Source organism: Brachyspira alvinipulli ATCC 51933, assembly GCF_000518245.1.
Classification (GTDB): domain Bacteria; phylum Spirochaetota; class Brachyspiria; order Brachyspirales; family Brachyspiraceae; genus Brachyspira; species Brachyspira alvinipulli.
Window position 1 is genome coordinate 209,714 of sequence record NZ_JADF01000008.1, and the last position, 57,671, is coordinate 267,384.

48 protein-coding genes and 1 tRNA gene (2 of these 49 running past the window's edge) are annotated in these 57,671 nt (G+C 27.2%); 22 read left to right on the forward strand and 27 right to left on the reverse strand.

Going from position 1 to position 57,671, the window contains the following annotated elements; genetic code table 11:
• From T324_RS0100815 to T324_RS0100825, 3 genes are all read right to left on the reverse strand, one after another.
• Nucleotides 1-1,111 carry the 5' portion of a sialidase family protein gene (locus T324_RS0100815; protein ID WP_028328542.1) on the reverse strand. The gene continues 14 nt to the left of window position 1, outside the view, so only the first 1,111 of its 1,125 coding nucleotides appear in the window; it begins with the start codon at nt 1,109-1,111; its stop codon lies beyond the left edge, outside the window.
• A 314-nt stretch (nt 1,112-1,425) separates the two neighbouring features.
• On the reverse strand, nt 1,426-1,989 hold the full coding sequence (locus tag T324_RS16385; protein ID WP_245580596.1) for a hypothetical protein: 564 nt from the start codon (nt 1,987-1,989) through the stop codon (nt 1,426-1,428).
• A gap of 76 nt (nt 1,990-2,065) precedes the next feature.
• Nucleotides 2,066-2,743, reverse strand: a complete 678-nt coding sequence (locus T324_RS0100825; RefSeq protein ID WP_028328543.1) for an 8-oxoguanine DNA glycosylase — start codon at nt 2,741-2,743, stop codon at nt 2,066-2,068.
• A 147-nt stretch (nt 2,744-2,890) separates the two neighbouring features.
• On the opposite strand from T324_RS0100825, the gene T324_RS0100830 reads away from it, so the two are divergent.
• The 5 genes from T324_RS0100830 to T324_RS0100850 all read left to right on the forward strand — a co-directional run bounded on the left by T324_RS0100830 (nt 2,891) and on the right by T324_RS0100850 (nt 10,466).
• The gene (locus tag T324_RS0100830; protein ID WP_028328544.1) at nt 2,891-3,964 is read left to right on the forward strand and encodes a metallophosphoesterase family protein; all 1,074 of its coding nucleotides are present in this window, start codon (nt 2,891-2,893) and stop codon (nt 3,962-3,964) included.
• A gap of 24 nt (nt 3,965-3,988) precedes the next feature.
• Nucleotides 3,989-6,148, forward strand: a complete 2,160-nt coding sequence (locus T324_RS0100835) for an ATP-binding protein (RefSeq protein ID WP_028328545.1) — start codon at nt 3,989-3,991, stop codon at nt 6,146-6,148.
• A 67-nt stretch (nt 6,149-6,215) separates the two neighbouring features.
• Nucleotides 6,216-7,313, forward strand: a complete 1,098-nt coding sequence (locus T324_RS0100840; protein WP_028328546.1) for an NYN domain-containing protein — start codon at nt 6,216-6,218, stop codon at nt 7,311-7,313.
• A 36-nt stretch (nt 7,314-7,349) separates the two neighbouring features.
• Nucleotides 7,350-8,201, forward strand: a complete 852-nt coding sequence (locus T324_RS0100845; RefSeq protein ID WP_028328547.1) for a prephenate dehydrogenase — start codon at nt 7,350-7,352, stop codon at nt 8,199-8,201.
• Nucleotides 8,202-8,513: 312 nt separating this feature from the next.
• On the forward strand, nt 8,514-10,466 hold the full coding sequence (locus tag T324_RS0100850; RefSeq protein ID WP_028328548.1) for a ribonuclease R family protein: 1,953 nt from the start codon (nt 8,514-8,516) through the stop codon (nt 10,464-10,466).
• A 71-nt stretch (nt 10,467-10,537) separates the two neighbouring features.
• Here T324_RS0100850 and T324_RS0100855 read toward each other — a convergent pair whose 3' ends face one another.
• The 9 genes from T324_RS0100855 to T324_RS0100895 all read right to left on the reverse strand — a co-directional run bounded on the left by T324_RS0100855 (nt 10,538) and on the right by T324_RS0100895 (nt 19,958).
• Nucleotides 10,538-12,640, reverse strand: a complete 2,103-nt coding sequence (locus tag T324_RS0100855) for a 6-bladed beta-propeller (protein ID WP_028328549.1) — start codon at nt 12,638-12,640, stop codon at nt 10,538-10,540.
• 38 nt (nt 12,641-12,678) lie between these two features.
• Nucleotides 12,679-12,751, reverse strand: a tRNA-Thr gene (locus T324_RS0100860).
• 72 nt (nt 12,752-12,823) lie between these two features.
• Nucleotides 12,824-13,540, reverse strand: coding sequence for a lytic transglycosylase domain-containing protein (locus T324_RS0100865; protein ID WP_028328550.1), 717 nt, complete (start codon nt 13,538-13,540; stop codon nt 12,824-12,826).
• Nucleotides 13,541-13,566: 26 nt separating this feature from the next.
• Nucleotides 13,567-14,019, reverse strand: a complete 453-nt coding sequence (locus T324_RS0100870; protein ID WP_028328551.1) for a flagellar FliJ family protein — start codon at nt 14,017-14,019, stop codon at nt 13,567-13,569.
• 30 nt (nt 14,020-14,049) lie between these two features.
• Complete coding sequence (locus tag T324_RS0100875; protein ID WP_028328552.1) at nt 14,050-15,507, reverse strand: FliI/YscN family ATPase; 1,458 nt, start codon at nt 15,505-15,507, stop codon at nt 14,050-14,052.
• An 18-nt stretch (nt 15,508-15,525) separates the two neighbouring features.
• On the reverse strand, nt 15,526-16,428 hold the full coding sequence (gene fliH, locus T324_RS0100880) for a flagellar assembly protein FliH (protein ID WP_028328553.1): 903 nt from the start codon (nt 16,426-16,428) through the stop codon (nt 15,526-15,528).
• 42 nt (nt 16,429-16,470) lie between these two features.
• Nucleotides 16,471-17,502, reverse strand: coding sequence for a flagellar motor switch protein FliG (fliG, locus tag T324_RS0100885; RefSeq protein WP_028328554.1), 1,032 nt, complete (start codon nt 17,500-17,502; stop codon nt 16,471-16,473).
• A 41-nt stretch (nt 17,503-17,543) separates the two neighbouring features.
• Entirely contained in the window at nt 17,544-19,247 is a 1,704-nt protein-coding gene (gene fliF / locus T324_RS0100890) for a flagellar basal-body MS-ring/collar protein FliF (protein WP_028328555.1), read from the reverse strand.
• A 231-nt stretch (nt 19,248-19,478) separates the two neighbouring features.
• On the reverse strand, nt 19,479-19,958 hold the full coding sequence (locus tag T324_RS0100895) for a CinA family protein (RefSeq protein WP_028328556.1): 480 nt from the start codon (nt 19,956-19,958) through the stop codon (nt 19,479-19,481).
• Between the two features lie 271 nt (nt 19,959-20,229).
• On the opposite strand from T324_RS0100895, the gene T324_RS0100900 reads away from it, so the two are divergent.
• Nucleotides 20,230-20,892: a tetratricopeptide repeat protein gene (locus tag T324_RS0100900; RefSeq protein ID WP_028328557.1), complete on the forward strand. Its 663-nt coding sequence runs from the start codon at nt 20,230-20,232 to the stop codon at nt 20,890-20,892.
• A gap of 192 nt (nt 20,893-21,084) precedes the next feature.
• Complete coding sequence (locus tag T324_RS0100905) at nt 21,085-22,062, forward strand: tRNA dihydrouridine synthase (protein WP_028328558.1); 978 nt, start codon at nt 21,085-21,087, stop codon at nt 22,060-22,062.
• Between the two features lie 54 nt (nt 22,063-22,116).
• Here the strand turns inward: T324_RS0100905 and nagE are convergent, their stop codons facing one another.
• A complete protein-coding gene (gene nagE / locus T324_RS0100910) occupies nt 22,117-23,583 on the reverse strand; it encodes an N-acetylglucosamine-specific PTS transporter subunit IIBC (protein ID WP_028328559.1) in 1,467 nt (488 codons plus the stop codon).
• Between the two features lie 350 nt (nt 23,584-23,933).
• Here nagE and T324_RS0100915 point away from each other — a divergent pair, with 350 nt between their 5' ends.
• Nucleotides 23,934-24,398, forward strand: a complete 465-nt coding sequence (locus T324_RS0100915; RefSeq protein ID WP_028328560.1) for a PTS sugar transporter subunit IIA — start codon at nt 23,934-23,936, stop codon at nt 24,396-24,398.
• A gap of 54 nt (nt 24,399-24,452) precedes the next feature.
• Here T324_RS0100915 and T324_RS0100920 read toward each other — a convergent pair whose 3' ends face one another.
• The 3 genes from T324_RS0100920 to T324_RS0100930 form a co-directional block, all read right to left on the reverse strand.
• Nucleotides 24,453-25,796, reverse strand: coding sequence for a sigma-54-dependent transcriptional regulator (locus tag T324_RS0100920; protein ID WP_028328561.1), 1,344 nt, complete (start codon nt 25,794-25,796; stop codon nt 24,453-24,455).
• A 3-nt stretch (nt 25,797-25,799) separates the two neighbouring features.
• The gene (locus tag T324_RS0100925) at nt 25,800-26,981 is read right to left on the reverse strand and encodes a two-component system sensor histidine kinase NtrB (protein WP_028328562.1); all 1,182 of its coding nucleotides are present in this window, start codon (nt 26,979-26,981) and stop codon (nt 25,800-25,802) included.
• Nucleotides 26,982-27,060: 79 nt separating this feature from the next.
• Entirely contained in the window at nt 27,061-28,236 is a 1,176-nt protein-coding gene (locus tag T324_RS0100930; RefSeq protein WP_028328563.1) for an MFS transporter, read from the reverse strand.
• 167 nt (nt 28,237-28,403) lie between these two features.
• Between T324_RS0100930 and T324_RS0100935 the strand changes: the two genes are divergently transcribed.
• The 3 genes from T324_RS0100935 (at nt 28,404) to T324_RS0100945 (ending at nt 31,581) form a co-directional block, all read left to right on the forward strand.
• On the forward strand, nt 28,404-29,084 hold the full coding sequence (locus T324_RS0100935) for a cytidylyltransferase domain-containing protein (RefSeq protein WP_028328564.1): 681 nt from the start codon (nt 28,404-28,406) through the stop codon (nt 29,082-29,084).
• Nucleotides 29,074-29,448 (forward strand): GIY-YIG nuclease family protein, encoded by a 375-nt coding sequence (locus tag T324_RS0100940; protein WP_028328565.1) that lies wholly within the window; start codon nt 29,074-29,076, stop codon nt 29,446-29,448. Before T324_RS0100935 ends, T324_RS0100940 begins: the two co-directional genes overlap by 11 nt.
• Nucleotides 29,449-29,643: 195 nt before the next feature.
• A complete protein-coding gene (locus tag T324_RS0100945) occupies nt 29,644-31,581 on the forward strand; it encodes a methyl-accepting chemotaxis protein (RefSeq protein ID WP_028328566.1) in 1,938 nt (645 codons plus the stop codon).
• A 10-nt stretch (nt 31,582-31,591) separates the two neighbouring features.
• On the opposite strand, the gene tsaD is transcribed toward T324_RS0100945, so the two are convergent.
• Nucleotides 31,592-32,605, reverse strand: coding sequence for a tRNA (adenosine(37)-N6)-threonylcarbamoyltransferase complex transferase subunit TsaD (tsaD, locus tag T324_RS0100950; RefSeq protein WP_028328567.1), 1,014 nt, complete (start codon nt 32,603-32,605; stop codon nt 31,592-31,594).
• 121 nt (nt 32,606-32,726) lie between these two features.
• Between tsaD and T324_RS0100955 the strand changes: the two genes are divergently transcribed.
• The gene (locus T324_RS0100955; RefSeq protein WP_028328568.1) at nt 32,727-33,602 is read left to right on the forward strand and encodes an SAVED domain-containing protein; all 876 of its coding nucleotides are present in this window, start codon (nt 32,727-32,729) and stop codon (nt 33,600-33,602) included.
• A gap of 49 nt (nt 33,603-33,651) precedes the next feature.
• Here the strand turns inward: T324_RS0100955 and T324_RS0100960 are convergent, their stop codons facing one another.
• The 4 genes from T324_RS0100960 to T324_RS0100975 form a co-directional block, all read right to left on the reverse strand.
• Nucleotides 33,652-33,954 carry a PTS sugar transporter subunit IIB gene (locus T324_RS0100960; protein ID WP_028328569.1) on the reverse strand — a complete coding sequence of 101 codons (303 nt, stop codon included), beginning with the start codon at nt 33,952-33,954 and terminating at the stop codon, nt 33,652-33,654.
• A 22-nt stretch (nt 33,955-33,976) separates the two neighbouring features.
• A complete protein-coding gene (locus T324_RS0100965; protein WP_028328570.1) occupies nt 33,977-34,939 on the reverse strand; it encodes an NAD(P)-binding domain-containing protein in 963 nt (320 codons plus the stop codon).
• Between the two features lie 101 nt (nt 34,940-35,040).
• On the reverse strand, nt 35,041-36,954 hold the full coding sequence (gene gyrB, locus T324_RS0100970; protein WP_028328571.1) for a DNA topoisomerase (ATP-hydrolyzing) subunit B: 1,914 nt from the start codon (nt 36,952-36,954) through the stop codon (nt 35,041-35,043).
• A gap of 260 nt (nt 36,955-37,214) precedes the next feature.
• Nucleotides 37,215-38,255 (reverse strand): alcohol dehydrogenase, encoded by a 1,041-nt coding sequence (locus T324_RS0100975; RefSeq protein ID WP_028328572.1) that lies wholly within the window; start codon nt 38,253-38,255, stop codon nt 37,215-37,217.
• A 78-nt stretch (nt 38,256-38,333) separates the two neighbouring features.
• On the opposite strand from T324_RS0100975, the gene T324_RS0100980 reads away from it, so the two are divergent.
• The 3 genes from T324_RS0100980 to T324_RS0100990 are packed head-to-tail and all read left to right on the forward strand — an operon-like array spanning nt 38,334 to nt 40,770.
• Nucleotides 38,334-39,131: a riboflavin biosynthesis intermediates N-glycosidase gene (locus T324_RS0100980; RefSeq protein ID WP_028328573.1), complete on the forward strand. Its 798-nt coding sequence runs from the start codon at nt 38,334-38,336 to the stop codon at nt 39,129-39,131.
• Between the two features lie 36 nt (nt 39,132-39,167).
• Nucleotides 39,168-40,109, forward strand: coding sequence for an ADP-ribosylglycohydrolase family protein (locus T324_RS0100985; protein ID WP_028328574.1), 942 nt, complete (start codon nt 39,168-39,170; stop codon nt 40,107-40,109).
• Nucleotides 40,110-40,125: 16 nt separating this feature from the next.
• The gene (locus T324_RS0100990) at nt 40,126-40,770 is read left to right on the forward strand and encodes a Pr6Pr family membrane protein (RefSeq protein ID WP_028328575.1); all 645 of its coding nucleotides are present in this window, start codon (nt 40,126-40,128) and stop codon (nt 40,768-40,770) included.
• Between the two features lie 155 nt (nt 40,771-40,925).
• Here the strand turns inward: T324_RS0100990 and T324_RS0100995 are convergent, their stop codons facing one another.
• Together T324_RS0100995 and T324_RS0101000 are read right to left on the reverse strand one after the other, a co-directional pair.
• Nucleotides 40,926-42,527 (reverse strand): tetratricopeptide repeat protein, encoded by a 1,602-nt coding sequence (locus T324_RS0100995; RefSeq protein ID WP_028328576.1) that lies wholly within the window; start codon nt 42,525-42,527, stop codon nt 40,926-40,928.
• A 273-nt stretch (nt 42,528-42,800) separates the two neighbouring features.
• Nucleotides 42,801-44,741: a methyl-accepting chemotaxis protein gene (locus T324_RS0101000; RefSeq protein ID WP_028328577.1), complete on the reverse strand. Its 1,941-nt coding sequence runs from the start codon at nt 44,739-44,741 to the stop codon at nt 42,801-42,803.
• 187 nt (nt 44,742-44,928) lie between these two features.
• Between T324_RS0101000 and T324_RS0101005 the strand changes: the two genes are divergently transcribed.
• The 5 genes from T324_RS0101005 to T324_RS0101025 all read left to right on the forward strand — a co-directional run bounded on the left by T324_RS0101005 (nt 44,929) and on the right by T324_RS0101025 (nt 49,960).
• On the forward strand, nt 44,929-45,132 hold the full coding sequence (locus T324_RS0101005; RefSeq protein WP_028328578.1) for a TM2 domain-containing protein: 204 nt from the start codon (nt 44,929-44,931) through the stop codon (nt 45,130-45,132).
• A gap of 70 nt (nt 45,133-45,202) precedes the next feature.
• Nucleotides 45,203-46,873, forward strand: a complete 1,671-nt coding sequence (locus T324_RS0101010) for a Na/Pi cotransporter family protein (protein WP_028328579.1) — start codon at nt 45,203-45,205, stop codon at nt 46,871-46,873.
• Nucleotides 46,874-46,893: 20 nt separating this feature from the next.
• On the forward strand, nt 46,894-47,829 hold the full coding sequence (locus T324_RS0101015) for a GDP-L-fucose synthase family protein (RefSeq protein WP_028328580.1): 936 nt from the start codon (nt 46,894-46,896) through the stop codon (nt 47,827-47,829).
• A gap of 21 nt (nt 47,830-47,850) precedes the next feature.
• Entirely contained in the window at nt 47,851-48,852 is a 1,002-nt protein-coding gene (gmd, locus tag T324_RS0101020) for a GDP-mannose 4,6-dehydratase (RefSeq protein WP_028328581.1), read from the forward strand.
• Nucleotides 48,853-48,859: 7 nt separating this feature from the next.
• Nucleotides 48,860-49,960: a glycosyltransferase family 10 domain-containing protein gene (locus T324_RS0101025; protein ID WP_028328582.1), complete on the forward strand. Its 1,101-nt coding sequence runs from the start codon at nt 48,860-48,862 to the stop codon at nt 49,958-49,960.
• Here the strand turns inward: T324_RS0101025 and T324_RS0101030 are convergent.
• The 4 genes from T324_RS0101030 to T324_RS0101045 form a co-directional block, all read right to left on the reverse strand.
• The gene (locus tag T324_RS0101030) at nt 49,957-51,300 is read right to left on the reverse strand and encodes a lytic transglycosylase domain-containing protein (protein WP_028328583.1); all 1,344 of its coding nucleotides are present in this window, start codon (nt 51,298-51,300) and stop codon (nt 49,957-49,959) included. The genes T324_RS0101025 and T324_RS0101030 overlap by 4 nt on opposite strands.
• Nucleotides 51,301-51,506: 206 nt before the next feature.
• Nucleotides 51,507-53,138, reverse strand: a complete 1,632-nt coding sequence (locus T324_RS0101035) for a peptide ABC transporter substrate-binding protein (protein WP_028328584.1) — start codon at nt 53,136-53,138, stop codon at nt 51,507-51,509.
• 112 nt (nt 53,139-53,250) lie between these two features.
• The gene (locus T324_RS0101040; RefSeq protein ID WP_028328585.1) at nt 53,251-54,237 is read right to left on the reverse strand and encodes an NAD(P)-dependent oxidoreductase; all 987 of its coding nucleotides are present in this window, start codon (nt 54,235-54,237) and stop codon (nt 53,251-53,253) included.
• An 83-nt stretch (nt 54,238-54,320) separates the two neighbouring features.
• Nucleotides 54,321-55,361, reverse strand: coding sequence for a hypothetical protein (locus T324_RS0101045; RefSeq protein WP_028328586.1), 1,041 nt, complete (start codon nt 55,359-55,361; stop codon nt 54,321-54,323).
• 178 nt (nt 55,362-55,539) lie between these two features.
• On the opposite strand from T324_RS0101045, the gene T324_RS0101050 reads away from it, so the two are divergent.
• A complete protein-coding gene (locus tag T324_RS0101050) occupies nt 55,540-56,220 on the forward strand; it encodes a tetratricopeptide repeat protein (RefSeq protein WP_028328587.1) in 681 nt (226 codons plus the stop codon).
• A 57-nt stretch (nt 56,221-56,277) separates the two neighbouring features.
• Nucleotides 56,278-57,671, forward strand: partial view of a DNA repair helicase XPB gene (locus T324_RS0101055; RefSeq protein ID WP_028328588.1) — the 5' portion only. Its footprint extends 301 nt past the window's final position; only the first 1,394 of its 1,695 coding nucleotides appear in the window; its start codon is at nt 56,278-56,280; the stop codon falls past the right edge of the window.

Genomic DNA, 57,671 nt, shown 5'->3' on the forward strand with positions numbered 1-57,671 from the left:
ACCTTTTTAAAAATATTTTTCTAATTTTATTTTTTTCTTTATAACCATAATATACAGATGATATAATGCCATTATTTTCAATACACCAAGGATAACCGCAGTCTGTACTTTTCATTGAATTATCTATTATAATTTCTTCATTATTAACCTTATAATTAATTTTTTCTATATCAAATAATTCATCTACAATATCAAATACAATAGCTCTTATTCCATAAGGTTTTAATCTATATCCATAAGTTAAAATAACTTTACCATCTTCTAAAATAAATGGATTTAAAGGATATCCTTTTATATCTGTAAATACCGGTTTGGAAAAAGTTTTTCCTTTATCTTTTGAATAGCTTATAGAAGTTAATCCATATTCATTATTAACATGAGTACGTATGAATGATATTATATTATTTTTATAAGCTAGTAATGAAGGCTCTACATATTCTATCCTAGCTTTTTTTCCATTAATTTTTTTAAACTCAGTTTCGCACAAAAAACTTTTTAATTTCCAATCTATTAAATCCTTGCTTGAAATAATATAGCATTGATATTTACAGTCTTTTTTATTAATATTTTTTTTATAGGCATATATTGATGCAAATATTTCATTTCCAATTTTGCACATACTTCCTCTAATGGCAAAATTTTTCATAATAACATTATCACTATTTTTTATTTTTATAACATAAGGTTTTGAAAAAGTCTCTCCATTATCATAACTTATACATACTCCTATTCCGTCAAGCAATGCTATAGTATTATTATATTCTATGAATGTATAATCATTAAATAATTCTTTTTCATTCATTGGATGAAATGTATATCTAAAATAATATGCTATTATAGTTTTTTCATCTGCTCTAAAAAGCTGAGCATCCTGTTTTGCTGCAGAATCATATTCAGCAAATTCAAAAACCTTCTCTACTCTATTTTTATTTATAATGGCAAGCATTGATTTGCTTAAAGAATGCAGATGAGAATAATTTTTTTTTATTCTAGGAGCTGTTCTAAAACTTACCAAAAACCTTTTACTATCTAATTTAATAATACTTGGAAATGCTGGATATGAATTAATATCTTCAAATATAACATTTTCATCTAATATATTTATTTTCATATAAAAACCTTATAATCAGTATAAAATAATTTTCGGTATAAAAAAGTCCGCATATACAAAAATATACACGGACATTATTTATATTATAATTTTAATATTAGAATCTTAATGTTATACCTATTCTAGGCAATAATAAAGCTCTTATATTAGCATAAGTTTGATACTGTTTAAACTGTGCAAATTCAGGAATATTAAATATAGAAGATGACCAAGGAGCAACATAATAACCTATATCAAATAAAGAAATATCTAAACCTACCTGTACCGGCCAATTAGCACCTCTTTTTGGAAATAATTGTATTCTCCATCCGAGTTCAAGAGATAAATAAAGTCCTCCATGAGAATATATATATATCAGATATTGCTGCCTCTCTTAAAGCACTACCGCTTATAGAAACTGCTGTACCTCCGATTCTAGGAGATAAGAAAAATCCGAAAGGTGCTTTTTTACCGAAGAAGAATTTAACATTCAAAGACCATGGAACTGTACTAAAACTGATATCATATCTATCCATTTTTATCTGCCCTACAGAAAATACTATATCAAGACCTACTGTCATAAAATTAATAGGAGCAAAATCATAACTGAATCCCAAACCAAAAGCATAATGTTTAAGTTTAGTATCAATATAATTATCCGCCATACCTTGAGTCATATCATTAATAGTGCTTTGAATAGTAGGCTCAGCAATACCTATACCTATATTTAATAACCCTGCATACAGAGTAGGTCCAAAGTTAATACCAAATAAATTTCTTCCATGCATATAGTCTAAAAATTTATTTCCGGTAGGCTCTCCTATGTTTTGAGAAAATAATGATGCTGATGCTAAACTAAAAATAAATATTAAAGATAAAATGATTCTTTTTATTTTCATAAAGTATTCCTAAGTTTTATATATAAAATTATTATAAAATATACATTAAAAATAAGAAAGTCAATATTATATAATATTATTTAAATATATCATTTGTAGCATCATACCAAAATACAAAATCTAAATATTCCATTGGTATCTTTTCATCTTTTGAATACTTTACCAAATTTTCCTCGCATTTAAGATAATTATTCTTTGTAAGACTTGTTTTAGGAGTCATTCCTTCTGGAAGAATACTTAATTTATCCATTACCCTCATTATATGTCTGTCTAATATTCCAATCTTCTGCCCAAAACCTATATTTCTAAGAAAATGACTAGCCTCTTTAAGTCCGTATCCTTTAACCTCTTTAGCAAGTTCATTTCTTAATTCAACCATAGTATCATTTTTTACAGCTTCATTTATTCTATCTTTTAAAATAAACTTCTCTTTAGGAAAATATAATTGTCTTGCCAATACTATATTCTCAGCCTTCATATTATGAAATCTAACATGCTTAATCAAAATAGATGCCACTTTCTCAGCACTTCCTTTAAAAAGCAAATTATGATTATATAAATCAACTATAGCAGCAGCACCGCTTCTAGCCTTAGTTTGAGGAGTACATATACAAAATGCAAGCTCTGCAAAAAGTCTTTTATCATTATCTCTTTTATAAACTCTCTCAAAATATTCAAGTCTTCTTTTCATCCTCTCATGCAATACTTTATCTTTATATATACCCATTAAATGTTTAGCATATTCTTTATCCATAGTTTTAACCTTTATAAAATATTGAAAATTATATCGATAATACTACTATATAAATTAAATTTCAATCTATAATTACAAATATTGATTAATTAATATATTTAATTTATAATACAAAAATACAGCTTTTATTTTAAAGAGAATTTAATTATGCCTAAATTATTAATATCAAGCGATCTTCATCTAAGCATGCAAGAAAAAGAATATTCGCTTTCTGTATTAGACGAGATAATAAAGCATGCTGAGAATTATGATGCTTTGCTTCTTCTTGGAGACACTTTCAATACTTTTGAAGACTTGCAGGAACTTAAAGATATTTTCTCACAAAAATTAGAAAATTATCAAAAAAATGTATTGCTTCTTAAAGGAAACCATGAGAACCTAAAATCAAAAGGTATTACATTAGATAAGTTAAAATTCCCAAATAATGTAATAGTAATAGAAAACATATCATTTTTCAATGTTGATAATTTAGATATTATAGCATTGCCTTATAATGAAAAATACATAATAGATAACGAATTAAACAATAAAATAGAAAATTTAAATGCTGACATCAGAATAGTTATAGGGCATGGAATAGTAGAAGGAACATTATGGGCTATAGAAGAAAATGAAGAGCTTGCGATTATACCAATAGACATTATAAAAAAAATAGAACCTAATATAGCTGTAATAGGACATATACATAAACAAATGGAAGTTAATATTGAAAATACAGAAATAATATATACTGGCTCGGCAAGAATTTGGAGAAGAAGCAAATCAGAAATGGGTGTAAGAAGATGTTTAGCACTTGATATACAAGGCTCTTCAATAAATAAAACTTTTATTGATATTAAATCTGCAGGAGAATATAGAGTCTACGAATATAATATTCACGGCATAGATTCTAAATTGGATGAAGCTGCTAAAAAATGGAATGCTAATGATATTATAGATATTAATATATACGGAATAGCTGAAGATGAAAATGAAGTGGAAGAAAAGAAAAGCATTATAAAAAACAAATATTCTAAATATGCACGTGATATAAACATAAAAATTAATGAATTATTTTTATTAGAAAATGCATACAATGAGAGCATAATAAAAGAGTTTATAGATATAGCTACTGAATACGAATTTGAAACTAATAATGAAGAAGATTTAGAAATAGTTGAACTTGCCAAACGTTTGGGAATAGAAAAAATATCTGCTGCATTATCCAATAAAAAAAGATAATAAATTAAATATGGGAATAATTTTATGATTTTAAATTTAAATAAATTTGGAAAGTTTAAAAATAGATCATTTGAAATATCAGATGGTATTACTCTGTTTTATGGAGAAAATGAATCAGGTAAAACTACAATATTTGATTCTCTCATGCTTCTTCTATCAGAAAACAAAAAAACTTCTTCATTTGCCAAACAAATAAAATCAAGATACGGAGATGATATAGATATTTATCTTGAACCGGAAATAGAACCTTCAAAAAAAATACATCCTCAGTCATACAGCAATCTATATGCTATAAGACAAAGTGAAATAATATTTGAAATGTCTGACAGTAAAAAAGATTCTAAAGATTGGGAAAGCGAAATAAAGAAAAAATTATTTTCTTCAGATATTGATATAGGTAAAATAATATCCGAAATAAAGGCAGAATACTCAGGAAAATCTCAAACTTCAATACCTTCTTTATTAAAAAATCTTAAATACAGAAAAGAAGAAATTAAAGATGAATTGAATGAATTGTATAATAAAGCAAATACAGAAGTTAATAAAAAAGATAATTTAAAAGAATTAAATGAAGAATTAAACAAAAATGATATTTTAATAAAAGAAAAAATAGCAGAATATGGAAAACTCAATGAAACTATACATTCTCAAAAGAATTCTGAATTAAAGAATATCAAACTTGAACTAATAAAATTAATAAATGACTTTAATAAAAAAGATAAATTCTTAAGCGAAAATATATATTTGAAAGAAGATCATTCTCCTAAAATAAATGAGATAAGTAAAAAAATAGATGATTCTCAAAATAATATATCATATTTAAATGGAAAAATAGAAACAATAAAGAAGTCTGTAGAAGAAAAAAATAATACTGATTATGAAAGCAGAAAAATAAGAATAGACAGAGCAATAAAAAAAATAGACGACTTAATGAAAAAGAATCACAAAATACCAAAAGCTGTTTTTTTATCTATTGTTGTTGTAATAGCTTCATTTCTTAGTTTATATTTTAAAAACCCATATTGGTTTTTGATAATATTGCCTTCAATACCTTTCATGTTTATAAAAGAAGGAAATAATGATAAAACTATAAATGATATTTTAGATACACTTCCTGAACTGAGTATAAGAAGCAGTAATTTAGAACTTTCATCACTAAAAGATATACTGACAAAAGAATTGGCGAAAATAGAATTAATACTTTCTAAAAATGATGATGAAGAATTGAATAATTATATAAAAGAACTTGAATCTAATATGCAGAACTTAGATATTTACAATAAAGAATTATCAATTTTTTTTAAAAAGTTAAATGTAAGAGATAAAGAAAATTATTATGAAATCAAGAGCGATTATGATTCAATTTATAAAAACACAGAAGAAATATTTTCGAAATTAATGATGGAAGCAAAAAAACTTGGATTTAAAGATATACCAACATTGGAAGCTGATTGTTTTAGAGTTTTAAAAGAACTTGATGAAAAAGGTATAAATCCGGATAATTTTAATGAAATGGAATTAAGAAGTCTTGAAAACAGATTAAAAGAGCTCGAAAAAGAAATAAAATATATAGAAAACAATATGAATAAAATACTTTCCAATATATCCTACATAAAAGGAGAACTTAATAGTGCAGATGATGTTCATAATAATATAGTAGAACTTGAAAGTGAATTAAAGAAGAATGATGAGGAAATTATAGAATTAAACAAGAGAAGAAATGCTTTAGAATTATTAGAAAATATGCTTTCTAAAATCAATAGAAAAAATGATGATATATTTGAATCCCTTTCTAATGAAGCTAAAGTATTATACAATCATATAACAGGAAAAGATTTATCCGATAACGGCATAATGATGTCAGGATTTGATAAAAATAAAATAATGGTTAAAGATAAACAGAATGAAAGCAGAAATGTTGAGCTTCTTTCCTCAGCTACAAAAGATGCTGTTTATATAGCTATGCGTCTTTCTATACTGACAAAAATACATGAAGCTGGAAGGTTAATATTATTAGATGATCCTTTTATAACATTTGACAATAAGAGAACTAAAGAGGCATTATCATTCATAAAAGAATATTCCAAAAAATATCAAATTCCTGTGGCAATATTTACAAAAGATATTTTCATAAGAGATATAATAAAAGGATATGAAGAAGCTGTAATACATGAATTATCTTGAATTATTATTTCTTGTATTTTTATCAATTTATTTATAAAATATAAATAAAAAATATAGTGATAATATTATGAAAAGAATAGGTATATATATAGATTTGGAAAATGTAAGTCATTTAAGCTACGATGTAAATTTTGAATCAATGCTTAATAATATGTTTTTATTCTATAAGAATAATTTAAAAGATAAGGATATTTGCTACTCTGTTAAAAAAGCTTATGGGGATGCAAAGTCAATAAAAAAATATTCCAAAAAGCTAAGGGATTTACATATTGATGTAATCTATTCTGTACCTGTAAATAAAGCTAAAAATATGGCGGATATGATTTCTTCAATAGATGCATTTGAAGATTTTGTTATATATAAAAAAATAGATATAGCTATCTTTGTTACAAGAGATGTTGATTACAGTGTAGTTGTTGAAAGATTAAGCCGATATGGTGCTATAACTGCAATGGTTACAATATTTGATAATGCTAAAAGAGATATATTTAAAAATTCATGCAATCATATATTTAAAATAGAAGATTACAAAATAAATGAAAAAGAAGAAAAAGAAATAAAAACAGAAAATAAAATAGAAAAAAATGACTTTCTATTATGTTTTTATAATAAAATAACTGAAATTTATAATGGCATCAGCAGTACTGAAACTATAAAAATATCTATTTCGGATATATGCAATAAATTAAATGAAGATTTCAATCTCAAGAAAGGTAAAAGTGCAATAGAACAAACACAATTTAAAAAAATGAAAAATGTTCTTAAATATTTAAATAATAATGGTATAGAAACTAAAATAGATGGAGATGATTTCTATATAAATGATATTGATGTATTCAAAAATATAATGGGCAATATTTTAAATTTGAGCAGTTATGATATAAGCAAAAAAGATTTACTATTATCATTTAAAGATATATTAAATAATTGCGAAGAAAATAAAAATATACCATTGGCTAACACTATGAATGAAATAAACAAGAAATTTAATATAGGCAATGGTTCTAGTGTAATGAAACATACTAAATTTAAAAGACCTAGCAAATTTATAGATTATATAATAAAAAAAGATATCCCTATTGAATTAACCAACAAAGGAAACAGCTTCATTATAAAAGATAAAAATAAAACACTTGAAATGCTTGAAAATATAGCATATGAATAAAATAAAATAATCTAAATTTATTTATAAGGAAAAAGCATGTCAAATATAACTGTTATAGGAATGGGATTAATGGGAGGTTCTTTAATCAAAGCATTAAAAGCGAGCGGTAAAAATTATAATGTATGGGCTATAGATACAAATAAAGAAAATATAGATTGTGCATTAAAAGATAATTATATTGTAAAAGGAGAATATAACTATAATAATATAGAAGATGCTCTAAAATGGTCTGATATTATTATGATATGCACTTTGCCGTCTATAGCATTAGATATAATAAATAAATATAAAAGTTTAATTGATAATAATAAAATACTTTCTGATTTCTGCGGAGTAAAAACTGATATTTTTAATAATACAAAAGATAAAAAATATGTAGGACTTCATACAATGGCTGGAAAAGAAAAAGGAGGATATTTAAACTCCTCTGAAAACTTATTTAAAAATTCAAATGCCATTATAACACATAATGAAAATGCAAATGAAAATGATATAAAAATAATAGAAAATTTAGCAAAAGATATAGGCTGTTATAAAGTAATAGTTTCAACAGCTAAAAAGCATGATGAAATGATAGCTTTTACTAGTCAGCTTATGCATATAGTTGCATGCTCAATAGTAAATCATAAAAGTTTTTTAGAATCTTTAGGTTATGAAGGAAATAGTTTGGGAGATCATACAAGAGTTGGTACAATAGATGCTAATATGTGGAGTGAATTATTCATGTTTAATAGTGAGTATTTGTCTGATTCTCTTGGTAAATATATACAATGTTTAAATGACTTTAAAGATGCTTTAGACAGCAAAGACAGAGAAGCATTAAAAAGTTTAATGCTCAATTCAAATAATGTAAAAAATGAATGGTTAAATAGAAAAAATGTTAAATAATTATAATTATATATTGACATATATTAAAAATATGTTAGAATACACTAACAAAGGTTAAGAAACCTGAACAAATTGTCAATTCTTTGTATCTCTGGGTACAATATATTTTATAACCTTCATTTAATTAAACTGTGTATCCCCCCATTTTGGGGGGCTAATAAATAAATGCTTTCTTAAAATAAAAAACCATTTACAAATTAACTTGTAAAATAAAGTAATTTGACATTATAAATAATATTGCTATAATAAAATTACTATTTATAATAAATAAAATTTTATTTTTTAATACTGTATTAAGGTTAACTTAAAATTATGAAAATATTAAAATTATTGAAGAGAATAGATAAAGCAAAAGAATTGGATATATCTGTATATAAAAGAGAATATATAGAAACTAAAAAGGATAAGCTTCGTTTTGAAAAAATGCTTCAAAAGGCAGTTTATATGGGACTGGTAATGAAGAAATCTAATACTTTAAAACTCACTAATGAAGGAAAAATATATTTAGATAGAGAATTAAAACAAATAAAAGAAAAAGATATATCAAAAGAAGCAAAAGGAAAATCGAAAGATAAAAAAAGTGATAAAGGCGGTAAAAAAACAAGCATACCAAAACCAGAAATAAAAATAGATATTAATAATGCAAAGAAAGATGCTGAGATAATAGCAAAAGCCTATAATGTACCAATAGAATTCCCAAAAAAATGTTTGGAAGAAGCTAAACTACTTCCTAACAGCATGGAAAATGTAGAATTAGAATTCGACAGAATAGATTTAAGAGATATAAGAACTGTAACAATAGATGGAGCAGATTCAAAAGATTTTGACGATGCTATAAGTATAGAAAAATTAAATGATGGTTATAAATTAGGCATTCATATTGCTGATGTCAGTCATTTTGTAGTTATGGGAAGTGCTTTAGACAGAGAGGCTAGAAAGAGAGGAAACAGTGTTTATTTAATTGATACTGTTTATCCTATGTTTCCGCATGAGCTTTCAAATGGGATATGTTCTTTAAATGAAGGTGTAAGCAGATTTACAATGACGGTATTTGTAACTATAGACAATAAAGGAAATGTAAAAGAAAGTACTTTTCATAAAAGCGTTATAAAATCAAGCAGAAGATTAACTTATGATTATGCTCAGGATGTTTTAGACGGCATAGAAGAAGATGAAGATTGGCTTGTAGAATTATTGAAAAATGCTGATGATGTAAAAAAAATACTTCTTCAAAAAAGAATAGATAATGGAAGTATAGAGTTTAATCTTAATGAAACACAGATAATATTGGATAAAGGCGGAAATCCTAAAGACTTTTTCATTGGCGAGAGAAAAGAAACCCATAAAATAATAGAAGAATTAATGCTTATTGCTAACTGTGAAGTAGCTAAGAGATTAAAAAATATAAAAGGTTCTATATACAGAGTACATGACAGTCCAGATCAGGAAAAACTCGATACATTCACAAGAATAGCATTTAACAGAGGCTACAGAGTTACAAGAGATGCAGACGGTAATTTGGATTTTCATTCATTTATAGAATCTATAATGGGGAAGCCCGACGAAAAATTACTTCTTACCCTACTCTTACGTTCTATGAAGCAAGCTATATACGATGTTAATAATATAGGTCACTTCGGATTAGGTTTTGAATATTATACTCATTTTACTTCGCCTATAAGAAGATATACAGACTTACTTACTCATAAACTTTTAAAACAGTCATTAGAAAGAATAAATAATTTAAAACCTACTATGCAGCAATTTTATACAAATTCAGCTCAATGGTGTTCAAGAACAGAAAGGATAGCAGTTGAATGCGAGAGAAGTTTGGATAAAGTAAAAGCTGCTAGATTTATGAAAGACAAAGTAGGAAATGAATATAATGGAATAGTAAGTGGTGTCACAAATTTTGGAATATTCGTTGAAATAGAAGACAGAGGAATAGAAGGCTTAATAAGATATGCCACTTTAAAATCACATTATCGTTATGATGAAAACGAACAGGCAGCATACAGTGAGGAAGATGGTAAATGGTACACATTAGGCGACAGAATAAGAATAGTAGTTTATAAAGTTGATGTAAAAGAATTGTTCATTGACTTCATACCAGCAAGCGAATTTGATAATAGTTTTGATGACAGGGATATAATAGACAGCAGAGATTTTTTAAAGAAAAAGAAAAAAGATTCAAAAAAATCTAAATCATCTAAAAGTAAAAATAAAGAAAAGAAAAAATCAAAGAAATCCAAAAAAAGAAAATGATATTCAATTAACAATAAAAAAGGCTTCTCATACTATTATGAAAAGCCTTTTTATTTTATTATAAACTTTTATTATGGTATCACATAACCTGATTCTTCTTCTCCATACATGTATCTGTATTGAACTCTTATATTCAATGCTCTAAACTGACCTGATTGAGATATATTTCTAAAACTATTATAATATATGAAATATCTTCCAAAATCAATATTCTTCATTTTGTTAAGTTCTCCTGTATAATCTATAGATAGATCAGCATTTATAGTATACCCATAAGTATTCTGAGTCATCAAATCCAAGAAGTAATTAGACTTATTAGTACCAATATATACTTGATTCAATGATACAGCATTATTTTTAGCAAAACTTGCAATATCTCCAAAATTCATCATATCAAATACTCTGTCATCTGGACTGCTTACAGTAAAATGTATAATAGCAGTTTTCTTAAAGCTATTTCCAGAAAGCCTTATAGCCTCATAATAAGCATCATCTAAAGCAGATATACCGCCTGTAAAATGGAAGGCATTGGCATTTTCAAGTATTCTTAAATTCCTAGCATCATAATTATCAGCTTTATAAACTTGATCATTATAATGCATAACAAGAACTTCATCATTATTAGTTAAACTTCTAGTAAAGTTGCTAATCTCTTCTTTAATTCTTGATTCATAAGGTCTTGCAGCCTCGCTATCTTCTATTAAATATATAAATCTATATTCATGAAGCTCAGGAGCATCATATAATCCAACTTTCAAATCAACTGTTCCATTTTCTTTAACATAGAAATTCTCAGCTGTTAATCCTACTACAGGATTAGTAAGTCTATCTCTAACAGTAACAGAAGCTACAACAACAGGGAATTTATTTAAATATTCTCTGTCTACAAATACATCTAAGTTAGCATAATACTCTTCTTTTCTTGTATAAACATCTACTCTTCCAGACATGAAATCTGTAAGATATATAGCCCCATTAGGTCCTTCAGATACAGAAGTAGGTGTTACTGTGTATCTTTCAGAGTTATTAAACAGTGTGAAATTTTTAGAATTTATATCATAATAAAAAACTTTATTTCCATCTGCTATATATAAATTTCCATCAGAAGAAAATGAAAGTCCTCTAGGTTCATTAAACATTTCATGTTTTATAGTTTCTATATAATTTCCGCTTAAATCAAATTTCTGTATTCTTTTGTTACCCATATCAGCAACATATATATTTTCATTATTAACTACAATGCCAGCAGGTGCAAAAAATTCTCCCTCATTCTCTCCAAGTCTTCCAAAATTATATAAAAAATTACCATCAATATCAAATACAACCACTCTATTATTTCCAGTATCAGAAACATATAAATTACCATCATTATCAACTACAACAGAAGAAGGTCCAAGAATCTGACCATTACTAACTCCAGATACACCTATATTAGTAATATAATTACCATTAGAGTCATATTTAAATATTTTATCTTTTTTAGTATTTGCTATATAAATATTTCCATTTTTATCAATAGTGAAGCCTCTAGGATTTTCAAGTTTTTCATAAGGATAAACTCTTGCTACAAACTGCAAAGCTTTTCTCCACCAGCTTCTCTGAGGAGTTTCTAATCTTTTACCATAAGAAATTTTGCTAATCAAATTACCATTTATATCAAATTTCTTTAAAGAAGAGTCGCTGTAATCCAATACATACAAACTTCCATCAGGCATAACCTCTACCTGTATAGGCTGATTTATATTTTTTAGAAAATTAGCATTTGTAGAAAACGCTTTTAAATAAATAAAATTGCTAAGTACTTCATCTTTAGTTTCTGTTATATTAGCAGAATCATATTTATTAATTTTAGAAAGTACAATAGGATCCTCATAACCCATTCTAGCAATATTAAGCCATTCATTAACAGCTAAAGACATATAACCAGCTTTATATAAAGATTTGCTGTACCAATATCTTATAAACTTATCAGTAGGATTTGTATTAAGAGAGTTTCTAAAACTAGCTATAGCAGCATCATAACGTTCTTGATTATAATAGTGCACCCCTCTTAATAACTCTCTGTATGAGTCATAAGTTTCTGTGTTTACATAATACGGAGTTTTATCGAAAGTGTATGAAAGCGATACGGTCATTAAAAATGATACCATAATCGCTAGAAGTTTTATTCTCATAAATCCTCTTTATAAAATATGATATTTTTTGCGAACAAAGCCCACTATCGGGATTGAACCGATGACCCTCACCTTACCATGGTGATGCTCTACCTGCTGAGCTAAGTGGGCAATTTGCAAAATATTATAAAATTACAGAATAAAAAAGTCAAGCAAACATATAAAGATTTTATTATGTTAACTTTATTTTATATATCCTATAATGTTTTTAACGTAATTTTTTGTCTCTTCAATATTTGGAATTCTTTGAAGTCTATCAACCAAAGCAGGTCCTGCATTATAAGCTGATAATGACAAATCAAGTCTTCCATCATATCTATTAAGCATTTGAGATAAATATCTGCTTCCAGCCATAATATTAGTATATGGATCTTTTAACATTTCTTCATCTGTTATGCCTAATCCTACACCAGTTTGAGGCATTATCTGCATCAAACCAACCGCACCTTTATGACTAACAGCATCAGGTGCATAATTTGATTCCTGTTTTATAACAGCTTTAATCAAATTTTCTGGTAAAGAATATTTCTCTGCTGCTTCTTTTATTATATCATCATACTTAGTAGGGAAATTGGCAACAGAAGCCTTTTTATATGCACTAAGAGCTTTAGCAAAATTGTTTGTAGAATCATCATATACTCCAAATGAAATTTTACCGTTAAACCCTTCAGCATCTATAACTTTACCATTATTTAATTTTTTATTAGTATCATTAATAATAGAACCATCCGCATTAAGGTTATCAACTTTGTTATTTTCACTGCTTGCCATAGCCTCATTTAAATGTTCAGCAAAAGGCTTTACAGGAAGCTTAGTATTTAAAGGAGCAAATCCTAACTTACCAAAACTATCTTGAATCTCTCCTATTCTAACTTGTATTTTTTGTATAGATTCTATCATAAATAATATCCTCTTTTTATACTAAATTAATATTCATAAGCATCACTGGAGACATATTCTTTCTTCCATTCATCCAGTTTAGCCTGTTCTTCTTTATTCATCATTTTCTTATATTCTAACAATTTCTTCTCTTTTAATAATTCAACTGCCCTTCTCTGTCTTGAAGCCTCCTGCAAAATTTCCTGTCTCTTTCTAAGCTCTATACTAATTTCTGCCATATTATCTTCATGTATAGATATTTGACAATTAAGGGCATTTATATATTCTCCTAAATATATACTCATTGAAAGCATTTCATCGTTATTCTCTATGCTATCAACATATTTAATACCATCATCTATTTTTAATAAGCAGCTATCTTTACCATCACGCTCTTTATTATATTCCGCCGAAACTTCAGCCACTTCAGCCTGCCTTTTTTTTTCTATATTTTTTCTAAGTTTATATAAAGGCTCCAAATTAAAATTAAATCTCTTCATAAAAAATAAATCCAACAAAAATCAAATTATCTACAATATAACAACATCATTACCCGCATATTCTACATTGTCGGAAATATCTTTTCTATCATCTGCTTTTTTTACATCTCCGCTGTTTACTAAATCCTCTTCTATCTCCTCCTGAGAATAGAACATAGATAAAAGAGCTTCTTTACTGTCAGCAAAACTTGAGACCTCATAAACATCTTGCTGCAAATATCTATCCATCATAGGTTTATAATCAATAGCTCTATCAACATCAGGCATGCTTCCTTTAGCATAACCTCCTATCATTATAAGTTCTTTAGCCTCATTATAATCAGCACTCATTTTTAAAAACTTTATGGCTGCTTTTTTATGCATACTAGAAACTACTTCACTCATAATTCTAGATATACTTTTATTAACATCAATAGCAGGGAAATGTCCTCTATTAGCTAAATCTCTAGATAAAACTATATGTCCATCTAATATACCTCTTACAGTATCTGTAATAGGTTCATCCAAATCATCCCCCTCAACCAATACATTATAAAATGCTGTAATAGTTCCTTTTGTTGATGTACCTGTTCTTTCTAAAAGTTTAGCAAGTTCGGAAAATACGCTAGGAGTATAACCTCTTGTAGTAGGAGGCTCACCTCTTGAAAGCCCTATCTCCCTTTGAGCTAAAGCAAAACGTGTTACAGAGTCAACCATAAACATAACATTTTTGCCTTTATCTCTAAAATATTCAGCTATAGTAGTAGCAGTATAAGCAGCACGAACTCTCAAAAGCGGCGCATCATCACTTGTAGCAACTACTATTATACTTCTTTTTAATCCTTCTTCTCCAAGGTCTCTTTCTATAAAATCCCTTACCTCTCTTCTTCTCTCACCAATTAATGCTATAACGTTAACATCAGCATTAGTATTTCTTGCTATCATAGATAAAAGTGTAGACTTACCAACACCTGTACCACTCATTATAGCCATACGCTGACCTTGTCCAACTGTTAAAAGCCCATCAATGGCTCTTACACCAGTTTGTATATGTTTTTTTATTCTAGGCCTATTCATAGGATTTACAGAGGAATGCGAAACCGGTATTGGTGTTTCATAAAAATTATGTCCTCCACCTGCTAAAGGCTTACCTCTTGCATCAAGTACTGTTCCTAATATTTCATCACAGCACATAACTGATAAAGGCTTATCAAAAGAATACACCATGTTTCCGAAAGTTATACCATTTACTGGTCCGTAAGTAGCTAAAAGTATATCCTGATTTCTAAAACCTATAGCCTCCGCATCAACATAAGAATTATCATTCATGTATATACGGCACATATCTCCAAGTTTACAGAAAGGTCCTTCACTAATTACTAATGATCCTATAACCTCTTTAACTTTCCCATAAGATTTTAACAAAGCAATATCATCTACAACTTTTCTGTATTTATCAAATGTTTTTTTTACTTCTTTATTAAAATCTACATTTTCTTCTTTTATCATAAACCAACCCTATCAATATTAAAAACCTTTTATAGGTTCTACTTCTTTAATTGCAGTTTCTATTTCATTCAATTGAGTATTTATTCTAGCATCAATATCGCCGAAATCAGTTTCTATCATACATCCGCCAACATCAACATTAGGGTCTTCCAATACTGTTACACCTTCAATTTTATCAAGCATTTGATAGAATTCATCTTTGTGTCTAGCAGAAACTTCCAAATCATCAATATTAACTCTTATAGTGATTTTTGTTCTGCCTTTGATTCTCCTCAAAGCCTCTTGAATATTTCTTATAACTATACCTTTATCTCTTTCTGTAAGCATTTTTACAACACGCTTAGCTATAAGTACAGCTACTTCAATCACTTGAGCTTCTGCCGCATCTATTATTTCATTTCTCTTATTAATAGTTTCAGCAAGTATTTTTTTCATTTTTTCTGTTAATTTAATCAAATCATTATTGCTGTCAGAAAAAGATTTTTCAAAACCTTCATCATATCCTTTTGCATAACCTTCTTTATAAGCAGCATCTTTTATAGATTCAGATTCACTTTGTATTTTTTCTTTCTCTGCATTAGCATCCTGTATTATTCTTGAAGCATCAACTTTAGCCTGCTCAGAAATAACATGTGCCTCATTTTGTTTTGATTTAAATATTTCAAAAGCCTGTGTTTTAGCATCTTCAATAATTCTCTCAGCTTCATCAACAGCCTTTCTTCTCATGTCTCTTAAATCATCTTCCCATTGAGCTCTAAGTCCGGCAATCTCTGCCTCAATTTCCTCAATAGAAGGACCTCTATATTCTTCCTGTGCCTCTTCATAATCTAATTCTTCCTGAGATTTATGATGAGGTACAGCAATATTTACTTTTTGAGTAAGTTCTACAATACTTTTGGATTTAAAAACCTTTTCCGGCATATTAAAACTCCTAATTAATAATCAAAACATATATAATTAACATCAAACAACCATTTCGTCTTCGCCAGCACGAGCAACAACGATATCACCTTGTTCTTCAAGTTTACGTATGATATTAACGATTTTTTGCTGAGCTTCTTCAACATCTTTAAGACGAACAGGTCCCATAAAGTCCATATCCTCTTTAAGCAATGCAGCAGCACGTTTGGACATGTTTCTATAAACTTTATCCTGAGCATCTGTATCAACACTCTTAAGTGCTTTAGCCAAATCACTTGAATCAACCTCACGAAGTACTTTCTGTATAGCTCTGTCATCAAGCAATACAATATCTTCGAATACAAACATACGTTTCTTGATCTCTTCTGCAAGTTCCGGATCGTCTTCCTCCAAACTTTCGATAATACTTTTCTCAGTAGATCTATCAACACTGTTAATGATTTCTACTATAGAATCGATACCACCGGCTGAAGTAAAGTCTTCACTGGCAAGAGTAGAAAGTTTTCTTTCAAGTACCCTTTCAACCTCTCTTAAAACCTCTGGAGAAGTTCTGTCCATTATAGCAATACGTTTAGCTACATCAGGCTGAATCTCTGTAGGCAAAGCTCCCAATATGCTAGCTGCTTTTTGAGCTTCCAAATACGCCAAAATAAGTGCTATAGTCTGAGGGTGTTCACCTTGTATGAAGTTCAATAAGTGAGCTGGGTCTGTACGGCGTATAAAATCAAAAGGTCTAACCTGTAATGAAGATGTTAATCTATTGATTATATCGCTTGCCTTCTGACTACCCACAGATCTTTCAAGTAAGTCTCTAGCATAATCTATACCACCTTGAGTTATAAAATCCTGAGCTATCATCATCTCTTGGAATTCTCTAAATACAGCATCCTTATCCGCTGCTTCTATGTTTTCAAGTCTAGCAATATCAAATGTAATCTGCTCTATTTCCTCTTCCCTCAAGTGTTTAAATATCTCACTTGATGTTTCCATACCAAGTGATACTAGAAATATAGCAACTTTTTGACGTCCGCTTAAAACACGTTGCTTTTTATCTTTTTCTTTCTCTGCAGGCATAATTTTTCTCCTAATATTTTATTTTATAACTCAATTTATTTTTAACTCTTATCATCAGCCATCCAAGTACGAAGCAACTGAGCTACATCTTCAGGTCTTTCATGGCTTACACGTATAACTTCATCCATAAGTTTCTTACGTGCTGCATCTTCTAAACTCATCTCGCTTATAGGCTCTTCATTAGCATTCATCATAGCCTGTCTGCGCATTTCCATTTGTTTACGTTCAAGCTCTTCTTCTCTAAGTCTGCGTCTTCTAGCAAGCTCTTTCTGTATAGCTCTTATTGCTAATGCCAATACAAATAATATGAGTAAAGAAATCATTGTTATTATTAATGTTTTCTTTATAAATCTATCACGCATAAGTTTAGCATCTTCAGCATTGAATCTATCCCAATGGTCAAACTGAATATGTGTTACACTTACTTGGTCTCCTCTTTTCAAATCATAACCAATAGCTGCTTGTACTAAAGCTGTAACATTATTTATTTCTTCTGTTGTTACTGGATGATACTCTCTTACATAACTATTTCCATTAGTAATTACAGGATCTCCATTAACATCATAAACCTTTGTCCATCTTCCATCTAAAGCAACTGCTGCAGATATTTTTCCTATTTGATAACTTCCTTTCTTAATAGCTTCATATCTTTTACTCAATTCATAATTGTCTTGAGAATCAGTTTTTGTATAAGTCTGCCATCTGTCACTTTTATCTTTATATCCAGGAGGTACATTTTCTTCTGCTCCAGCAGCACCTTGAGGTATAAATTGCTGTCCTTTCCAGTCTTCTGTTACTGTACGGCTTGAAACCTGAACTTTATTAGTAAACTGACTGTCATCATAAGGTGTTGTAGGATCATCTTCTTTTAATATTATTGGAAGAACTAAATTATTTGTTACACTAACTTCGTCCCATATAAGTTCTAATGCTATTGTTGTTTCTACTCTGTTAGTATATATTCTTCCTAATGTTTGTCTTATTTTATTTTCTATCTTTTTTCTTTCTCTATCAACTATTTTTAACTCTTCCTGAGCTACTTTTAATTTTAAATTAGCAGCTTCATCTGTAAAATCAGTTAATACATATCCTGTACTATCTGTAATTGTTACAAACTCAGGCTTTAATTTATCAACACCCATAGCTATTAACTGCTGTAATCCTCTAACAGTTTTTGGGTCTCTTAAAATTTCTTCTTTAAAAGGCTGAGCTCTAATAACTACTGAAGCTGTAACAGGTGAATCTATATCTGTTAAATATTCCTTTTTAGGAAAGGCTAAATCTACTGTAGCTTCCTGAACAAAATCTAATTTAGTTAAAAGCTGTGTAATAGCTTTAGTTAATGATCTTCTTTTGTTAATATCAAGTTCAACATCTGTTATACCTATACGAGGAGCATCAAATAATTCCCATCCATCAACTCCTGTAGGCATTCTTCCCTCTTTTACTAACTCTAACTCTGCTTTTGCTTTGTCATTTTGATTATTAAGAGTGATAAAACCATTTCTGTACTGATATTTTATGTTATTAGCATCTAAAACAGCTATAACATTTCTAGCATCCTCTTGAGTCAAAGCATTTTGAAATAATAGAGTACCTGTTCTTCTTGATGTTAGCATTATTGTAGCTACTATTGCACCAAGCCCTATTACTAAAACACCAATCAAAATTGCTTTTTGCAATGTTGTTGTTTTAGAAAAAATATTTTTTATTTGACTTGTCAATTTATTTATAAAGTCCTGCATTAGAATACCACCTAATAAAAGTTATCTTTAGAATTTATCGGTTATAGTTATGTTTACTTTATAAAAAAATTATGTTTATATAAAGGTTACATAATTAATTTATCTTTTTTATGAATATTAGTTTACATAATTATTTTTGTCAAGAAGTAAACATAATATTTTCGATATTATTAATTGACTTTTTAGATTTTTTTATTAAATTCAATATTTTTAAGCACTTGTTAGTAAACGCTAACATTTTTTTATGAAATTTAGAACTAAATCCAAAGCGAAGCATACACTTTTTTCTCTAACTTCATCTCTGTTTCCTGTGAAGACATTTTTATATGCTTTTATATATCCATCTGCTGCTAAACATATCCAAACCAAACCTACAGGCTTATCTTCAGTGCCTCCGGAAGGTCCTGCAATACCGCTTATTGATATAGAAATATCACTATTCATTATTTTTCTGCTGTTTTCAGCCATCTCAAGTACACACTCTTCACTTACCGCTCCATACTTTTCTAATGTATTTTCGCTGACATTTATCATCTTATGCTTTATTTCATTAGAGTAAGTTACAAAAGAACCTTCAAAACATTCTGATGAACCACTGACTGATATAATAGAGGCTGCAAATAATCCTCCAGTACATGATTCTGCTGATGTTATTTTAAGTCCTCTTTTTATCAAAAGTTCAACTACTTCTTTAGATTTTTCATAATTCATATAAATATCCTAAACATTGACTTTAATACAGTATCAAATTAATTTAAATTTAATCCTTAATTTCAATTCTAGCATTATATTAATATATAGTATACATATTTTTAAATAGTTCAAGTAAAAAATAACAAATTATATAGCTTAAAAAATTAATTATATTTCTTTATAAAGAATTATAATACGTTTTATACTACAAAATTAGTTGACAATAAAAAAAATTATGTTAAAAATATGCACAATTTTTATATTATTTATTTTAACTTAATTAACAATTATGAATGAAATTGAAGAATTAATAAAAGAAATAGAAAACTCAAAAAATGATAATGCTGTATGCACTAAATCTTTAAAAGAAATTACAAAAATATTTAAAAATGCTGATTTGAAAGAAAATGATACTGATAATTTTCTAAAATTATGCACAATTACAGTTGATAAACTTTTTTATTTACAGCGTTATAATGATATTATATACATCAAAGAAAATATTTTTAATATAAAAGATAAATTTACTAATATCAATGATATTTTATTTCTATATCCATCAGCTATAAGCAATTTAATGCTTGGTTTTAATACTAAAGCCATAAAAGAATTAGAAGAATTAATAAACAATTATGATATAGAAAGTGTTCGGATTCCGCCATTACAAAATTTTTTAGCAGAGGCTTATTTAAGAGATAAAAAATTTGAAAAGGCAGCAGAAACTTATGAGAAATTCATACATATAATCGAAACTAATGCTATGATGTGGAATGATTATGGATATGCATTAGAATGTCTTGGAAAAATAGAAGAAGCTAAAAATGCTTACTCAAAATCTTTAGAATTAGATCCTAAATTCATATTTGCAAAAAATAATTTAAAAAAATTAATCAAAGAAAATATATTAAGCAAAATACAAAAATTATTTAATAAAAATAAACAAAACAGTTAATTATTTTCATATATAAGAGTTTCCCTCAAAACTTGTGTTATCGAACTTGTTTCAGAACTACTTGGCAAAATTAGCTGTATAATTCTAAACATAATTTTAAATTTGTTAATTTAGTTTGTAGGAAGTATATTATGTTATTGAAGTTTTTTATTAATTATTATATCATATCGGACAAATTAACGGGAAGGAAATATGAATAGAAATATAATAATAGAGGGTGTAAATATACCTTCAAGATTCTTTTTAGCTCCAATGGCAGGATACACTGACTATGTATTTAGAAGATTATCAAGAAGATTTGGCGCAGGACTTCTTATAACAGAATTGGTAAGTGCTGCTGCTTTAGCTAGAATGGTGAAAAAAACATACAGATACATGGAGCATAAAGATGATGAATACCCCGTATCGCTTCAATTATTCGGAGCAAATGAAGATGATTATAAAAAAGCAATAGAAATAACAGATTTAACTGGTTTTTCATTTATAGATATTAATATGGGATGTCCTACCAAAAAAGTAGTAAAAAATAATGGAGGAGCTGGATTGTTATCTGATACTGATAAAATGGTATCTATATTAAAAGCTGTAAAAAGCGTTTCAAAACTTCCTGTAAGTGTAAAAATAAGACTTGGGCTTAAAAGAGGAGAAGGCGGTGAAATAGAAAGAGCATTAGCATTAAAAGAAAATGGGGCTTGCTTTCTTACTTTGCATGGAAGATATGCAAGCGATTTATACAGAGGAACTGCAGATTGGGAAGCTATAGCAAAAGTTAAAGAGGCATTAGGTAAAGATTATATATTAATAGGAAATGGAGATATAAAAAATAAAGAAAACGCTGTAAAAGCTTTTGAAACATCAAATGTAGATGGAATAATGGTAGGAAGAGGTGCTATTGGAAATCCTTGGATATTTAGAGAACTTAATACAATATTTGATGATAACAATAACTATGACAATAAAATTAATGAAAATGACAATTTAATAAATATCATAAAAGAACATGTAAATGGATGCTGTGAACTTTATGGAGAAGTAAGCGGAATACATTTTATGCGTAAATTTATTATGAAATACCTAACAGGCTATAGAATGGAAAACAAAATAGAACTTATGAAATGTGAAAGTAAAGAAGAATTATTTAGAATATTGGATAATATAATAAAAAACTAAATATAAAAAGGCCTGCAATAAATACTGCAAGCCTTTAATTATTAATCAATTATACTATTCTTTTTTTACTAACTTTTTAAATTCATCAGCCAAGAATTGAACATCTGTACCAACTATAACCTGAACAGAAGTTTTACCAGGTTTTAATACACCAGGGAAACTTTTCTTTATTTCTGCATCATTAATTATAGTATTATCTTTAACTTCTAATCTTAATCTAGTAGCACAGTTATCTATATCAACTATATTTTCAATTCCTCCCAATAAAGGAAGTAAAAGTATAGCTTTATCAGCATAAGATTTATTAGAAGCACCTACAGATACTTCTCCATCATCTGTATCATCTTCTTCTCTTCCAGGTGTTTTAAGATTGAATTTTCTAATAGCAAAGTCGAATATAACAAAATACAAAGCAAAAAATACTATACCTTGTAAAATAAGCATATACCAATGAGTAGCTAATGGGTTTTTAGTAGATAAAAGCAAATCAATAAAACCAGCAGAGAATCCGAAACCAGCCATCCATTTGAAGCTTGCAGATATTATCAAAGATATACAAGTTAATAAAGCGTGTATCAAATATAGTACAGGAGCTACAAACATAAATGAAAACTCTATTGGTTCAGTAACACCAGTAAAGAAACTAGCAAAAGCAGCTGCAAGCATTATAGATTTAATTTTGTTTTTATTTTCAGGTTTAGCATTTTTAATGAAGGCTAAACAAGCACCAACAAGTCCAAACATCATTATAGGGAAGAAACCTGCTTGATACATACCAGTAACACCCACTGTAGCTGTACCTGCATCTATAGAAGCCTGACCGCCTAAGAAATTAGGTATATCATTAATACCAGCAACGTCAAACCAGAATACAGAGTTAAGAGCATGGTGCAAACCAACAGGAATTAAAAGTCTGTTAAAGAATCCGTATATACCAGCACCTATAGGGCCAAGACTTATAATAGCTTCACCAAATGATACCAAACCGCCATAAATTGCAGGCCAAATAACCATTAATACAAAAGAAACTACCATCATTACAACAGATGTAATTATTGGTACAAATCTTCTTCCGCTAAAGAATGCTAAAAATTCTGGTAATTTTATCTCAGCAAATTTATTATATAAACCGCCAGCTATAACACCACAAAGTATTCCTATAAATTGGTTATTAATTTTAGCAAAACCAGCAGGTACTTGATCAACAGGCTTACTCTGTATCATAGCAACTGTAGCAGGAGCTAAAAGAGTTGTAACCACAAGAAAAGCAACTAAACCAGCTAAAGCAGCAGCACCATTTCTATCTTTAGACATACCGAAAGCAACACCAATAGCAAAAAGTATAGGCATATTATCTATAATGGATCCGCCTGCCTTAATGAAGAAAGCTGCAACTGGACTTCCACCGCCCCAACCATTAGGGTCTATCCAATAACCAATACCCAAAAGAATAGCTGCTGCAGGTAATACAGCAACTGGAACCATTAAGGATTTACCTATTCTTTGTAGATAATTAAACATATATCCTCCATAAAAATTCTAAAAAAATTTTCTTTCTATAATATAAGTATATTACTTATTTTTTTATAATCAAGTATTATACGATTTATAAAAAATATTTTTTATATTTTTGTGACATAAAGATTAAATTATATTATATTTTTGATATAAAATTAACAACTTTTAATTATTAAACAATTTAATATATATAATTAAGTATTATATGTAGTACAAATGTTTTTTTATGCATACAAAATTTTATTTACAAATATAAAAAATAAACATAATTAATTAAATTTTTAACATACAAAGTTATTTACTTTATAAATCTTTATGTTAAAATCATAAAACAAAGAATATTGGAGGCATATATGGGTTTATTCTCTAAAAAAGTAGAAATAAAAAGTCCGATAAATGGAAAATTAGTAGATGTTACAGAAGTAAAAGATGAAGCTTTTTCAAGCAAAGCATTAGGAGATGGAATGGCTATTATTCCAAGTGATGGAAAAATTTACTCTCCTGTAGACGGTGAAGTTGTTACAATGGTAGATACTAATCATGCAATAGGTTTATCATCTAAAGGTATAGAAATACTTATACACATAGGTATGGATACTGTAAAATTAGAAGGTAAACATTTCAAAGCTCATGTTAAGGAAGGAGATAAAGTAAAAATAGGTACTTTATTAATAGAATTTGATAAAGAGGGTGTAGAAAAAGAATATGATATTACTTCTCCAATAATAATACCTAATTTTTCTGAATTAAAATCATTAGATAAAACAGAACCTAGAACTGTATCTGTAGGCGATGTTATAATGACTGCTACAAAATAAATTTTATAAATAAAAAAGAGGGGCTAAAATCCCTCTTTTTTAATAATTAAATAATTAATCTTTAATATCTTCTTTTAATTTCCTGTAAAGAGTGGCTCTTTCTATACCTAGTATTTTAGCCACCTGCGCTTTATTAAAATTATTTCGGCTAAGTAAATGATTTATATACATCCTTTCAAGTTCTTCTAAAGTAACATTTCCATCTACTACAAAATTATCCTCATTGTTATTTTTCAATGCCCAATCCGGTATATTATTTTCATCAATCTTTCCGTCTTTACTGAGAACAACCATAGTTTCAATAGTATTTCTCAATTCTCTTACGTTTCCTTCCCATTGAAGAGATGATAATATTTTGTACACTTTTTTATCAACAGAAGTTATTTCTATAGAATGCACCTTTGAAAATTCTTTTATAAAATTATCTATTAAAAGAGGTATATCCTCTCTTCTTTCTCTAAGAGGAGGCATTTCTATCTTTATAACGTTAAGTCTGTAATATAAATCTTCTCTAAACTTACCCTCTTTAATTTCTTCTGATAATTTTTTATTTGTAGCAGCAATAACTCGTATATCAACATCTATAGGAGTATTGGAACCTACCCTTTCAATTACCCTCTCTTCAAGCACCCTTAAAAGTTTAACCTGAACAGCCTGATTAATTTCTCCTATTTCATCCAAAAATATAGTACCTTTATTGGCAGCCTCAAATCTTCCTATCTTTTTATCAATAGCCCCTGTAAAAGATCCTTTTTCATGTCCGAATAATTCACTTTCAAGCACCCCTTCAGAAAGTGCAGCACAGTTTACAGTTATGTAAGGCTGTTTTGCTCTATCTGATATTTGATGAATAGCACTTGCAACTAATTCCTTACCTGTTCCGCTTTCTCCTTCTATCAATACAGTAGCTTTAGTTCTAGCTACCTGTTTTATAGCCTCATATACCTTCAATATCTTAGGACTATGGCCTATCATTCCATAAAAACTTTCATGATAATCTACACGTTTTTCTAAAGTTTCATTAGTTTTTTTAATATTCTTACTTTCTAATGCTCTAGCTATTATTAAAAGCATTTTATCAAGATTAAAAGGCTTTGTCATAAAATCATAAGCTCCAAGCCTCATCATCTCAACCGCTGTTTCTACATTACCATGACCAGTTAAAACTATTACAGGTATATGTTTATCAAATTCTAAAATCTCTTTTAAAAATTCCTCACCTGTTTTTTCAGGCATTTTTAAATCTGTTATAACTAAATCAATCCCGCCTTTATAAACAGTTTCTATACCTTTTTCTCCATTTTCTGCAGTTACTACCTCGTAACCCTCGAACTCCAATGACTTTTTAATTCCGTCTCTTATATTTTTCTCATCATCTATTACTAATATCTTAGGCATAATTTATAAATCCGTTTCTAAAAATTTTTGATTTTCCTGCTGCAATGGGAGTTTTATTATAAACTCGCTTCCTTTGCCGTATTCACTTTCTATTGAAACATTACCATTATGAGCTTCTATTATACGCACTACATTTGTAAGACCTAATCCTGTACCATGTCTTTTTGTAGTAAAATATGGTTCAAATATTTTATTTAAAGTTTCATCATTCATTCCAATACCAGTATCTTTTATGCTTATAACAGCATAATTATCCATAGTCTTTAACTTTATATAAATCTCTTTCTTCTTATCATCTGCATTATCTGTCATAGCATCTATTGCATTTTGTATTATATTAATTAATGACTGCTTTATGTATTTAGCATCCAATTTTAATATTAAATTATCTTTATCAAATTTTATATCTATATTAATATTGTTTTGTTCTATCTCATATTTTAAAAATGACACTGTAGACAAAATTAACTCATTGATATTAACATCTTCAATATCCAATTCCAATTTACGTACTGAAAATAAAAATGAATTAATAGTTTCTTCCAATCTGCCTATTTCTTCTTTTATTATATCAGAATATTCTTTAAAATCCTTATAGCATTGACAATCATTATCCATATTCTTTTTTATTATCTTTTCTATAAGCTGAACATATATTGAAATAGATCCAAGCGGATTTTTTATTTCATGTGCCACTCCGGCAGCCAATGTAGTAAGGGAAGCTAATTGTTCTGCTCTTTTTAGTTTTTGAGTACTTTCATAAGTTTTTGTTATATCAAATGCTTTTATAAGAGTTCCTATTATTCTTCCGCTATCACCTATTGGCAGTATAGTTATCTGCAATATTCTTTCATTATAATTATCTTTTAATAATTTTGTTTCTGAATCATTTATACTTATAAATTCTAATATGCTTTTACCTATATCATTATTATGCATATATTTTGAAAGCAATTTACCTTCTGAATTTCTAGGTATTGAAAATAAAAAACAAGCCTTTTTATTAATTTCTTGTATTATACCTTTATTATCTATTGCAATTATACCCTCTTCAAGATTTTCTATAATCATATTTTGAGAATATAAAAGTGTTGTAAGCCTTTTAAATACTTTTTTCTTTTCTATGTCAGAAACTTTATCGAAATTCTGCAAAATTTTATCAAAAAACTGATTAGTCCTATTCATTCAATAAAGTATAATAAAAATACAAAAAACTTCAATAGCAAAAAATTACAACACTTTTAATCTAATGAACTATTAACTATTAAGCTAAAACATTTTTATCAACATTGGTTTTACTCATTGCTAATCTTATTATTACAGATATAAATGTTAATATCAAAAACATTATTCCGCATAATGTGATATTTTTTATTCCTATATTTGAAATAAATAATCCTCCTACAGAAGTACCAATAGTAATACCTAAATTACCAAATGATATAAAAAGACCATTTGAAAATTCAGGAGCTTGAGGAAGAGCAGATGTAATCCAATACTGTTGTATGTTATTACCCATTCCATACACCATTCCCCATATAAATGCAATAGCAAACATTATATAAAATATTTCTCCTGTTATAAACACTAAAATATATATTGCTATAAATATAAAAGGATAAATAGTCACAAATTTTAATGCATTTTTGGCCAAAAATTTACCTGCTAAAAAATTACCTATTATGCTTGATATTCCAAACAAAAATAATATTATACTAGAATATCTGCCGGTAATATTTGATATAGTTCTAATATATTGAGCAAAATAACTATAAACAGATGCCATAGATGCTGCAACCAAAGCTACAGTTGATAATGACACCCAAGTAATAGGAAGTTTTAATACAGCAAGCTGTGAACCATAAGAAAGTTTTTTAGTTACAGGCATTGAAGGAACTAAAAATAATATACTAATAAATGATATTATATTTAAAGAAGCCGCAAACAGCATTGAAGCTCTATAAGAATACATTTCAGCAATAAAATTCGAAGCAGGCGTTCCTATTACTATACCAGCAGAACATCCCATCATTATTATAGCAACTACTTTTGGTATATCTTTTTCCTCAACTGTTTCTGAAGCAATAGTAAATGACATTGAACAGTAAATAGGATGGAAAATAGCTGGTATTATTCTAAATATCAAAAGTATATTAAAACTATTAGTAAATGCTGATACTATATTACTTATTATAAATACTGCAATTACTATTAACATAGATATTTTTTTATTAATACCAGAAAATAGCAAGGGCATTATTATACCAGATATAGCTATAGTAAATGCAAAAGCACTGACTAATATGCCTGCTTTATCTATTGTTATATTAAATGTATCAGAAATTATAGGAAGTACCCCTACTATTCCTATTTCTGTATTCAATATTGCAAATATAGCAAATGCCAATACTAATACTAAAAGATTATTACTTTTTTTCATAAGAAATATTCTCCTTAAAGATTTTTAAGGAATTATATCATTTGAGTTAACTCCAATATCAATATGTAATTTTTAAAATATTTTAAAAAAGTAATTTTTTGCAAATTGACAATACTAATTATTCTATTATAATAAAAAAACTTTTAATTAAAAATATAGGTATTATGATGAAAAAAATAGTTATTATATTAGCATCAAGAATAGGTTCAACCAGACTTCCAGAGAAAGCATTAAAACCTATGGCAGACTGCGGAAGCATGCTTGAACTTATTATAAAAAGATTAAGAAGCTCAAAAAAAGCAGATGATGTAATTGTAGCCACAGAAAAAAAATCATTAAATGCTTTTAAAAACATATTTGATAATCTTAAATGCAATTATTTTGTGGGAAGTGAAGATGATGTATTAGACAGATATACAAAAGCAGCTTCTAAATTCAATGCCGATATTGTTGTACGTGCTACAGGGGATAATCCATTAGTAAGCATAAAAGCATTGGATATGATTATAGATTATCATATAGAAAAAAATGCTGATTTAAGCCATTATGATTTACTTCCTTACGGCAGCGGAGTTGAGGTTATAAATTATGATGTTTTGAAATATGCTAATGATAATTCTAATGATAATTTTGAACATGAACATATTACTCAGTACCATTATAGAAATCCAGATAAGTTTAAAATAGAAAATCCTAAAGTAAATAATGATTTTGCTATGCCTGAACTAAGAACAACAGTTGATACCATAGAAGATTACAATAATGTATGCTCTATATTTAAAAAATACAATAATGATATATATATAGATGTTGATACTATAATAAGTGATATAAGAAATGGCAGATAATAAAAGTAAATATTATATTTATATAATACTTTGTGAAGATAATTCTTATTATACAGGAATTACTAATAATTTAATTAATAGATTTAATAAGCATAAAAAAGGAAAAGGTGCTAATTACACAAAATTTCGTAAACCTTTGAAATTTTTATCTGCTTGGGAAGTCGATAATGTTAATATTGCTCTCAGTATTGAACATTATATAAAAAGTAATAATAAAAAAACAAAAATGCTATTTGTAGAAAATAACAGACTTCTTAAAACTTACTATGTAAAAGAGATGAAAAATAAAAAAAACTACAAAGATAAAATAAAAGTAAGAAGCATAAGTAAAAAATATATAAATATAATAAATAATAATCTTTAAATATACAAAATTTTCTAAATTTATAATTATTAAGTATAGATATACCAACATAAAATGTTTACATTTTTAATTTTTATGATATTATTTAATAGTTAGGGGTTTCTGTGCAGATATAGTATCGTGATGATCATTAGTATATGATACATTTTTATTGCCATAAATATTATCATTAAAATAAATTTAATGGAGTCTTATATGTTTAAAAAAGTAAGTTTGAAATTTCAAATTACAATTGCAATATTACTTCCTATTATATTAATTGTAGTTATATCTAACTTATTTATACAATTGTATACTAGTAAAATAAGTAAAGATTTATCTTATAAAATATTAGAAGAAAGCTCTTTTAAAGAAGCTGATGGTATAAAATATAATATACAAAAACATTTATATAATGTAATGGGATTAAAGGTAAATATAGAGAATCTTTATAATTCAGGTATAAAAGACAGAGAAATTTATAAACAAGTAACATCTGTATTTTTTGATAATCTCCCAAAATCTATAAATGGACTTTCAGTAGCTTTTGAACCTAATATTATTGATGATGATGCTAATTACATTAATTCAGATAATTATAAATCAGCCAATGGAAGATTTAATTATTATATATCAAGAAATGGAGAATCATATTTATCTATAGATACTTTTAATGTTGATTATTATACAGAACCTAAAAGAACAGGTGAAGTATATGTATCAGGCATGTACAACTCAACCGTTAATAATGATACTATACTGTTTACTTTATGTATTCCAATTAAACCTGATAATAAATTTATAGGTGTTATATATGTTGATATTTTCGCAGACTCTATCACTTCTTTATTAAACGATAATAAATTATTTGAAGGCACAACAATTGAATTATATGATCAACATGGAAATGTAGTATATGATAGTTATAATGTAAAAAATATTTCAAAAAACATTTATGAAGCATATCCTCATTATAAACAATACAATGTTTTTGAAAATATGCAGTCAGGTAAATTTTTAATAATGGAAGTTTATGGAGAAGTAGCTAAAATGGATTATACTTACGCTTTTTCTTCTATAGAAATAGTTAAAGGTGTACATTGGGGATTAGCTATCTCAACTCCTAAAAATGAAATATTAAGAGATACCAATATTATGAGAAATGTATTAATCATCATATTAATTGTAATTATAGTATTGCTTTGCTTACTCATTCCATTTATTATAAGCGGTAAGGTATCTAATATAATAAGTGATTTATCAAAAGATATTGTTGCTTTATCAGACGGAGATTTAACTAGAGAAATACCTGCCAATTTTAATAATAGAAAAGACGAATGGGGTGATATTGCTAGAGGCTGGGATAAAGCAATGAATAATTTTAATAAAGTAATTAATACTGTTAAAAATTCAGCAGAACAAGTTTCTACAGCAGCAAATGAAGTTCTTATTGGAAATAATGATTTATCTCAAAGAACAGAATCACAAGCATCTAGTTTAGAGGAAACAGCAGCATCCATGAATCAAATGGCTAGTGCTATAAAAGAATCAGCAGAAAATGTAGCTACAAGTACTGTTATGGTTGCAGAAGCTAAAGAATATTTAAATAAAGCAGGTGATATAGTAGAAGATAGTGTAAGTAAAATGGATGCTGTTTATGATGCTAGTAATAAAATTATGGATATCACCAAATTGATAGAAAATATAGCTTTTCAAACTAATATATTAGCTTTAAATGCTTCAGTAGAAGCAGCACGTGCTGGAGATCAAGGAAGAGGATTTGCTGTTGTAGCTAGCGAAGTAAGAAACTTAGCTCAAAATACTCAAGAATCTGTAAAAAATATTACATCATTAATAACTGATAGCAATGAAAAAATTAATTTAGCAGCTAAAAGTGTAAAAGAGTCTAAAGAAATATTTATTGAAATATCAGATAAAATGGATAATGCTTCTAATTTAATGGAAAAGATAAATATAGCAGCTCAGGAGCAGGAAAAAGGAATTGAACAGATTAATACTGCCATTAATAATATGGATGCTTCCGTACAGAAGAATGCTTCTTTAGTATCAGAAGCTACTGCAGCATCAGAATCATTACTAAATGAAGCTAATGAATTGATTAAATCTATAGAGTATTTTAAATTGAAAAATTAATTTTTATAATTTACTTTTTCTTATTATACTTTTTGTTTAGAACTCTTGAAGCACAATCTAAACTGTAATCAGCAAAATCTTGTTTATCTTTCATATAATAAGCAAGACCTCCAACCATAGCAGCATTATCTGTGGTATATTTTAATGCAGGCAAATAGCATTCAAAATCTGTAGAATTTCCAAATCTTTCACGTAAATAACTATTACATGCTACTCCGCCTGAAAGTGTAACTCTTTTTATTCCTGTTTTCTCAACATATTTTAAAGTCTTTATATATAATGGTTCTATAGCACTTATTTGAAATGCTGCTGCTATATTTTCATTTGTAGCTTCATACCCATTTTTTAAATATTTTTTTGTTGAATATACACATGCAGTTTTAAGTCCGCTGTATGAAAAATTAAATTCATCCATTCCATTTAAAAGCACAATAGGATACTTTATAGCATCTTTATCCCCTTCTTTTGCCATTTTATCTATTATAGGTCCGCCAGGATATCCTAAATTTAAAAACTTTGCTACCTTATCATAAGCCTCACCTACAGCATCATCTAATGTAGTACCTACAACTTTATATTCTCCATGATCATAAACTTCAGTTATTATAGTATGCCCTCCTGATACAACCAATGCTATATATGGAAACTCTATTTTATTTGTAAGATGAGGTGAATATATATGTGCTGCTATATGATCCAATGCTATTAATGGCTTATTTAATGAAAATGCCAAAGATTTTGCTGCACATACACCTACAAGCAATGAACCTAAAAGTCCTGGTCTATTAGTTACAGCAAATAAATCTATATCATTAAATGTAAGATTAGAATCATTTAATGCCTTATCTATTACATAAATAATAGCCTCTAAATGCTTTCTTGCTGCTATTTCCGGTACCACTCCTTGAAAATCTTTATGAGCATCTATTGATGAACTCAATACTGATGATAAAACATTATCTCCATTCTCTACTATTGCAACTGATGTATCATCGCATGAAGTATCTATAGCTAATATTTTCATTATTTTCTCCAGTTATAATTTATTATATTAAATAAACATTAAAATTATTACGAAAATGTTTATACAAATATATATTTTTTTAAGATATTTGTAAATAGTTTAAAGAGAGATTAAATAATATATGCTGGATAATAATAAGATATTTGACTATATTAGTGAGAATGATAATATAAAGAGAATAAAAATATCTCATTCTATAAGAGGTGTATCTCAAAGTTTTGGAGAACTTCCAGAAATGGATTTAGAAATAGACCTTGATAAAGAATATAAAGACTATAAAAATGAAAAAGACAATGAATTAGATAATGTTATAAAAAAACTAAATAATATATTATTATCAAAATTAAAAGAAAAAAATATTACCACAAAAGATAATATAGTATTATACGCAATAGCCCCTAACAGCATATTAGTATCCATTGCTTATATATTGGAAAAACATCAGTACCATTTCAATTTTCTTCCTAAACCTAAAGATTCTGCATCTTGGGGATTCAAAGATATTGAAATAGATGAACCTGAATTAAAAAGTTTTATAGATAGTAAATCGAATGTTTTAAGAATAGATAATATAAATCAGCCTATAGGAATAATACTTTCCGGAAAATCCAATATAGATAATATAGAGCAAGTTTATAAAGATGATAAAAATTTAATAATAAATAAAGGATTTGATTATTCTTACAGCAATATAATAACTATAACTCATCAATTAATATTAGAAGAACATTCTCATAAAAGTTTGCTTAATAAACATTGTTATTATTTATTCACAAAAAAAATAGATGAAATATTTGAAGATATTTTAAAATACAAAAAATTAAAAGAAGTTCATATACTAAGTTCAATACCAGCAAATGGACTTTTATATCTTGGAAAGAAGATAGCAAGTTATGAATATGATCATTTAAATTTTTATATTTATAATTACAGTAAAGATAATGACAGATATGAACTTGGTACTATATTAAATACCAATTTATTAGAAGGATGTTAATAACAGGCTAAATATATGGCAGCCTGTTATTAAATCATTTTTTAATTTATTACTTGCTTTTTAATTCTTCTAGATATCCAGAAGATTCAAGTTTTTGTTTGAACTCTTCTTCAGAAAGAATATTTTTTATACCTATAACTTTTATTCCTTTTTTATCTGCATATTTAAAATTATCAACAAAAGTTACAGGACAGAAAATTAAATCATAATCTTCTGTTTCACCTATACTTAAATCGGAATGATCTATTTTTAAATTTTCTATTCCTAATTTTATTAAAGCCATTTGAGCTTTTTCTTGCATCATTAAACTAGTACCTGTTCCATTGGCACAAACAATTAATACTTTCAACATTATTATTACTCCCATTTAATTATTATTTATTCATCAATTCATAAATATGCTTTACTATATCAAAACCAGCATTCAAAGCCTTAGCAATAGAACCGCCTGATTTATATAATATATCTCCAGCAATATAAAGATTTTCAACCGAACTTTCATGATTATTTTTTACTATAGGCACACCATGTTCATCAAGATTTATATCACATCTTTTCAAGAAATCTATAGGAGCAACACCGCCTAAAGCATATATTACTCTATCATAAGTATCCTCTGTACCGTCTGTATAATGTACTAATACTTTTCCACCTTTATCTTCTATAGATGTAATATCAATACCTAGTTTAGCTTTTACTTTTCCGCTTGCGATATCTTCCTTTATAGTTTCAAGGTTTTTTTCATTAGGTCTTGTAAACTCGGATTTTCTATAATTAATAGTTACATCATTATCTTTTCCTAGCAAGTAAGCATATTCAACAGCAGAGTTTCCTCCTCCTACTACCAATACCTTTTCATTTTCTTTACATTTATAAATATTAAAATTTACAACATTATTCAAACTTGCAGGTATAGCATAATCAGGTTTATTAGGTCTTCCCATTTTACCTATAGAAGCTACTACATATTTAGAAATATATTTTTTATTGTCTGCTGTATTTACTTCCAAATACTCCCCATTCTTTTTAATAGATTCTACTTCTGTATTGAACATAGCTTCTATATAGTTTCCAAATAAACATTGGCTAAATAAATCTAAAACATCGCCTTTAGTAGCTGTCTCAAATTTAATATTTCCCCTTAAGTCTAAACTTTCTCCTTTATAATCTTTGTCTACTCTTTTATCATCTTTATAAAATTTTCTTATAGTAGTAGAGTGATTATCTCCTTTTTCTATTAAAAGAACTTTTTTCATTTCTAATATAGCAGCCTCAACTGCAGATGCTATACCTCCTGGACCTCCGCCTACTATAATTAAATCATATTTATTATCCATAATTTTTTCCTCCTTTTTTATAAAGTATACAATTATATTGTATTATAAAAATTAATAATATTATAAGAAAAATACTATATTAAAAAATTGAAAATTATAAATTAAACATCTAAATTCTTAACATATCTAGCATTAGATTCAATAAAATTACGTCTAGGCTTAACTTCATCACCCATAAGCATAGAGAATAATTGATCTGCTTTTTCAGCATCTTCTGTCAATACCTGATACATAAGTCTGGTTTCTGGATTCATAGTAGTTTCCCATAATTGATCCGCATTCATTTCACCAAGACCTTTATATCTTTGTATATCATATTTTCTATCTTTATTTTCTGCTAGTATTTTATCTCTCTGTTCATCAGTATATGCATACACAAAGTTTTTCTTATCAAAACTTATCTTATATAGAGGAGGAACAGCTATAAATATATGTCCCAAATCTATTAAAGGACGCATATATCTAAAGAAGAATGTCAAAAGCAAAGTTCTTATGTGAGATCCGTCAATATCGGCATCGGCCATTATGATAACTCTTCCGTATCTTATTTTAGATATATCAAATGAAGCTCCTACCCCGCATCCTAATGCTGCAATAATAGGCTTTAAACTTTCATTATCTATTATTTTATCAAGTCTAGCCTTTTCAACATTCAAAACCTTACCTCTAAGTGGTAAAATAGCTTGGAAATGTCTATCCCTTCCGCCTTTAGCAGTACCGCCTGCAGAGTCTCCCTCTACAAGATATACTTCGCATTTATCTACTTCCTGCTCTGAACAGTCAGCTAATTTTCCAGGTAATGAATCACTTTCTAATGCATTTTTTCTTCTAGCTAAATCTCTTGCCTTTCTAGCAGCTTCTCTAGCCTGTGCCGCAGATATGATTTTTTCTAATATAGCTTTTATAACCTTAGGGTTTTGTGAAAAATAGTCATTTAATCCTTCTACTACTAACTTTTCTGTAACAGCACGAACTTCTGTATTACCTAATTTAGTTTTTGTCTGTCCTTCAAATTGAGGGTTAGGTATTTTTACAGATACTACAGCAACTAAACCTTCTCTTGTATCTTCACCCATAAATGTTATTTTATTTTTCTTATCCAATTCAAGTTTTTTAGCGAAATCAGTATAAACTCTTGTTAAAGCAGTTCTAAATCCTACTAAATGAGTACCGCCTTCAGTAGTATTAATATTATTACAATATGTGAATATATTTTCATTATATGCATCAACATACTGCATAGCCACTTCTACATCTGTTTTATCTTCATTTTTATGAAGGTATATAGGCTTATCATGCAATGCTTTTTTATTTTCATTGAGGTGAGTAATAAACATTTCAATACCGCCCTCATAATAAAATTCATTGCTTATAACTTCTGATTCTCTTTCATCTATAAGAGTAATCCTTATACCTCTATTTAAGAAAGCTAATTCTCTAAGCCTGTTAGCTAATATTTTATAGTCATATACTGTTGTTTCAAATATCTCATCATCAGCTTTAAATGTTACAGTAGTTCCTGTTTTTTTGCTTGTTCCTACTTCTTTTACAGGCTCCTCAGGAATTCCTCTATGATAAACTTGTCTATATAATTTACCATCTTTATTAACTTCAGCTATTAATTCTGTACTTAAAGCATTAACTACTGATACCCCAACACCATGCAAACCACCTGATACTTTATATGTTTCATTATCAAATTTACCGCCGGCATGTAGTTTAGTCATAACAACTTCCAAAGCTGATATTTTCAACTTCGGATGCATATCAACCGGTATTCCTCTTCCGTCATCTTCTACTTGTATTATATTGCCTTTCTTTATAGTAACAGTTATATTCTTACAATATCCTGCCATAGCTTCATCTATACTATTGTCTACAACCTCATATACTAAGTGATGCAAACCTTGAGCACCTGTAGAACCAATGTACATACCTGGACGCTTTCTAACAGGGTCTAGTCCTTCCAAAACTTGAATATTCTTCGAGCTATATGTTTTTTCTGCAGCAGCCATATTTGTAATTTTCCTCTTAAATTTTAATTTTCAAATTTTAATGTATTTATTATACAATGAATAAAGTAATATTACAAATTTAAATTACAGTATTTTTTATTAAAATGTTAGTATATTCTAATTTTTTAATAAAAAACAATACTACTTGTATTAAATGTATTGTAAAATTTATATTGCTTTCACATTTTATTTATAAAACAATATATTAAAAATATTATTAATATATTGTCAGATAATATTTATTACACAATATTATTATATTATAAATTTTCAACAGCTACTTTTATACAATTGTCTTCTTTTTTATCAAATATCTCATAACCTTTTAGTATATCATCCAATCTTACCCTATGAGTAATAAGCAAATCTGTATTTATTTTACCTTCAGATATTAACTTCAAAATTCTATCACTATGAACAGCATCAACTCCGCCTGTTTTGAATATTAAATTTTTTCCATACATAATATTTAAAGGAAGTGATTGAGGTTTTTCATACATTGCCACTAATGCTACTACAGAATTAGGTCTTGCTATCTTCCAAGCTAATTCAAATGTATTTTCTCCGCCTGCTGCTTCTATAGTTCCGTCAGAAAGTCTGCCGTTATTTATATCTTTTATATATTCTTTTATATTATTAACTTTATTAGGATTTAGAAAAAAGTCTGCTAATTTATTTTCTTTTGCAATATTTAATCTGTCTTCATCTATATCAATGGCTATTATTTTTTTAGCACCAAAAACTCTTGCACTCATCATAGCACAAAGTCCTACAGGTCCTGATCCTATTATAGTAACAGTATCATCATTTTTTATTTCGCAAAGCTCAGCACCGAAATATCCGCTTGCTAAAATATCACCTACAAATAATGCATTATCATAAGTTACATTTTCCGGAAGTATATTCAATGACATATCCGCATAAGGCACTCTTACATATTCAGCCTGACATCCATTAATACGGCATCCTATTTCCCAGCCGCCTTTTTCACAATTATTAATAAATCCATTTTTACAATAATAACATTCTCCGCAGAAAGTTATGCAGTTTCCTGATACTCTGTCGCCTTTCTTTAATTTCTTGACTTCACTTCCAATTTCTACAATCTCACCTACAAATTCATGTCCAAGTACAATATTTTCTTTTGCTCTTGGTACTGCTCCGTTTATTATATGAAAATCACTTGTACATATGCTGGATAATGTAACTTTTACTATTGCATCTTTAGCATCTGTTATTTTTGGATTTTCTATTTCTTTTAATTCTATTTTCTTATTTCCTAAATATACTAAACCCTTCATTTTTATTCCTAATTTTATAATTTTGATGTTTTAATAATTTAATGATATACTCTTATAAAAGTTTTACAAGGATTTTTTATGCAAAATATAATGCCTCCTATATGGTTTGTAAATAGTAGTTCTTATAATAAGGTGTTTAGTAATTATTTTAATAAACTTTCAAATGATGATAAAGAGGAGTATAAAAAACTCTTTGAAGAGCCTATAATATTTAAAGGTTTTTATGATACTAATTTAATAACTAATAATATATTTTTAAATAACAAAAAACAAAAATATTCTTTGGATAAACTTCAAAAAGATTTTAATAAAGGTAAAAAAATAGACTTTTTATTTTTCTACGGGCATACTTCTGATAAAAAAGAAATTACTAAATCATCATTAAGTCAATGGTATATTAAAGATTTTAAAGAGAATGATTTAACATTTAATTGTATGGAAAAGTATATGATGTATAATAAGGCATTATTATTTGATGATAAAGACATAGCTCAAGAAATTTTAAATAGTAACCAGCCAAAAGCTATAAAAGAACTTGGAAGAAAAGTTAAAAATTTCAATGATGAATTGTGGGATAAAATGAAATACAAAATAGTATTTACAGGTAATTATTATAAATTCTCACAAAACACCGATTTAAGAAATTTTTTATTAAACACAAAAAATAAAGTATTAGCTGAGGCTAGCCCTTATGATAAAGTATGGGGAATAAAGATGAAATATGATGATGAAAATATAGAAAATCCATTCTGCTGGAAAGGAAAAAATTTATTAGGTTTCGCTTTAATGGAAGCAAGATATGAAATAAAAAGAGTATATAAAAATTATGATATAATAGATTGGAAAATTTTTTATACTAAATATAATTTGAATTGATTTAATCTTTTATACAAAAATAGGAGCAGACATCAAATGAATTTAGAAGATAAATTAAAATCCTCAATACTTGGACTTGCTGTTGGTGATGCTGTAGGCGTACCTTATGAGTTTATACCAAGAACAAAAATGAAATCAAAACCTGCTTATGATATGATAGGAAACGGTACTCATAATAAAGATGCTGGAACATGGTCAGATGATACTAGTTTAACATTATGTCTTCTTGACAGCATTCATAATAAAAATATAGATTACAATAACATTATGGATAAATTTGTATTATGGTATGATAAAGGATTTTATACTGCAGACGGAATTACATTTGATATAGGAATAACAACAAGTGATGCTATAAATAATTATAAAAATGGCAAATCTCCTTTAAAATCAGGATTAACAGATGAATATAGCAACGGTAATGGTTCTCTTATGAGAATACTGCCTATAGCATTTTATATAAAAAAATATTTTAATAGCCAATTATTTGAAAACAATGAAATTATAAACATCATATACAATATTTCTTCATTGACTCATGGACATAAAAGAAGTTTAATAGCATGTGTTATATATACCGCAATAGCTTTAAATTTAATAAATAATATGAATATTGAAGAAGCTATTAATAAAGCTCTAAAAGATTCTTATAATTATTATAAAAATGAAAAAGAACTCAATCATTACGGCAGAATATTTGAGCCAGATTTTAAAAATATCAATGAAGAAAAAATAGAAAGCGGAGGATATGTTGTGCATACATTAGAGGCTTCTATATGGATATTATTAAATACTTTAAATTATAAAGATGCTGTATTAAAATCTGTAAATTTAGGTTATGATACAGATACAACTGCTGCTGTTGTCGGAGGACTTGCCGGATTATATTACGGTATAGATAATATTCCAAATGAATGGATAAATACTCTAATTAATAAAGAGCTTATAATTTCAATTTGCAATAATTTTTTGAATTAATTAGTATGGGGATTGTATGACAAAGAATAATTTTTCTATTTTGTATAAGTTGATAATAATTATAATTGGAACTTTTGCTGTATTTCTTGGGATTTTTTATGATAATAATAATTTTAAATTTAATATAGAAACTTTGTATTATTTTACTTATCAAAGCAATATACTTGTAATAATTTATTTTTTAATAGATGTAATTAATATTATAAAGAATAAAGAAACATTTTATCCAAGATTTAAGGGTGCTGTTACAATGTCAATAACTGTTACATTTTTGGTATATCATTTCCTATTAAGCCCTACATCAGGAGAATTAAATGGATTAGATTATGTAAGAAATTTAATGGTTCATTATATAGTACCTATTATGACGATTTTAGACTATATTATATTTGACATTAAGGGTATTTATAAAATAATAGATCCTATTCTTTGGCTTTTAATACCTATTATATATTTTGCTTTTATATTAATAAAAGCAAAAATAGGAAAACCTTTTTCAGATGGAAGTTATTATCCTTATTTTTTTGTAGATATAGATAAATATGGTTTAAAAATTGTAATGAGAAATGTATTTTTTATTACATTATTTTTCACCGTATTAGGATATATAGAATATTTTATAGATAAATTACTAATTAAATTAGGAAAAAATAAAATATAAAAATTATTATTATTGCTATGCCCACCTTCACATATAATTAGCAAATAAATTTATTTGCACGTCTGTACCCTGTAGACTGGCTTCGTATCGCTTTTATATTCTTAACTATAATAAATTATTATTTTATATATTTCAAATTAAGTACACTATAAATATTAAATAGAAAAATCTGTACTAGAATCCTCCGAATAATGCAATGTATATATATCACCGTCATAAGGTATAGAAGCTATCTTAAAATGACTGCAATCTATATTATCTTTTATTTTATCTATAACTTCATTTAAGATAAGCCTAAATGCAATATCAGTATTAACCACTATTGATAATAGATTAATAACATATTTTCCTTTTATATTTTCAGTCTCTCCAGCATTCCAATTATAAAAAACTCCAACACCATTCCAATTTAAAACAGAATTTAAAATATTTACTATATTTTCTATCACATTATTATATTTCTCTGGTAATTCATTTTCAAAAGGTTCTATCTCAAACTGTAAAATCAAATAAGAGCAATCTTCATTAAAAATTTTTTCATAATCTTCATATTCTTTATAAAACTCATCTAAAAAATTTTTATACTCCCTTGCATTATCACATTCATATTCTTCAACTTTACCAGTATTCCCAACTATACCCGTATGTTTTATTATGGTATTATCATTATCTATCCAGCATTCAGCATAATACCAATAATCATCTTCTTTTTTATATAGAGTAACTATGTTAGGCAATTCTTCCAAATAAGGATCTAATGGCATACCATAAGAATCAAAAATGTCATCAGCAACTTTTTTATATTCAGAATCAGAATTAAATTTCTTTTTAATAATACTGCTTTCTCCTGTTTCTTTATTTTCAAATTCTGCTTCAATAGTATAATCTATATTAAATCTTACAAATATTAATTCTAAATTTTCATTTTCTTTTATTACGGTACTTACTTCTCTTAATTCTTCTAAAGAATTTTTTATTAATTCTTTATCAAATTTAGATATGGCTGCCTCATTCATAATAAACATACCATTTATCAATTTATCATCAATGTAAAATTTAAAAGAACAATAAGGATTATCAGCTTCCCAATCTATAGGTTTAATAATATCTTTAATAGCTTGTAATTTTTCTTCATCACATAATATATAAGCTATAGATTTTAATTTATCCTCTCCATAATCAAGACCTTCTAATAATTTTTTATCACTATCTTCATTGATATAATGATAATGTAAAGCCTCTATAGAATAATAATTTTCTAATTCCTCAGCTTGCCTTGAAAACTCATAATCTCCAGGAACTAATTCTAATCCCTTATTATTAGCCTCTACAGCTCCTTGTTTATCACCAAAATGCAATCTTAATCTAGCAAGTTCAAGCCATCCCCAAGGATAGTCAGGTTCTTCAATAACTCCTTTTTCAGAATACTTCAAAGCCTCTTCTAATTTACCGCAATATATAAGAGAACATGTATATCTGTAATACCAAGTTCCGCAGCCTTTAGCATTTTTTTCAGAGTATTTCATAAATTCTTTTGACATATAATAATGCTCATAATCACCTATATTATTACAAGCATAAGAATACCATAATGCTATATCTAAATCTTCTTGTGCTTCTTCTAATGTAAATCTATTTTCTTTTATACCTTTTTCAATAAAATCTTCTAAATAGGATAACATTTTATAAAAATATCCGCCTTTATCTGTTTTAAAAGATTTTAAAATTTCAATATCTTCACTGTGTAATAATCCCATTTACAATACCCAAAATATAACATTATATATATTTTAACATATATAATAAAAATGTAAATATTGTTCATAATATCAAAAATCAATTACAAATTATAATTTATTATTGTTGTTAATAAAAATTGTTCGCATAAACTGTATTACAAAAACCTATAACTCATACACTCATAATTTTTAAATATTTCAAAATTTTATATAATCTCCATAATAAAAAATCTAGTATATGTTAATCACATACTAGATTTAAGATAAAAATAATTTTTAAATAACGTTAATTTAAGATTTCAATTTAAAATAATCTATAGCTTTAATTAATTCTTTAGATTCATTTAATAAAGCCTCAGATGCAGAAGTAGCTTCTGTAACTAGCGTTGCATTTTTCTGTAATGAAGCATCCATATTGTTTATAGCCATATTAACTTGTTCTATACCTTTTTCATGCTGCTGAGATGCCACATTTATTTTATCCATTATACTTGATGCACTATCCATTTTTTCAGAAATTTCAATAAATATATCCTTAGATTCCTGTACACTTTTAGCAGCTAAATGTATTTTTTCATTACTATCTGTTATTAATGAAGTAATACTTTTAACAGATTCCTGAGTATTTTGTGCTAAGTTTCTTACCTCAGAAGCAACAACAGCAAATCCCTTTCCCTGTTCTCCAGCACGTGCTGCCTCAACAGAAGCATTCAAAGCAAGTATGTTAGTTTGAAAAGCAATATCTTCTATAATTTTTGTAATATCCATTATCTTTTTACTTGACTCATAAACATCATTCATCTTATTAACACTATCTTCAACAATAGTTCCCGCTTTATCTAAATATGATTTAGCATCAGAAACCATAGAAGTACTTTGAGAAACTCCATCAGCAGATTCTTTTATAGCACTAGCCATTTCATTCATAGAAGCAGCTGTTTCTTCTAAACTTGATGCCTGAGACTCTGTTCTAACTGATAAATCATTATTACCTAATAAAACTTCATTTGCAGCATTAGATACCATTTCAGCCGAATTTCTTACTGTATTAATAATATTATTAAAATTATTCATAGCTCTTTCCCATCCGCGAGCTATATCTCCCCATTCATCTTTTCTATTTCTGAATCCTTTAGGTATCTCTATAGTTAAATCTCCATCTGCCATACCTAATATATCTTTAGATAGCAATACTATTATTTTTGATACTCTATTTCTAATAATAAGAGGAGTCATTATGGAAGCTATAATCAATATTATAATCAATACTGCAATTACGATATTTCTTAATATATAACTATCTCTAAATAGTATATCATTAGGAACCAATATTTTTAAAATCCAATATTTTCCTTCCATTATTTCTATAGGAGCAAATATATATGTTACATCTTTTTTCAATTTTTCACTATATGCCTGAAGCATTACATTATTACCGGATTTTACATTGTCTAAAACATTATAATCTTTATAATAAGGGTATACATCATAAATATTTTTGAATATATTAGCTTCGTTTTGACCATCATAAATAGTATCTCCTCCATCATCATATAGAGCAATCTCTGTACCTTCAAAAGGTTTAACATCTTTCAATAATACACTTATAGAATCAACAAAAATATCTGCTAAAATAACTCCTATAAATTTATTATTATCATCTTTTATAGGAATACACCATGTAAATAGGATCGCACCCTCAGTAACAGCAGATTCATATATTCCAGTCATATAATTATTACCAGTTCTTTTAGGCTCAGTATAATAATCTAAATTATAACTATTAGCTGGTAGATAAGCAACTCCATTCTTTGATACATAGTAAGTAAATTTTCCATTATTAACACCGTATTCATCTGAGTTAACATAGTTTGCATCATTATCAATTATATTAGGTTCAAAAGCAATAGAAAGTGCACTTATATGATCTGAAAGAGCATTAAAAAAATTATATGTATGTTTCTCATAAGCTTTTCTATCTCTTATTCCATCTTTATATAAATTTTCAAGAACAATTTTTAATCCTATTATATTATGTAAACTTGTTTCTATCCTATTATTCATATCATTAGCCTCATATTTGGCTGTATCACGCAATATTTTATACGAAAGATTTTTGGTAACTTTATTAACATAAGAAATAATAAAAACATTTGATATAATTATCATTATTAATATTGGTACTAATATAGCAACAGTTATTTTAAATTGTAAACTTATCTTTTTAAACATATAATTTCCCCTTATTAAATAATATTTTAATCAAAATAAAATATTTTTCAATAAAAAACCTTTTTATTAAAAAAAATATTAGTAAAAAAAATAAAATATTAGCATATTTACATATACAAATAAATAATAACTTTATTTTTTTGTAATATAATATATAATTAGTAAAAAAATAATAAAAGAGGTCTTTATGGAAGTATCAGATAGAAGTTGGATTGTTACATTACTTTTAGCTATATTCTTACCTTTTCACAGATTTTATGTTGGTAAAATATGGACTGGAATACTATTCTGGCTTACAGCTGGAGGATGTGGAATATGGTATATAATAGATATTGTAATGATACTATTAGATAAATTCACTGATAAAGAAGGCAGAAAGTTAAGAAAATAATTTTACTGACTTTTTAATACTATAGTGATATCTCATAAATTAAATTATTAAACTAACTTCGGATAAATATATGTTTCTAGACTTAACTTTCTCATTAATAGGCGGTTTTGGACTTTTCATGTATGGTCTGAAAGTATTTTCGGATGGTTTACAGGAAAGCACAGAAAATGCTTTAAAAGAAATTTTACATAAAGTAACTCAAAATAAAGTATTTGGAATAGCTTTAGGTTTTTTGATAACAGCTATAGTACAATCAAGTAGTGCTGTTACAGTTATGGCTGTAAGTTTCGTAAATGCAAATATACTTACACTCTCTCAAGCTATCAATATAATACTTGGTGCTAATATAGGTACTACAGTTACAGGATGGATAATATCATTAAATATAGATGTTCTTGCATTACCTTCTCTTGGTATAGGTTCAATCATAGTAATATTTGGTTCTGAAAATAGAAAGCTAAGATTCTTTGGTGAAATACTAATGGGTTTTGGTATGATTTTCTATGGACTTATACTTATGAAAATGGCTTTTGAAGGAGTAAGAGGTTCTGAAGATTTTGAAAAAGTATTTTTAATGGCAAATGCTGATACTATGTATGGAAGATTCCTATGCGTAATCATTGGTATGGTTGTTACAGCTATAATACAATCAAGTAGTGCTGCATTAGGTGTTACAATATCTCTTGCAACCGTTGGTTTAATAGATTACCCTACTGCTGTTGCATTAATACTTGGACAAAACATAGGTACTACTATAACAGCTGTACTTGCAACATTAGGAGCATCTACCAATGCCAAAAGAGCAGCCCTAGTTCACTGTTTATTTAATATCATAGGTGTTATATATATGTTCTTCCTATTCCCATACTACATCAAATTAGTTAATACAGTAGTAGGATTTATGAACATAGGATCACCTGATCTAATTGTAGATAATAAGTATGTTAATATATCATTTTATATTGCTGCGGCACATACAATTTTCAATATAGTAAACGTTATAGTATTCTATTTCTTAACTGAAAAATTAGAAAAGATTGTATGTTTCATTATAAAAGATAAAGATTCTGAAAAACATATAAGTGTTCTCGTAGACAGACTTTTAAATATGCCTATATCGGCTGAAATAGAAGTTAGAAAAGAAGTAGCATATATGGGAGATATTGCTAAAAAAATGCTTGCTAGAATACAGCAGTTATTTGATAATCCAAGTGAAAGGATCTTAAACAAAATAAGAGATCATGAAAAAATGCTTGATAATACAGATAATGAAATACATACATTCTTGCTTAAATTACTTGGAAAAAATACATTAAATTCTGCTGATATTGCCTCATTAATTAATATAAGTACATATTATGAAAATTTGGGAGATAATTTAAAAGATTTAGCAAAAGCAATAATTAAAGGAAATGAAAAAAAGACTTTATTTAATGAAACTCAAAAAAATGATATATTAAAAATGCTTGATAATAATATGAAATTTATAGATTATTTGTCTAGCTTAATATTAGAATACTATTCATTAAATAAAGAAAAAACTTATGAAGAAGCTATGCAGAAATACCATGAAATAAAGGGATTTTATTATGAAGCAAGACAAAGACATTATGATAATGTTGATAAATCATTAATACCTGCTTTGAATGCCCATTTATATGGAGATGTATTAGTTTATTTCAACAGATCTATCTCTAATCTTGTTAATATAGTAGAAGCTCTAACAGGAAAAGATAAATAAAATTTAAAAAGGATAATATTTTGAAAAAAGTATATATAGCTGGCCATAAAGGTTTAGTAGGCAGTTCAATAGATAGAATGCTTACAAAAAATGGTTATACAAACATAATAAGAAAAACACATTCAGAATTGGATTTAAGAAACAGAGAAGATGTTTTTAACTTCTTCAAAAAAGAAAAGCCAGATTGGGTATTTTTATCTGCCGCTAAAGTAGGCGGAATATACGCTAATAATAAATACCCGGTTGATTTTTTGCTTTATAATTTGCAAATTCAAAATAATATAATAGAAGCATCTTATGAAAACAATGTGGAAAAATTAATGTTTTTAGGTTCAAGCTGCATATATCCTAAAGAATGCCCTCAGCCTATCAAAGAGGAGTATTTACTTTCTGGATATTTAGAAAGCACAAACAGACCTTATGCATTAGCCAAAATTGCTGGAATAGAACTATGTGACGCATACAATAGACAATACAATACAAATTACATTGCTGTTATGCCTTGCAATCTTTATGGAATAAATGATAATTACCATGAAGAAAATGCTCATGTAATACCAATGCTCATTAGACGTTTCCATGAAGCAAAAATGAATAATTTAAAAGAAACAGTTATTTGGGGAAGCGGAACTCCTTTAAGAGAATTTATGTTTTCTGATGATTTAGCAGAGGCTTGTCTTTATTTAATGGAAAATAAAAATGCCAATGATATAGGAAAATTTATAAATATAGGTTCAGGTAAAGAAGTAACTATTAAACAATTAGCAGAATTAATAAAAAAAGTTATAGGATTTGAAGGAGAAATAAAGTTAGACAGTTCTAAACCTGACGGCACTATGAGAAAATTGCTTGATGTTTCAAAAATTAATTCTTTAGGCTGGAAATATAAAACAGAATTAGAAGATGGATTAAAAATAGCATATAATGATTTTTTAAATAACTACAATAAAAAATAATAAAATTATAAGGAATACTAAATGAAAAAAGCACTTATTACAGGAATTACAGGACAAGATGGTTCTTATTTAGCAGAACTTTTATTAGAAAAAGGTTATGAAATACATGGAATAATTAGAAGAAGTTCTTCTTTTAATACAGAAAGAATAGATCATTTATATAAAGATCCACATATTAATGATGTAAGAATGTTTCTTCATTATGGAGATTTATCAGATAGTTCTAATCTTTCAAGATTATTAGAAAAAATAGAACCAGATGAAATATATAACTTAGCAGCCCAAAGCCATGTTAGGGTTAGTTTTGATATGCCTGAATATACAGCTGATGTTGTAGGACTTGGTACAATAAGAATATTAGATGCAATAAAAGAAACTCAAATAAAAACAAAATTCTATCAAGCATCAACAAGCGAATTATATGGTAAAGTTGTTGAAACTCCTCAAACGGAAAAAACTCCTTTCTACCCTAGAAGTCCTTATTCTTGTGCTAAATTATACTCTTATTGGATTACTGTTAATTATAGAGAAAGTTATGATATGTATGCATGCAATGGTATACTATTTAATCATGAAAGCCCTAGAAGAGGAGAAACTTTCGTAACTAAAAAAATCACACATGCAATAGCTAAAATACTCAATAAAGAACAAGATAAATTATATTTAGGAAATTTAGACTCAAAAAGAGACTGGGGATATGCTAAGGATTATGTCGAAGCAATGTGGCTTATGCTTCAGCAGGAAAAAGCTGATGATTATGTTATAGCTACTGGAGAAACTCATTCTGTAAGAGAATTTCTTGATGAGGCTTTTGGACTTGTTGGACTTGATTGGAAAAAATATGTTGAAATAGACCCTAGATATTACAGACCTGCTGAGGTTGATTTATTATTAGGAAATCCTGCTAAAGCTAAAGAAAAACTAGGATGGACACCAAAGACAACATTTAAAGAATTAGTAAAAATAATGCTTGAATATGATTTAAAAAATGTAGGATTAAGCTTGGATAAATTCAAAAGTTAAAAAATTCATGGGTAAAAAATTAATTTTAAAAAAGAATTTGATAGAATATCTAGTATGGCTTATTCCAATTAAAAGTATTAGAAATAGCATAAGAATTAACTCTATCTATTTAAAAGATTTGGGTTATAAAATAAATTATAATCATTATAAAGAAAGTATTAAAGATAAAAAAACTTTCTTTATTAGAAATGATTGGGATGTAAATGAAAAAGACTTTTTAAATAACTATTTCTACAATCTTATAAAAAATAATTATATTAATGATTTAGAAATTAGCTATAATCCGGATATAGAATTTTTTGCACCTGTTGGTAAAAGGTATTTTTTAGAAAAATCTAATGCAAAAATTAAAATATTTTATACTGGGGAATGCGTATCAAAAAGTACTATAAATAAAATATGGTCTCAATATTCTGACAATTGTATTAATGATGTAGATTTATCACTTGGATTTGATAAACTCGATGAAAATAAATATACAAATTATGTACGCTTCCCTATTTGGATATTTTATCATTTTCACGGATTACTGGATAATAAAAACTACACTAAAGATAATATAAGAAAAGTTATAGATGATATAAATAATGCTAGATCAAAAAAAAATAAATTTGCCTCATTAGTGGCAAGCCATGATGTATCTGGAATAAGAAATCAAATGTATAAGCAAATTTATAAAATAGATACTATATCATGTCCAAGCAGATTATTTCACAATGATAATACATTAAAAAAGGATTTTAATAATAATAAAATAGAATATTTAAAAGATTTTAAATTCAATATATGTCCTGAAAATACTATTAGTGAAGGATATGTAACTGAAAAACTTTTTGATGCATTCAAATCTGGAAGCATACCTATATATAATGGAGATGAAAATATAGAGTCAGATTTAGTTAATAAAAATGCATTACTGTTTTTCAAAAAAGATGAAGATAATAAAGAATTAATAAAAGAGATAGATAAATTAAATAAAGATGATAAATTATTTGATTCATTTCAAAAACAAATAAAAATATATGATTCTATGATAGACTATCTTTGGGAAAGAAGAATCAAAATTTTAAATAAATTAGAAACACTTATTAATGAAAAACTAATTTAACGGTTAATTGGTATTCTTAAAAATATTTCCATACCAATAGAAAGTACATTGCTCTCTAATTTATTCCATGCCTTTATCTCAGAAATATCTATTTTAAATTTTCTTGCAATAATCCAAAGTGTATCGCCTGCTCTTACATGATACATTATATCTTTATACTCATAATCAGGCGGCGGTAAAGATTCAAAATATACAAATCTTCCCTCTCTTATTCTCTCCTGCTCCTCTTCATACTGTGCTAAATCAACCTGTTTAGCATTATCTAATCCCTGAATAGGAATCATTACCTGCTGACCTATATTTAAATTTCTTGATTTCAATTTATTAATTTCAACTATAGCATTCATAGGTACATTATAAAATCTTGCCAAATGAGAAAGAGTTTCATTCATTTTTACTTCATGTCTTCTAAATGTTACTCTCTCCTCAGGTTTTATTTTACCGAATGTATCATAAAATAATTTTTCTTTACCCTCTGGTATTCTTAAAGGATATCTAACCATACCTGGAGGTGTTACTCCCCTTGCTAAATGAGGATTCAAAGCCTTCAAATCTGCAGTATCAACCTCTATCATTTTAGCAATAATAGATAAATCAGCTGCATCATCAACATAAACTAAATCTCCCTGAGGAAATACAACTTTAGGCTTATTTATTTGAAAACCAAATTTCTCAGGATTTTTAGCTATTATAACAGCAGCAACGTATTTTGGTATATATTCCTGTGTTTCTTTAGGTAAAACTCCTGCATTCAACAAATCCTCAAAGTCATTGCTTTTAACTTCTCTTATAGCCTTTGATATTCTTCCTCCTCCTGCATTATAAGCAATTAAAGCTATAACCCAAGATTTGAAATTTTTATCAAGCCTCACTAAATGATCTGCTGCTGCTTTTGTTGAACGTTCCGGATCGAATCTGTCATCAGACCAATAATTAACTTTAAGATTATATATAGCACCTGTCATAGGCATAAACTGCCATAATCCGGCTGCTCCTGCATGAGATATAGCCTGAGGATTAAAACTGCTTTCAATAATAGGAAGATAAACTAAATCTTCTGGAACTCCTTTTTCTTTAAAAACCTCTTTTATATAAGGTAAATATATTTGAGCTCTATCAATTATGGTCTGCATATAAGGCTTCCAGCTGCCTTGATATTTACTAATATAATATGAAACTCTATCGCTTCTAAAATTATTTACATCAAATCCTCTCAGTTCTACTACTTTGATATCGCGTCCTAAAGATTCTCCAAATACACTAAGCTCATACAGATTAGCACCTTCTAATGCCTTTCTTATATACATATCAAATGTATCACAAGAATTGACAAACAACATCATTATTATAAGGAAAATAATTACTATAACTTTTTTTACTCTTTTAATAAGATTACCCGCCCATTTTTATTTTAATATATTAAACAGTATTATTTAAAGATTTGCAAGCTGTTTATATTGTTAAAATCGGATATTATGACTAATAGTTTAATACCTATGCAATAAAAAAGAGATGGAAAATACCATCTCTTTATTATATTTGATAATTATTTTTCTAAATATGCATAGAAGAATTTATGGAATCCTAATGGATTATAAACTACATCTTTTAGTTTAGGAGTAACAAGTAAAGGTTCAGTAAAGAAATAAAGCGGTATAGCTCCCATATCTTCTTCTATAAGAATTTTTTCAGCTTCATGCATAGCTTTCATTCTTATATTATTATCATCTGTAGACATAGCCTGACCTATTAAATCATCATATCTTTTATTACTGTATCCGCCATTATTTTGAGTATTATAACTAGTAAATAAACTCATCATAGACATAGGATCAGAATAATCAGCAGACCAATAAAGCCTTCCTATCATAAAATTTTTATCTAATAAAGTCTGTCCAAGCAAAGCATTGTCTATTTGTGTAATAGTACAATCTATATTAAGATGTTCTTTCCACATTTGCTGAACGGCTTCAAATATACCTACATGATTACCAGGATCTGTTTTGAATTCTAAAACAGGGAAACCTTCTCCATTAGGATAACCTGCTTCGGCTAGCAACTGTTTAGCCAATTCTATATTTTTAGCATATCCTTCTTTTGATATATCATATAAATTTCCACCGTTTATTCTAAAATCGCCATCAATATCTCCTACTTCATAAGGAACCCAGCCACCTGCTGGTTTCTGTCCTCCCTTTGTAACATTTTCTACTATATAGTTTCTGTCTATAGCAAGAGATAACGCCTTTCTCACTCTAGGATCTTTTAAATATTTATTAGTTACATTAATAGGATAATAATATGTAGCTATAAGAGGCTTAATTTGTATTAATCCTTCAGTTGTAAGAGTAGGAATATCCTGCTGAGGTGGTTCATAAGCCATATCTAATGTTCCATCTTTTATACCAGCTACAGCTGCTGCACCATTTTGCATAAATACAAAAGTTATTTTATTTGCAACTATCTCATCAGCATTCCAATATTTATCATTTTTTACCATTACTATATTTTCATCTATATTACGTTCAGACATAACATAAGGACCATTTCCTATATATGTTTCAGGTTTTAAAGTCCAATCATCGCCATATTTGCTTATTATATCTTCTCTCAAAGGTGAAAATGTAGGGAAAGCTATAACCTCTAAAAAGTATGCTGTAGGAGCTTCTAATTCAACAACTAATGTATGATCATCAATGGCTTTAATTCCTAATGCCTCAACAGGTAATTCTCCTCTGGTAATAGCCATAGCATTTTTAACTGGCTCATGCTGATAACTATATTCACTGGCTACTTTAGGATCAACCTGTCTTCTCCAACTATATACAAAATCTCCTGCAACTACCGGTTTTCCGTCTGACCATGTAGAATTAGTTCTCAAATAAAATGTATATACTTTTCCGTCATCACTAATATCCCAGCTTTCAGCAACTCCTGGTACTATTTTATTATTTCTATCCCTTATCGTTAATCCTTCAAAAACATGAGATATATAAATAACACCATATATTTGAGCATTTAAACTTGGATCTATAGTTTTAGGCTCAACACTTAAATTTACTATTATTCCTCTATTATCTTCATCATTATTCTTAGAACATGATAAAGAAAAAAAAGACATAAAAAATACAAGATATATACCAATAATATATGATAAAACAATTCTAATACTTTTCATAATAAAACCCCTTTATATTAAACTATTTTCATAATTGTTAATTAATAGTTTATATAATTTAAAAATGTTAGTCAACAAAAAATAAAAAAATATGTAAATATTATATGCCTTATTATATTTCATTTTTACATTCATTCATATTATAAAAATCAATTATATTTTTTATGGAAATGCTTACCATATTGGATACTGCTTCATCTGTATAAAAAGCAGCATGAGGAGTTATTATAACATTATCCATTTTGAATAATTCTTCTATTATATTATCTTCTAAAATCTTATCCTCAATATTTTTATTTGCATAAAGAATTTCATTTGTATAAACATCTAATGCCGCACCTGCTATATGCTTATTTTTAAGAGCCTTAAGTAAATCAATATTATTAACTATAGCTCCTCTACTTACATTAATAATATAAACACCTTTTTTCATTTTTTTTATAGCATCTTTACAAAGCATTTCATTAGTTTCCTTTGTTGCTGGAACATGATATATTATAACATCACTATTTGCATATAATGTATCCAACGAAACATATTCAGCATAATTTTTTATTTCATCTTTTTGAGTTCTTGAATATACAAATATATTTTTAGGGTAAAATCCTTTTAAATGTTTAATAGTTAATGTTCCTATTCTTCCAGTTCCTATAACTCCAATACTCAAATTTCTAATTTCTTTACCTATTAATCCATTACGTACATAATTTCTATTAGCCCCATTAATAAGTAAATTATTATAATGTCTAATAAGAGAAAGTAATGAAAGTATTGTAAATTCACTCACAGAATTAGGAGAATATGAAGGAACATTTGCAATTCTCATACCAACTTTTTTAGCATGATTAATATCTACATTATCAAATCCAACTGCCCTTGTACTCATGTATTTAATACCATATTCTATAAGTTTGTCAATAACTTTATCTGTTATCTCATCTCTAGCATTGAATAATACTGCATCATACCCTTTAGTTTCTTCTACATTATTTATATTTAAATAATATTTATGTAAATCTAACTCTATATTATACTTTTCTTCCATAAGTTTAAAAGATTCTATTTCATCATCAAAAACAGAATATACAACTATTTTCATAATTACACCTTTACAGAAATTTCATAAATATGAATTATTATGACTTAGAAACTAAAAAATACCAACATCCCAAACTTATAAAATCAAGTTTGGAAAAAGAACACATAAACTATAGAAATGAAAACAATTATTATAACAGCACCAAGTCCAAGCATTGCTATTTTAAATGTATCCATTTTAGGAAGTAGCTTTTTAATAAAAGACTCATTTTTGCTAGAAGAAAATTTTTCATCATCTTTTTCCGGCATAGTATATACATCTTTACTAGGATTAAATATTTTTAGTTTAATAGGCTCAGATTCTTCTATTAAACAACAATATCCCTCTATCAATTTTAATAAAATTTTTATTGATTTTTCTTCAACATTCTTCTCTAAAACTTCTGCTGGAACTAAATATTTAGAATATTTATCCTGCTTTCCATTAAGTTCAAGATATATTATATTCTCTTCAACTGTATTAGAGTTAATACTTACAATAACTTTATCTCCAGGCTGTATATCATTAATAGATTTTCCTGCTACAGGATCAACTATAAATGAAGCATTTATAAGTTTATAATTAGGTGTAGAATTTTCAGTTGCTTTTGATGAAGCTTCATTCTTATTTTCAGAATTTCCTGTTGATTGAGGATTAGACATATTTTCTAGTTCTTTATGTAAATTTTCCATAGCTAAATTAACATCATCTATGCTTATTACATTATGAACTATATCAAATGTACCTATATGAAAATCCATAAATCTATTCATTGCACTTGAAAACATATCTATAATAGATATAATATTATTATTATTATGATATACAATAATATTATTTATATTTCTATCTTCTGATAAAATATTATTAACTGATTCTTTAAATTTATTGAAATATGAACTGCCTACAGTATTAAGTTTATTATATATTTCTATATGTTTATATAATTCTAATAAATCAGTATATGAGTTTAAAAATTTCAATAGCTTATGATCACCTGAGATAACAAAAGTCATATCTATAAGTTTACTATAAAATTTATCTATAAAAAATACCATATAAATATATTTATCCAAATCACTATATTCTGCTGATATTCTTATAGCTAAAACTTCTTTTTCTGTATTTATTTTTTGAGATGCCATAAAGCCAATACCTATATAAAAATTAATTTTATCTATTATATAGTTAATTATTATATCATAGTTTAAGATAATAAACAAGTGTAAAAATTAATTATATATTAAATAAGCACTTGATTTTTTTTATTTTAATTATTATAATTGACTATTCAAAATAATTTCTTAAATATAAGAGGGCTTTATGAGCAAAATGCAGAAAAATGCTGAGTTAATACTTGCATATATTTACAACAATAGATTAATATTTATTTCAGCTTTTGTACTTATAATAGTGATAATAGCTGGTATTTTAGTATATAGAATGAATATAGAAAGCCAGGATGAAAAAATTAATATAGACTTTGAATCTGCATTAGCATTATATAATGTGTATCAAAATTCACAATTACCAGATGATCAATTAAACAATCCAGGTTTGATAATAGATATAACAAGCAGATTTCAAAAAGTATATTCTGCTGCTAAAGGAAAAAATCTAAAATTAAGAAGTGCTTATGCATTAGGTTCAGTATATTATGATGTAGAAAACTTTAAAGAAGCAGAAAAATACTATCAAGAAGTTGCCAACTCTAGAGGATTCTATTTACAGGAAAGTGCAATATATAATTTAGCTAATACACAAATAGATTTAAGTAATTATACTCAAGCTGCTAATACTTTAGAAAACTTCATGAAAGCATACCCTAAAAGCTATTTAATACCTCAGGCAGCTTTAACATTATCCGATGTTTATTTAGCTCAAAATGATAAAACAAAATCAATAAATGTACTTAAAACATGGATGAGTCAAAATACAAATAATACTGAATATTTGAATAAATTTAGAGAAACCATAACTCTTATAGAAAATAATATTTATTGATTGTTAATTAATTTTAATCTATAAAATAATTATATACTATATTTAAGGAAAAAAAAATTGAATAAAAATGCTCCGCTCATAGTTCAGGGTGATGGTACTATTCTTTTAGATGTTAGCACAAAACATTTTGAAGAAATTAGAAATTTTATGCTGGTATTTGCAGAACTTGTAAAAAGCCCTGAGTACATACATACTTATAGAATAACATTGGTATCATTATGGAATGCTGCTAGTTTAAATTATACCTCAGAACAAATAATAAGTTTTTTAAAAAAATATACATCTTATGAAATACCAAAAAATATAATAAAGCAAATAGAAACAAGTATAGAAAAATATGGCAGAATTAAAATAATAAGAGAAAATGATAAATATTATTTAATAAGTGAAGATAAAAACATTATAGATGAAATACTTCACTATAAAGCCATGATAAAATACATAAAATCAGAAATTAATGAAAATAAATTAGAAATAGATCCTACATACCGAGGTCATATAAAATTAGCACTTATTAATATAGGATACCCTGTTCAAGATTTAGCAGGATATAAAACAGGAGAAACATATAATTTTAATTTAAGAAAAAACCTAGCATCAAGCGGAGATGAATTTGCTTTAAGAGATTATCAAAAGAACTCTGTAGAAGCATTTTATGCCGATGGAAAACCAGAAGGCGGTGCTGGAGTAATAGCTTTGCCATGCGGTACCGGTAAAACTGTTGTAGGTATTGTTGCTATGCATAAAACACAAACAAAAACACTGATAATAGTTACAGGTGTTACAGCATGCAGACAGTGGAGAGATGAAATTTTAGATAAAACTGATATTCCTCCTGAAGATATAGGTGAATATAATGGTTTAAACAAAGAAATAAAGCCAATAACAATAGCAACATATAAAATTCTCACTTATAGAAAAAATAAAGAATCTCCATTTGTACATTTTGAGTTATTCTTCCAATATAATTGGGGATTAATAATATATGATGAGGTGCATTTGTTGCCAGCTCCTATTATTAAACTTACAAGTGAAATTCAAAGTATGAGAAGATTAGGGCTTACTGCTACTTTGGTAAGAGAAGACGGACTTGAAAAAGATGTATTCTGTCTTATAGGTCCTAAAAAATTTGATATACCTTGGCGTGAATTAGAGGAAAAGAAATTTATTGCAGAGGCATATTGTTATGATATAAGAATACCATTAGATGACAGCCATAGATCAGATTATGTTATATCCAGTGATAAGGTAAAATTTAGAATAGCTAGTGAAAATGTATTAAAATATACTATAGTAAAAAAGATTATAGAAAAACTAAAAGGTAAAAATATACTTATTATAGGCCAGTATTTAGATCAATTGGATGAAATGAAAAATAGAACCGGATATACAATAATTACTGGAAAAACACCTCAAAGCGAGAGAGATGTTATATATAAAAAATTTAAAAC

Bases quoted from the DNA above. Each gene is read 5' to 3' on its own strand.
- T324_RS16385 (WP_245580596.1), bottom strand. From the start codon at position 1,989: ATGAAAATAAAAAGAATCATTTTATCTTTAATATTTATTTTTAGTTTA.
- T324_RS0100825 (WP_028328543.1), bottom strand. From the start codon at position 2,743: ATGGATAAAGAATATGCTAAACATTTAATGGGTATATATAAAGATAAA.
- T324_RS0100830 (WP_028328544.1), top strand. From the start codon at position 2,891: ATGCCTAAATTATTAATATCAAGCGATCTTCATCTAAGCATGCAAGAA.
- T324_RS0100835 (WP_028328545.1), top strand. From the start codon at position 3,989: ATGATTTTAAATTTAAATAAATTTGGAAAGTTTAAAAATAGATCATTT.
- T324_RS0100840 (WP_028328546.1), top strand. From the start codon at position 6,216: ATGAAAAGAATAGGTATATATATAGATTTGGAAAATGTAAGTCATTTA.
- T324_RS0100845 (WP_028328547.1), top strand. From the start codon at position 7,350: ATGTCAAATATAACTGTTATAGGAATGGGATTAATGGGAGGTTCTTTA.
- T324_RS0100850 (WP_028328548.1), top strand. From the start codon at position 8,514: ATGAAAATATTAAAATTATTGAAGAGAATAGATAAAGCAAAAGAATTG.
- T324_RS0100855 (WP_028328549.1), bottom strand. From the start codon at position 12,640: ATGAGAATAAAACTTCTAGCGATTATGGTATCATTTTTAATGACCGTA.
- T324_RS0100865 (WP_028328550.1), bottom strand. From the start codon at position 13,540: ATGATAGAATCTATACAAAAAATACAAGTTAGAATAGGAGAGATTCAA.
- T324_RS0100870 (WP_028328551.1), bottom strand. From the start codon at position 14,019: ATGAAGAGATTTAATTTTAATTTGGAGCCTTTATATAAACTTAGAAAA.
- T324_RS0100875 (WP_028328552.1), bottom strand. From the start codon at position 15,507: ATGATAAAAGAAGAAAATGTAGATTTTAATAAAGAAGTAAAAAAAACA.
- fliH (WP_028328553.1), bottom strand. From the start codon at position 16,428: ATGCCGGAAAAGGTTTTTAAATCCAAAAGTATTGTAGAACTTACTCAA.
- fliG (WP_028328554.1), bottom strand. From the start codon at position 17,502: ATGCCTGCAGAGAAAGAAAAAGATAAAAAGCAACGTGTTTTAAGCGGA.
- fliF (WP_028328555.1), bottom strand. From the start codon at position 19,247: ATGCAGGACTTTATAAATAAATTGACAAGTCAAATAAAAAATATTTTT.
- T324_RS0100895 (WP_028328556.1), bottom strand. From the start codon at position 19,958: ATGAATTATGAAAAATCTAAAGAAGTAGTTGAACTTTTGATAAAAAGA.
- T324_RS0100900 (WP_028328557.1), top strand. From the start codon at position 20,230: ATGAATGAAATTGAAGAATTAATAAAAGAAATAGAAAACTCAAAAAAT.
- T324_RS0100905 (WP_028328558.1), top strand. From the start codon at position 21,085: ATGAATAGAAATATAATAATAGAGGGTGTAAATATACCTTCAAGATTC.
- nagE (WP_028328559.1), bottom strand. From the start codon at position 23,583: ATGTTTAATTATCTACAAAGAATAGGTAAATCCTTAATGGTTCCAGTT.
- T324_RS0100915 (WP_028328560.1), top strand. From the start codon at position 23,934: ATGGGTTTATTCTCTAAAAAAGTAGAAATAAAAAGTCCGATAAATGGA.
- T324_RS0100920 (WP_028328561.1), bottom strand. From the start codon at position 25,796: ATGCCTAAGATATTAGTAATAGATGATGAGAAAAATATAAGAGACGGA.
- T324_RS0100925 (WP_028328562.1), bottom strand. From the start codon at position 26,981: ATGAATAGGACTAATCAGTTTTTTGATAAAATTTTGCAGAATTTCGAT.
- T324_RS0100930 (WP_028328563.1), bottom strand. From the start codon at position 28,236: ATGAAAAAAAGTAATAATCTTTTAGTATTAGTATTGGCATTTGCTATA.
- T324_RS0100935 (WP_028328564.1), top strand. From the start codon at position 28,404: ATGAAAAAAATAGTTATTATATTAGCATCAAGAATAGGTTCAACCAGA.
- T324_RS0100940 (WP_028328565.1), top strand. From the start codon at position 29,074: ATGGCAGATAATAAAAGTAAATATTATATTTATATAATACTTTGTGAA.
- T324_RS0100945 (WP_028328566.1), top strand. From the start codon at position 29,644: ATGTTTAAAAAAGTAAGTTTGAAATTTCAAATTACAATTGCAATATTA.
- tsaD (WP_028328567.1), bottom strand. From the start codon at position 32,605: ATGAAAATATTAGCTATAGATACTTCATGCGATGATACATCAGTTGCA.
- T324_RS0100955 (WP_028328568.1), top strand. From the start codon at position 32,727: ATGCTGGATAATAATAAGATATTTGACTATATTAGTGAGAATGATAAT.
- T324_RS0100960 (WP_028328569.1), bottom strand. From the start codon at position 33,954: ATGTTGAAAGTATTAATTGTTTGTGCCAATGGAACAGGTACTAGTTTA.
- T324_RS0100965 (WP_028328570.1), bottom strand. From the start codon at position 34,939: ATGGATAATAAATATGATTTAATTATAGTAGGCGGAGGTCCAGGAGGT.
- gyrB (WP_028328571.1), bottom strand. From the start codon at position 36,954: ATGGCTGCTGCAGAAAAAACATATAGCTCGAAGAATATTCAAGTTTTG.
- T324_RS0100975 (WP_028328572.1), bottom strand. From the start codon at position 38,255: ATGAAGGGTTTAGTATATTTAGGAAATAAGAAAATAGAATTAAAAGAA.
- T324_RS0100980 (WP_028328573.1), top strand. From the start codon at position 38,334: ATGCAAAATATAATGCCTCCTATATGGTTTGTAAATAGTAGTTCTTAT.
- T324_RS0100985 (WP_028328574.1), top strand. From the start codon at position 39,168: ATGAATTTAGAAGATAAATTAAAATCCTCAATACTTGGACTTGCTGTT.
- T324_RS0100990 (WP_028328575.1), top strand. From the start codon at position 40,126: ATGACAAAGAATAATTTTTCTATTTTGTATAAGTTGATAATAATTATA.
- T324_RS0100995 (WP_028328576.1), bottom strand. From the start codon at position 42,527: ATGGGATTATTACACAGTGAAGATATTGAAATTTTAAAATCTTTTAAA.
- T324_RS0101000 (WP_028328577.1), bottom strand. From the start codon at position 44,741: ATGTTTAAAAAGATAAGTTTACAATTTAAAATAACTGTTGCTATATTA.
- T324_RS0101005 (WP_028328578.1), top strand. From the start codon at position 44,929: ATGGAAGTATCAGATAGAAGTTGGATTGTTACATTACTTTTAGCTATA.
- T324_RS0101010 (WP_028328579.1), top strand. From the start codon at position 45,203: ATGTTTCTAGACTTAACTTTCTCATTAATAGGCGGTTTTGGACTTTTC.
- gmd (WP_028328581.1), top strand. From the start codon at position 47,851: ATGAAAAAAGCACTTATTACAGGAATTACAGGACAAGATGGTTCTTAT.
- T324_RS0101025 (WP_028328582.1), top strand. From the start codon at position 48,860: ATGGGTAAAAAATTAATTTTAAAAAAGAATTTGATAGAATATCTAGTA.
- T324_RS0101030 (WP_028328583.1), bottom strand. From the start codon at position 51,300: ATGTTGTTTGTCAATTCTTGTGATACATTTGATATGTATATAAGAAAG.
- T324_RS0101035 (WP_028328584.1), bottom strand. From the start codon at position 53,138: ATGAAAAGTATTAGAATTGTTTTATCATATATTATTGGTATATATCTT.
- T324_RS0101040 (WP_028328585.1), bottom strand. From the start codon at position 54,237: ATGAAAATAGTTGTATATTCTGTTTTTGATGATGAAATAGAATCTTTT.
- T324_RS0101045 (WP_028328586.1), bottom strand. From the start codon at position 55,361: ATGGCATCTCAAAAAATAAATACAGAAAAAGAAGTTTTAGCTATAAGA.
- T324_RS0101050 (WP_028328587.1), top strand. From the start codon at position 55,540: ATGAGCAAAATGCAGAAAAATGCTGAGTTAATACTTGCATATATTTAC.